The following is a 52,960-nucleotide window of genomic DNA, read 5'->3' as shown; positions in this document are numbered from 1 at the left end:
GAATCGAGCTGGGTGAGATTGAAGCGGCCTTGCTCGCATACGAAGGCGTCCGAGCAGCGACTGTACTTGCCCTTGATGACCGGGATGGCGGCAAATATTTATGCGCATATTTCGAAAGCGGAGAGAGTTTGAACACATCTATATTAAGGACTCACTTGAAGGCATTATTACCGGATTACATGGTGCCGAGTCATTTCGTTCTGCTAGATGCTATGCCGCACCTGTCCAGTGGTAAGGTTAACCGGAAAGCGCTACCCGAACCGGATAATAGGATTCGAACCACCAGATATGTTGCACCAAGAAACGAAACGGAAAGAAGACTGGCGGAGATTTGGGAGAAGATGCTGGACGTATCCTCCATCGGTATACGCGACAACTTTTTTGAACTGGGCGGACATTCACTAACGGCGACCCGACTCATGTCTCGAATCAATAAGCTGCTACAAGTTGAAATTCCGCTCCGTGATATTTTTGCACATCCGACAATCGAAGAAATGAGTGTTTTGATCTGCGGACCAGAGGTTGCGGCCGGGACGATGGTGGATATTGCCCCTGTTGAGCTCCGTGATTCTTACCCAGTGACATCCGTTCAAAAGAGACAAATGATTTTACATCAGTTCGAAGGAGCGGAAACGGCGTACAATATGCCCTTCGCTTTACTCATGGAAGGAGATCTGGACATCAAGCGACTGGAGCAAGTGTTCAGGGATCTAGTGTGTAGGCATGAGGCATTGCGGACATCATTTGAGTGGAGCACACAGGAGCCAGTGCAAAAAATCCATAGTGAGGTTCCATTTCAATTGAGTTTCCGGCAGGCTGATGTTGAAGACGGAATAGAAGCACAGGCCAAACAGATTCAGGCGATATTCAAGACGTTCGTAAGACCGTTTAACTTAGGTCAGGCTCCTTTGTTTCGGGCGGAGTTGGTGCGTATTTCGGACAATAGACATATTTTAATGGTAGATATGCACCATATTGTTGCAGATGGTGTTTCCATGAGCATTTTGGCTAACGATTTCACAAAGTTGTATCATGGGAGCTCGCTGCCACAATTGCATCTTCAATATAAAGACTACGCCGTTTGGAACAGTGAGTGGATCAAAGACGGGCACTTGATTAAGCAGGAACAGTACTGGCTAGACTTGTTCTCGGATGAGCTACCTGTACTGAATCTACCAACTGACTTCATGAGACCCCAAGTTCAAAGCTTTGAAGGTGATCGATATTCTTTTCAAGCTGACAAGACACTCAGTGAAAGTCTGCAACAATTTGTTGCAGATAATCGGACAACTTTATTTATGGTGCTGCTATCGGCTTACAACGTATTGCTGCATAAATATTCAGGACAGGAAGATATCGTGGTAGGGTCTCCAATAGCTGGTCGTAATCATACGGATTTAGAAAATATTATGGGGATGTTTGTTAACACACTAGTGTTGCGTAACCGTCCAGCTGCTGACAAAACACTCAAGCAATTTCTTCTGGAGGTGCAAAGAAGCAGCCTGGAAGCGTTCGAACATCAGGATTATCCAATAGAAGATCTTGTAGATAAGCTTGAACTATGTAGGGATTTAAGCCGAAATCCTCTGTTTGATACCATGTTCTCTTTAGAAAATACTGATTCGGTAAGCCTGCAAGCTGACGGGATATCCATATCGCCGTATTCTGTTGAAGTTGGCATAGCCAAAGTAGATTTGACATTAACAGCGGAAGCGAATCAAGAGGAGCTCTCTTTTCGAATCGATTATTGTAATAAACTGTTTCACAAAGAAAGTATTGAGAGAATGTCAAGGCATTATTTGCAGATTTTGCAGACTATTGTGGACTATGCGGATATCCGGATTAGTGACGTAAACATGGTTACTACATCCGAAGAAGAGATTCTGTTACGGAAATTTAATGCGGTACCCGCTTATAACGAAAAAAAGAACCGAAAATTGCTGCATCAGCTCTTTGAAGAGCAGGTAGCGAAGACACCAGGGCGTATTGCGGTAACGTTTGAGGATCAACAATGGACATACAGCGAGTTAAACCATAAAGCGAATCAGCTTGCCAGAGTGCTTAGAGAAAAAGGAGTACAGGCCAATACGCTTGTAGGCATTATGGTAGATCGATCTTTCGAAATGATAGCCGGAATCCTAGGGATTTTAAAGACTGGGGGTGCCTATGTTCCTCTGGCACCAGATTATCCTGCAGAGCGAATTAGTCTGATGCTATACGATTCTAAGGTAACCTTATTACTGGCTTCCAATCGTGTTCTGGCTGAATCAACTTTCATGACAGATGCAGAAGCAGCTTGGTTTTCAGGGGAAATCCTAGATTTGGACCAGCTCGATACTATCGTTAAGGAAACAGATTCTAGTAATTTACCTTATGTGAATGAAGCGGATGATTTGGCATATGTGCTATACACTTCCGGATCAACAGGTAAACCAAAAGGAAATCTGACCATGCATTATAATGTGGGAAGATTAGTTGAAAACCCAAATTATATTGATTTAACCGAAAAGGACATTGTTTTGCAGTTATCTAACTATGCTTTCGATGGATCGGTCTTCGATATATTCGGTGCTTTGGTCAATGGTTCAAAGTTGGTTCTCGTACGCAAAGAGAATATGCTGAACCTGGAAAAACTGTCATCCTTAATCCGGCGTGAGCATGTCTCGGTCTTTTTCATTACTACTGCCTTGTTCAACACGTTGATTGATACGAATATTGAATGTTTTACTACAATTCGCAAAGTACTGTTCGGAGGAGAGAGGGTTTCGCTTCCCCATGTGAGTAAGTTGTATGAACATATCGGACCCAATAAAATGCTGCACATGTATGGTCCTACCGAAAGTACTGTGTTTGCCACCTGTTATCGTATTGATCAGATTCATGAAGAAATAGGTACAATTCCAATTGGAACACCGGTTACAGGTACTGCTGTGTATATTCTGGATGAAAAATTAAAACTGCAGCCTATTGGTATACCGGGAGAGCTTTGTGTAGCAGGGGATGCACTATCCAAAGGTTATTTGAATCGTCCTGATTTTACAGAGGAAAAGTTTGTTGATAATCCATTCATTCCAGGCGAGAAAATGTACAAAACCGGTGACATTGCAAAATGGCTGCCAAATGGAAATATTGAATTTGTAGGCCGGCAAGATCATTTAGTTAAAATCAGGGGATTTCGTATAGAGTTGGGGGAAATTGAAAACAAGTTACTATCTCACGAGCGTATTAAAGAGGCAATAGTTGTAGCTAAGCCCGATCAGTCCGGTCAATACCGTATTTGCGCATATATCGTGACTGTTGGAGAGTTGAATACTTCCGGTATTCGTCGTTACTTGGCGAAGTATTTACCGGACTATATGGTGCCATCCAGCTTTATACTCCTAGATAGTCTGCCGCTGAACGCTAATGGCAAAGTGGATCAGAAAAGATTGCCAGAACCTCATATTAACTTAGACATGAATACGTTGTATGAACCACCGACGAGCTCTACGGAAGAGAAGCTGATAAAAATTTGGGAAAGTGTGTTGGGCCAAGAGGGGATAGGGATCGGTCACAGTTTCTTTGATCTTGGAGGAGACTCTATCAAGGCCATTCAGGTCATCGCACGGCTAAGCCAAGAGGGATTAAAGCTGGATATGAAGGACATATTTCAGCATCCCACTGTACAGCAGGTGGCTCCGTTTGTCCAACGTCGAAATCGAGTAATTGACCAGAAGGCGATGCAAGGACAAGTACAGCTAACTCCAATTCAAAGATGGTTCTTTGATCATAAACAGGATGAACGGAACCATTTTAATCAGGCTGTCATGCTGTTCACTCGTGAAGAGTTTAATGAAAAAGCCCTGAAAACTGCATTGGAGGCAATCATACTTCACCACGATGCGCTACGGATGACGTACGAGATTGGTCAGAACGTTGTTCGTCAGTACCATACGGAAATGCGGTTGAAGCCCCTTCATTTGAATATTTACGATTTACAGGGCATTAACGAGGTAGAGTGCAAGATTGAGCAAAAGGCTAGCCTGCTGCAGGCTACCATGGATATAAGCACAGGGGAGGTTCTGCGGGTTGGTTTGTTCCAAACAGATCAAGGCCAGCATTTGCTGATCGCTATTCACCATTTAGTTATTGATGGTGTATCCTGGCGAATTTTACTTGAGGATTTGGAGACCGCATATAGCCAAGCTTTACAAGGTGAGGCTATCGTTTTACCAGATAAAACGGACTCTTTCCAATATTGGTCCGACCGCCTTGCAGAATATTCGAACAGTCGAGCACTGTTGAAGGAGAAGGCATATTGGCAGCAGATCGATAGTCTGCAATGTGAGTCTCCACTGCAACAGAGAACGGTAGCAGATGAGGGAGTAGCGAAAACAGGAAGAACAAGTGTATCTGTCCGATTGGACAAGCAAGACACACAATTACTACTTGGCACGGCTCATCAGGCTTACAATACAGAAATTAACGACCTGTTGTTATCGGCACTCGGATTGACAATTAAACAATGGAAGGGTAGTGAAGTTTTCGCTATTAATCTTGAAGGCCACGGCAGGGAAGAGATCATGGAAGAGATTGATATTACCCGAACCATAGGTTGGTTTACTTCTATGTTTCCTGTTGTACTGGATATGAGGGATGGTGAAGATATTTCATCCGTTATTCGACGAACCAAGGAAATGATTCGAAACATTCCTAATCGGGGCATTGGATACGGAATTTTAAAATACTTGACTAGCGTTGAAAATATTCAGGGGTTGAATTTCAGCATACAACCGCAAATCAGTTTTAATTATCTGGGGCAATTTATGGATGGAACTCAAGAGGGAAGCTTTGAATCGTCACGGCTGTCTCCGGGTCGTTCTGTTGGTGAAGGTGCAGAAAGCCATTTTACACTAGACATTAACAGTATCGTTTCTCAGGATCAGCTGTTACTTGAATTCGGATATACTCGTGGCGAGTATGAAGACGATACTGTTGAACAATTGGCCCTTATGTATATTGAACATTTAAAAGCATTAATTAATCACTGCACAAGCGTTTCGGAAAAGATTCTTACACCGTCTGATTATCAAGATAATGCTCTTTCTATTCATGAGTTAGACCATATTCTCGAACAATTTGGTGGGGCTGGACAGATTAATCATATTTACCCGCTTACCTCCATGCAACAGGGGATGCTGTTCCATTATATGATGGAACCCGAAACTACAGCTTATGTAGAACAAGTCGCGGTTGAAATTGAAGGTGAGTTACAGCAGGAACTTCTAGAACGGAGCTTTCAAGAGTTATTGGCAAAGTATGAAGTGCTGCGTACCAATTTCGTGTACACCGGTATTCGTACACCTCGGCAAGTGGTGCGTAATGATCAACATGCTGAGTTTCGGTTTTATGATCTTACCGGGATGAATGATCACGAATTAACAGTTTATATTGAGGATTACAAAAAACAAGATCTTCTACGTGGATTTGATATATCCAATGAAGCACTAATCCGTATAAACGTATTTAAAACTGCTTCTGACAATTTCCTTATGATGTGGACCTTCCATCATATGATCATGGATGGATGGTGTGTAGGAATTGTCTATAACGATTTTATAAGTATGTATCTGGAATTGGAAAATGGTAAATTGCCTAAGTCAGAAATGGCCCCTGCATATTCAACCTATATTCGTTGGTTGGAAAAACAAGATGTACAGGAGGCAATCCAATACTGGAAACAGGTTTTAGATGGGTATACGCAATGCTCCGTAGTGCCGAAGACGCTCAAATTGCTGGGGAAAGCAGCTAATTATCGGACGAATCAGCTGGAATTTTCGTTCGACCATGCATTGACTCGACGATTAACAGAGATTGCATCACGAAACCGGATTACGGTTAATACTTTGTTCCAATCGATATGGGGTACATTGCTTCAAAAATATAACAATACGAGCGATGTAGTATTTGGAGCAGTGGTTTCAGGACGACCACCAGAAATCCCGAATATAGAGAGTATGGTAGGTATTTTTATCAATACCATTCCCGTACGTATTTGTTACGAGGAAGATGAGAGCTTCATTCGCATGGCAAAGCGGGCTCAGCAAAGTGCTATTGAATCTGTTAAATATGAGTACACATCGTTGGCTGATATTCAATCCGTTTCTGTATTAAAGCAAAGCCTATTAGATCATATTATTGTATTTGAAAATTATCCCGAGTTTGGGGGAAATCAGGAGCTTCAGGAACGCAATTTGAGAATTCATGTTCGAGATATGGCCTTCTATGAGCAGACTAATTATGATTTCAATCTTATTGTTTCTCTGAAAGAAGAATTGAATATTAAATTCCTGTACAACGCTGATACATTAAGCGAAGAATTCGTCGAACGTATAAAAAATCATCTCGATGGTGTGGTCAGACAGATTGCGGATAATCCTGAGATTGCTGTATCTGCCATTGAGGTAACCCCTTTGATAGAAAAAGAAGCCATTTTGGGAAAATTTAACGATACGACAGCGATATATCCAAGGGAGAAGACGATTCATCAGTTGTTCGAGGAGCAGGTGGAACGAACGCCGGAACATCCGGCAGCGCTTTACGAAGGACAGCAATTGACGTACCAGGAGCTGAATGCACAAGCGAATCGGGTGGCTCACGCCCTACGTGAGAAAGGAATTGGACCTGACCAGATGGTTGGAATCGCGGTTCACCGATCGCTGAAGATGATCATCGGCCTGCTGGGGATTTTGAAAGCAGGCGGGGCCTACCTGCCGCTGCATCCGGAGGACCCGGAAGAACGGCTGGCATTCATGCTGGAGGATAGTGGAGCATCCATCCTACTGACCCAGCGGGACCAGGTCGACCGCCTTCGTCCGCACGGAACAGATCGCGAGCTGGTCGCTATCGAGGATCTGCTGATGCCGGGGGTGGAGTCGACAGAAGAAGAATGCGAGAAGAACCCGGAACCCGTTAACCGCTCCACCGATTTGGTGTACGTGATTTATACCTCGGGTTCCACAGGCAAGCCGAAGGGGGTCATGATTGAGCACGCATCGCTGATCAACCGTCTGCACTGGATGCAAAAACGGATCCCGTTTGGAGCGGAGGATGTGATCCTGCAAAAGACACCGTATACCTTTGATGTATCGTTGTGGGAGCTGTTCTCGTGGGCCATTCAGGGGGCGACGGTATGCTTTTTGGAGCCAGGAGGAGAGAAAGATCCGGCAACGATTGCCGAAACGGTTGAGGCCAACGGGGTGACGGCGGTGCATTTTGTGCCGTCGATGCTGGGAGCGTTCCTGGAGTATATCGAGCACAGCGGAGCCGCGGGGAAAATGCACAGTGTACGGCGAGTATTTGCCAGCGGGGAAGCACTGATGACGGAGCACGTCCGACGGTTTAACCGTTTGCTGGGAGCCGGAGGAGCCACGCTGCACAACCTGTATGGACCAACGGAAGCGACGGTGGAGGTGGCGTATTACGACTGTCCTGCCGAGCATGAATCGGAGAGCATTCCGATCGGGAAGCCAATTGATAACGTGAAATTGTACATTTTGGACCATAAAGATCGATTGCAGCCGATAGGGATACCGGGCGAACTGCATATTGGAGGGGACTGCGTAGCTCGAGGGTATGTGAATCGGGAAGAACTGACGGCAGAGAAGTTCGTAGAGGACCCATATGCGCCGGGAGGACGAATGTACCGGACGGGAGATCTGGCAAGATGGCTACCGGATGGAAACATTGAATATATGGGCCGGATCGACCATCAGGTGAAAATCCGGGGTTACCGGATCGAGCTGGGTGAGATTGAAGCGGCACTATTGGCCCATGAAGGCGTTCAGGCGGCAGTGGTGCTTGCTCGAAATGACCGAACCGGGACACCTAATTTATGTGCATATCTAGTCACTGACCCTCAAGTGACTACAGCGATTCTGCGACAAAATCTATCTGTCTCTCTTCCAGAGTATATGATTCCGGCATACTTTGTATTCTTGGACCAGATGCCTCTGACTTCGAGCGGTAAGGCCAATCGGCGTATTTTACTCGAGATAGAGTTGGAGCTTGGGACAGGGCCGAAATACGTGGAGCCGAGCAGTGAGCTGGAAAAAGAATTGGTTGAGACCTGGATGAGTGTATTAGGTATAGAAAATGTGGGTATTGATGACAATTTCTTTGAACTGGGAGGGCATTCTTTAACGGCCATTCAGCTGATATCCAGATTACAGGGGATGATGGTCGGTAACGAAGTGCGATTGAGCAGTATTTATCAATATCCAACGGTTAGAGATCTGGCACAACATTTAGAGCAATTAAAGGGCAGCCACTTGGCACTTGCACAACAATTTGATCAAATCATAGCGCTGCTAAACGATCAGCTGGGTGTTAAGGGAATGTTGCGACAAGAGCAAATAAGTGGAGAAGCCTACATTGTTCTGCATTTGGAAGAGGGGGCAATTTCTCACGAAAAAGAGGTGCTGGAGTTACTAGATGCGAATTGCGCTGAATCGGTCCAGCCTCATTATATCACTTGGTATGGAGAGGAAACCTTAAATCTTGAGAAGGCCAATCTTGCAGACATTCGGAGCATGTGGACAGAAAGGATAGATCGTGATTTGGATGCCTTTTCCCAGGCGATTCTAAGTCAGGAGAAATTGGAGAGACAGCCTGTATCTCCAACTCAACGCTATCATGTCCAAAACAGTGATATTTCTGGCACGATCATCCCGCTAGATAAGCATATTAATCTGCAATATCTGGAAGAAGCGATTCTGCAGATTATACGAGAACAAGAATTAATGAGAAGTACTCTGTGTGAACAAAACGGAGAATTGCAGTGGCAAGTAAGGAAATCACCAGATCGGGTTCCCGTGCCTGTGATTGATATCTCTATTTTTGATCAAGATACACAGCAAGAGATTTTAAATGACGTCATATGGCCATATTTCTACAAGGCACATGAATTGAACGATTCACTCTTATATCGGGTACTGCTTGTGAAGAAGAATCTTAAAGATTATATGCTTCTATTACCTTTTGCGCATTCTATCTTTGACTTTATGAGCAGCGAAATTATTAAGCACCAGTTTAACACTTACTATGAATGTATACGAGCTGGAAAGGATACACCTAAAGGGACTATGAATCGTTATTCTGATTTTACGGCTCATATTATGGAAGGGCCTCAGGGTGTGGATGATTTGGAGCTAGTCAGTGCCTATGATCTGACAGCTTTTGATCATGCAATTCGTCATATAACGGAATTTATGGACCGAAAACCTGTACTTGAAGGACATACGACCATTATTTGGGATTTAAAGTCTTCCAATAGAGCGGTTCACTTGGACAACACGGGTAACTGGGAGATAGCGTTCTTTATCTTTGCTACTTTCTGTAAAATTTATTTTGAGCTTAGCCAAGTTCCGATTTGGGTAACGCAATATGGTCGAAGCTTTGGAGAGAAGCGTTACTATGATGTCATTGGTGAATTTGTGGACCATATTCCGAATTTAACTAATTCAAATCAAAATCCTATATATCTGGAACAGCAAGTTCGTGAAAGTGTTCAATGGGCTGCTGAACATCACATCAGCTTTGCTAACTTAATGTATAACCCGGATGTTCAGCTCGAGTACCCTCTGTCCGGAGGTTACCTGCATCAGGCTTTGGATAGAATGCCAATTGTATTTAATTTCCTTGGTGAGCTGAGAAGTGAGCATCAACTCCTGCAAACGGTGGATCTGGGAAATGCCAATGTGGAAGGTAGAAAACGAATTTTATGCGAAGTTTGGCATGACAGCAAGTCCAATCTGTTTATGGCACTGACTCTTCCCTTTCCCGAAGAGGAAAGTGTGATACGAAATCATTTACAAAGTGCCTTGAAGCAATTGGAAAGACGTTGGGCAGCGGTTCTTTAGCCCTTGCCCTGACCGAATAGGGGGATCTCATGAATCATCCAAAGGAATTCTCATTTTATGCTCGTCGGAATCTATTCATCTTCTCTGTGACAAGGCTTATATCTGAGCTAGGAAGTTCGATCTTTAAGTTTGCTTTAAGTCTATATATTCTAGATATCACTGGATCGGCAACCATCTTTTCAATGGTGCTCGGCTTGTCAATCCTGCCCGGAGTATTTGTCAATATTTTCGCAGGAGTAATTATAGACAGGAGCAATAAGAAGAAAGTACTTGTCCTAACCGAGATGTTAAGCGGAATAGCTTTACTGAGCTTCTTACCAATCTTTCTGTTGGATTCGACGAATGTTATGTTACTTGCCGTGTTCTCAGTCATATTAAGTTTAATTCAATCGTTTACTTTTCTTACGCTAAATGCTTCGATTCCCAATTTAGTAGAGAGAGAGAGCGTTCATAGCGTGAACTCTTCTTATCAAAGCATCGGAGCAATCATTAATGTACTTGGCCCAATACTGGGTGCAATTGCTTACCGAGCTTGGGGATTGGAAACGATTGTGATGATTAACGGAATAACATTTATTGCGGCTGGCTTGATGCAACTGTGGTTACAATTTAGAAAGTCTGATGAAGAAACAGTGTCCTCAAGTTATTTAGAGAGTGTAAAAGATGTGTTTGCGTATATAAATAAGCAAAAAGCCATAAAGTATTTACTTGCCATTTTTGTCGGTATCAATTTTATTCTTGCTCCGCTAATTCAGGTCGTACTACCGTATGTGACTTATCAGGAACTTCAACTTTCAGCTCAGCAATTGTCTGTCATTCAAGGAGCATGGTTCGTGGGAGTCATTGCGGGAGCAATTCTGGTTTCACGTCGGAAAGTACATCAATTTGTTATTACAAAGATATTTATTTTGTTTCAGCTTCAAGCCATTTTATTTCTGACGTGGTGCTTTCCAATACTGTTCCCATTCACGTCAGAAAATCTATTACAGATAACTGTCATCTACATTTTCATTTTGGCGGTAACGGGATTTTTCAATTCGATGAGCAATGTTCCGATGATATCTTATGTACAGTTGTATACTCCAGAGCATATCAGAGCCGGGGTTTTCGGTGTGATCAGTTCGATGACTATGCTGGCAACTCCACTCGGCATATGGCTGTACGGAATATTGTTGGATAGAATTCATTGGATATACCTTCCACTTGCTTCGGGAGCAGTTGCTCTTGTGATTGGTATCATGGCTCATAGGAACAAATCACTTCGTAATTTTTTCAGTCAAAGTGCCGAACCGTTCCTTGAAAAAGCAGGGGAGAAGGAACAGGTATCGGTTTCATAAACGAAGCCTTCTCAATAATATTAAACATTTACTCATTATGAGTGAGGATATTGGACTTGAACTGATAGGCCAACTAAAGTTGGCCTATTTTCTTAGTTTTATTAAATGTATGTACGCTAGTGTAAGTAGGATTCCTAGATGATTTCATCCTGTAGCTGTGAGGTAAAAAGACAAAGAAAAAAAGGCTGTCTTAGAATTTGGCTGTGATTGCTTGTATAATCAAGCTCTTTCATCACATAGATGCCATTTTCCATAAGCCAGCCTTTTTCATTTATTTTTTGCTTTGAGTCACTTTTCCTTTTACATCACCAACGCTTACTTTGCCATTTCCACTTTGAATAATTACTACATCTTTTGAAACTTGATCAATATCCAGAGAGCCATCACCTAATTCAATATAGGCAGTTCCACCAATTTTATCTGCTTTAATATGTCCATTTACATTTTCAATATTGACATCTGAGGAGGAATCTTGAATAGTAATTTCTCCATCTCTATTTTTTAAATCAATCGCTCCTCCGATTTCTTGAAGTGTAATATTACCATTAACATTGTCTATGCTTACATCCGAGGCTAAATGGTTTACTTGAATATCACCATCTCTGTGTGGGTGTTTAATTTCTAATTTGATCTGTTCCGGAATTGTTAGCTTGATATCTACGTTTTGGGCACCCGTTGACATAAACTGTCCTTCAAAGAATGCATTAAGTGTAGCTACTCCGTCCTTTCCTTCCAGACTCAGTTTTAGTTTATCCATATTGTTACCAGTAGCAATGACACTAGCTTGTATTTTGTCTATATTCTTTTTCCCAATAACCTCTATTTTTCCGTTACTATTATCTAAAACCAAACTGGAAATATTCGCTGCAGATAATTCAAGTTCCTTGTTTGAAGATGTTGCTGGTTTCGAAGAACAAGCTACAGTTAACAGTAACATTGAAAAAATCATTAAAGTAGTAATCCATTTCATTACATTCACTCCATTTCAATATAATAATTATAGATTTAGGTTACATCTCGTTTTGTAAAAATAGGATATGAAATGAGATGCATAGCGACAAGATGAAGGAGAAGGATGAAGAGGGAGAAGCCCAAGGTCATTCCCTCCACTGGTGCTGTTCCGAAAAAATAAGAATTTAGATCTGTGTTGGAAAAAACAAAGTATTTTGTCCAGGACCATCCATTCATTGTAATACTTAAGACGAATCCTGCAATAGCTGTTAGCATGGAGAAAACAATAGAAAACGTTACACTGCGGAATGCAGCGGAAATCATGAATGCAAATGTCAACACGAGTACCATAAAGGGGATATTTAGCAAAAATCCACCCAATAGCGCTTGAATCATATTTGCTTGCTGAATGGTTTGATCCTTAACGAACAAGTAGGAATCACCAATACCATTAAAACCAAACATTAACCCACCGAAAAATACGGCAGCCAGAAATGTGAGGAGAACCAAAAATAGCCCGAATAATAAAGTGGAAATGTATTTGGCAAAATAAATTTTTGTGCGTGTTGCTGAACGGGTCAATAAAAATTTAATCGTACCCGCAGAAAATTCCGAGGCTACAATGTCTGCCGCCACAATAAGGGCTAACATAGAAATACCTACAATTAAGTTTCTGGCTTGATTAACCGTAAAGCTCCAGGGACTTAATTGAGGGGGAAGATTGTGATCCAAGTAATACTGGTTCATAAGAACTTTTTCTGCTGCCATTTTTTTCTCAATAGGTAATGCATCTGACTTTGCTGCATCTCTTGTCAGCTTGGAATTTTCGTGCTGTAAAAGTGTTTTCCAACCTTCATTATAATCGGTGACTCCGGAGCTTTTTAAATTAGCCATTTGAATGATGACATACAAAATAAGCAGTATGATGATAATCCAGGTACGTTTACGCTTATAAATCTTCATGTTCTCATTGCGAATTAACTGAATCACTTTTCGATCCCCCCTGTGATTTCAATGAATTTCTCTTCTAGTGTCTGTTTCGTGATCTCAACACTGTATATGTTCACCCCCGTGTCCATGAGCTTTTTTGTTATTTCTGGGATTTGATCTTTTGTAACGGTGACCTGTAAAGTTTGTTGATCCGCAATAATTTCTTTACCTGCCAACAGAGATTGGAGTACTGGAAGAGCCAACTCAGGTCTGTCAACTTCGAATCGAACTGGAGCGAGCTTACTTCCCATCATTTCAGCGACAGAATGAATACCAATCAGTTTTCCTTTATTTAAAATAGCTACTTGATCACACATCAGCTCCATTTCAGCCATCAAATGGCTAGAAATAAGGACACCAACCCCTTCCTTTTGAGACAAATGAATTAGATGCTCTCGAAGTTCTCTGATTCCTGCTGGGTCTAGTCCATTTGTTGGCTCGTCAAGTACAAGTAAGGAAGGTTTATGGATAAGTACCACCGCCAGCCCAAGTCGTTGTTTCATTCCGAGAGAATATGTCCCTACTTTCTTATCTATGCTGTCCTCAAGTCCAACCAGTGAAATCACTTCCTGAATTCGTTCCGAAGAAATGTCTGGAGACATTCTGGCAAAATGAATCAGATTGTCATAACCGGACAAATACTTGTATAAGTCCGGATTCTCCACAATTACCCCTACATGCCTCATTGCTTTCTCAAAGGATCGACCAACATCTTTTCCTTGGATAAATACCTGTCCTCCTGATTTTGAACTTAATCCAACAATCATTCGAATAGTGGTCGTTTTCCCTGCTCCATTCGGACCAACGAGCCCCATAATTTCTCCTGCTTTCACATCAAAAGACAATCCCTCTACAATGGTCCTCTTCCCAATCTTTTTGCTTAAATTGCGAATCTGTAACAGTGACAATCGCGTTCTCCTCCCCCGCTTAAGTTTTGATTATTTATAAAGTATCAGAAGCGCAGTCATACTCCCTAGTGACAAAATGTCATGACCTTGTTATGATGATGAAAAGATTGAAAAAATTACCTTAATTATAGAAGAATGGGGTACTTTGCATGTTTGAATGTAACATACGTTGGACGTGGCAAGAATGGATTGTTGCAGTATTTCGAACCTTGTGGTTGATATGCTTTGTTATTTTATCGTATCAGGACCACCCGTCTTTCCCTTTCTCTGTTGTCTTTATCTCTGTTCTGATTTGCTACTCATTACCTTTGTTTATTGCACGAAGGTATTACCGATGGTATATGTTGACTGAAGTATTTATAGTGGGTGGGATTTCTCTGCTGCTTGTTTATCAGTACGAGCTTATCCGGCTGTTTCTGCCTGCTGTTTTTACCATTGCATTTTATAGCCGTGGCCGATCACATGCGATAACATTCCCCCTTGTGTTGCTTATGTTCTGCCTAGGAGGAAGAGGGGCATTTCACTGGACATTGGAGGACGTATTCCAAAATCTAATGGATGCTTCTTTTGTATACGGTATTGGTTTTGGACTACAAAAGGCATTTCGTTCTATAGATAAAATCAAACAAAAACTTGAATTAATTAAAAAACAGTACAAAACACTTGAGCAATATTCGACTCAAGTTGAACACATGACATTATTGGAAGAAAGATACCGGATGGCCCGCGAGCTTCATGACTCGATTGGTCATACGTTCACTTCTATTATTTTAGGTATGGAAACGTTACGACCCCATGTCTCTTCTGAAGAGGGAACTAAAAGATTGCAATCTGTGCTTCAACTTGGCCGAACAGGGCTTGAAGATATCCGGAAGCAAGTTCACCAGATGGACCCGATGGAGGAAGAGCCTTCTTTGGATATATCCTTGCTTAATATAATTAATGAATTCAAAAAAAACACTGCGATCCATGTTGTGTTTAGAACAATGGGGGAGCCGTTCCCTGTCATAAAGCAGTCGAAACTGACCTTGTACCGCTGTTTACAGGAATTATTGACTAATGCCAGCCGACATGGACAGGCCAACTCTATTCAGGTGCTTCTTCACTATGACCGTAGTCAGATCATTATACAGGTACAGGATAATGGGAAAGGAAGCGAGGATATTAAGTTCGGATTTGGGCTTTCGGGAATGAAAGAGCGGCTTTCTTCTCTTCAGGGCAAGCTATACTTTCATTCAAGGGAGGATGAGGGTACGATCGTGACCTGCTCCATACCTCAACTTCAGGATACAGATGCCTGTAATCCAGAAATCAAGGTATTATTGGTGGATGATCAATTACTGATCCGGGACAGTTTATGTCTGTTGCTCAAAAATGAACCGGATTTCCGAGTTCAAACTGCGGAAGATGGGAAAGTTGCTATAGATCGGTGTGCCAGCGATCCACCAGACGTTGTACTAATGGATGTGCATATGCCTGAGATGGACGGCATTGCCGCGACTAAGTTAATTAAAGAAAGTTGGCCGAATATCCGTGTTGTTATGATTACAACCTTTGATGACATTTCGTATGCTACGAAATCACTTGCTTTGGGTGCCGATGGTTATGTACTAAAGTCAATTGATCCGAGAGAGCTGGCAGCTACGATACGGCTAGTGCACCATGGAGGAACGATGATAACACAGGAAGTAGCAAGTACACTGTTTCAGCAAATGACTGGAACGGTTAAGCATCCCTATGGACTGACAGATCGTGAGCTCGAAATTCTTCACTGTTTAACAGAAGGGCTTCGTTATAAGGCCATTGCAGGTAAGGTTCATTTGTCTGAAGGGACCGTTCGAAACTATATTTCAACCATATATGCAAAAATGCAAGTGCAGAGTCGTGACGAAGCGATTGAAAAGGCTAAAACGGAGTTGCTCACAGATTGTTAAGACCTGCGAGCAACTCCGTTTATTAGAGCTTTAAGAAGAATGAGGGTATAGAAAAATCTTATTATGTCCTAAGACAACGTGATTGCAAGAGAGATTATAGACCACAGGTGGTCACTGAGCTTCCCCGTTCAAATAACGATAAAAGGGAGCATCCACCCAGAAGTGATAGCTTTCCACCTCTACACCGGGCTTGATTTTACGTAAGCCATCGGTAATGGAGGAAGCCTTGTCCGTCAGCGAAAAGGACTGGGCGTAATAGCGTCCTGCGTTGACCCGGTTGTTCGCAATCTTTGTGTAGGCTGAGCCGGGGGAGGACAGGGAGTAATAGAGCGGCTGCCACCAGGACTGAGCGATCAGGCCAGCTTGGTCTTTGCTGTTCTTTTTGGCGTATTGGTTGATGATAGTGTCAAAACGGTTCTTCTGCCCGATCGTCGTAAATTCGAGGGCAAGGCCATACTCCTTGGAGTAGGCGATATAGTTGCCGTTGTTGATTTGTACGACTTTATAGTCTTCGGTCTGGACAGGCTGTCCCCATTCTTTCAAATATACAAAAGCCGAAGTTTTCGGCTCCAACTGTACTTTGGCTTGAATCCCCTCGCTGCGAAGCAGCCCAATCAGTTGGATCGCGTGCTTGAGATCGCTGTGTCCGTAAGTAAGGGACAGCTTCGGATCAAAATGGGCATCATAGCGGCTGTCCTTGATATTGTAGCCTGTGAACAGATTTTGCTGAAGTCCTGCGTCGAACAGGGCTTGCAGCTCCGGGGATTGAACGAGTATCTGTGTATCGTAGGCCTGATGGATTTTAGCAAAAATATCGTCATCCTGTACTTGACCGACGGTATTTTTGTATTCGCCGTGGAATGCCAGCACACGGCTTAGCACCTCGGCGGTGAATGACGCATCGGCTTGCTCGTCCGGCTGGAAGGAGGACAGCACGCTTTGCGGCAGCAGTCCTGTATCTACAGCGACTGCCAGATCCTGCGAGGCCGCCAGACGGGTCTCAACAGTTCCAGCCAATGTACGAATCCCCGATTTAGTCAGCACAGCCTGCGCCTTATCCTCAGAGTATGTAGCAGCCAACTCAGTCAATCCAGCGGCTTTTACAGCTATACGGATCGCGTCGTTTTGTGTCAGGGGAACAGACGGTTTTACGTCAGTGTTATCCAGAATACCTTCTGCATACAGTGCTGCCGCTTGGGCATACAACGGGTCATTTGAGTTTAGGCCTGTGAAGGCGGTGTTTTTGTCCTCAGAAGCTGTACTTGAGCTGTTCAGGTTCAGCACGGTGGCAAGAGCGACGATATATTCCCCTTTTGTCGGGGTGGAGGATAATTGGATGTTAAAACGGTCTTTTAGATAGGTGAGCTGGTTGTCCGAATCAGTAATATTGCTTGAACCGGGGATGCTTACTTGTTGGACGATCGGGGCTGCCGCGGGTGCGGCATAGGAATCAATAGGGCTGGAAAAGGCAGCGATGAATAGGGCGGTGGATAGGGGAATCATTTTCCAAGAGGATGGTCTTAGGTTAGCAAAAGGTGCGGTCATGTGAAATTTCCTCCTAAATAGGCTATACTATTTTATATTATTCCTAGCGAAATACTTGTAATTTGATAGAATAATAGCTTGTTCCTCTCAAACTGTCAATCCGTCTTAAATAATTATAGTTATCCAAAGGCAAATGATTATTATTGAAGGCAGCATAGGGCTGTATTTAGCCACATATCCATATGAACGTACCTGCGAGGTATCTACGGACTTGCAATTGGGGTACCAAATGATAGATGATGGAAGAGGGCCTTTCAGCAGAAAATAGGGCTAAAGATAGAGAGGATACCGATAAAAAATAGATCGTATTTACCGTATTTTTGTATATTATTGTAGAAAAAGATCGTAATTCAGGTTATAGTAAAGGAAGAAATTAACTAGGATGCGTTTCACCCAAATACGATTTTGTGGAGGGCAACATGAGTACATTTAAAAATTGGCTGAATACAACTAAAAAGGGTCTTGGAGACCAGGTTAAGAAGTTTAAGAATAAAGATTTCATGGAAGCTGTTGTTGCGGGTTGTGCGCTGGTAGCCTTTGCTGACGGTACCATTAGTCCGGACGAGAAAGCAAAAATGGCCGGATACATAAATCTCAGTGAGGAATTGAAAGTGTTTGATATGGGAGAGGTCATTAGCCGTTTCAATCACTATGTAGCGAACTTTGAATTTTCGCCTGAAATCGGCAAACAGGAAGCACTGAAAGCGATTGGCAAATTGAAAGGCAAGCCTGAAGTGGGCCGACTCGTCGTTGGCGTATGTAGTGCCATTGGTGCTGCTGACGGTGACTTTGATGCAGATGAACAACGAATTGTCGCTGAAATTTGCGGTGCGCTGGGTTTGAATCCGTCTGAATTTAGTCTGTAAATTTTACGGAAGGGAGGTGTATTAATCAGTGGCTGTAATTAATCTGGTTAAGGGCCAGAAAATTGATTTGACCAAAGGAAACGCAGGTCTAACCAAAGTTATTGCCGGATTGGGATGGGACCCGGTGCAGTCCAAAGGATTTTTTGGCATCAAGAAGCAACCGAATATTGATTGTGACGCTTCTGCCATTTTACTGGACGCAAACGGAAAACTGACTCAATCGGATAACGTAGTATGCTTCCACAATAAAAAAAGCCCATGCGGCTCTATCGTACATTCCGGTGATAATTTGACTGGACAAGGTGACGGTGATGATGAACAAATTGTGATTGACTTGGCACGTATTCCTGCCAGTGTCCACAAAGTGCTTGTTGTTGTAAATATATATGATTGCGTAAACCGGAAACAGGATTTTGGCATGATCGAGAAAGCGTATATCCGCATTCTGGATGGTGCTAATTCCAAGGAACTGGTGACGTTTAATTTATCAGATAATTATGAAGGGCTGACTGCATTGGTTTGTGGAGAACTCTATCGTCATAACGACGAATGGAAGTTTGCTGCCATCGGTGAAGGTACGAATGCCGCACATATTAATGTGCTGGCTCAGCGCTATATGTAATTTATTTTACAAATACCAAACTTAATTATGGAAAAGGGGTTCTTATCATGGCAATTAACTTATCCAAAGGTCAAAAGATCGATTTGACGAAAACAAATCCAGGCTTGTCCAAAATCACGGTTGGTTTGGGTTGGGACACGAACAAATATGACGGCGGTAAGGATTTTGACTTGGACGTATCCGTATTTTTGGCTAATGCAGAAGGTAAAGTAGAATCGGATAAGAACTTCGTCTTTTTCAATAACCCACAAAATGAGAACGGCTCTGTTGTTCATACCGGTGATAACCGTACGGGTGATGGTGACGGAGATGACGAGCAAATTAAAATTGATTTGGGCAGCGTGCCAGCTAACGTTGAAAAGATCGCTTTTACGATTACAATCTATGAAGCACAAGAACGCAGCCAAAACTTTGGACAAGTGTCCCGTGCTTATGCTCGTATCGTAAATGAAGCAAACAATGAAGAATTGATTCGCTTTGACCTTGGAGAAGATTTCTCGATCGAAACAGGCGTCGTTGTAGGCGAATTGTATCGTAACAGCGGTGAGTGGAAATTCAGTGCCATCGGTAGTGGTTACAAGGATGGTCTTGCAGGTTTGACTCGCGATTACGGATTGGCGTAACTAAAATTCATACAAAGAAAGCAGGTATGCGGTATGACCATTAGTCTTTCCAAAGGACAACGTATTGATCTGACCAAAACCAATCCCGGCTTGACACGTGTTGTCGTAGGTCTTGGTTGGGATACGAATAAATACAGCGGTGGCGCGGACTTTGACCTGGATGCTTCGGCGTTCCTGCTTTATGAAGATGGCAAAGCCAAAGCTGCGGATGATTTTGTATTTTACAACAATCCAACAGGCGGAGCAGGATCTGTGACCCATACAGGCGATAACCGCACAGGTGAGGGCGATGGGGATGACGAGCAAATCATCGTTGATTTCTCGAAGATTCCTGCGAACATCCACCGTATCGGGATCACGGTTACCATTTATGATTACGAGGCACGTGCGCAAAACTTTGGTCAAGTGTCCAATGCTTTCGTACGTGTGGTAGACGCAGCGACGGATCGTGAAGTGCTGCGCTACGATTTGGGAGAGGATTTCTCCACCGAAACGGCCGTGGTATTCTGTGAGTTTTACCGTCAGAATGCGGACTGGAAATTCCAGGCGATCGGTAGCGGCTTTGCTGGTGGATTGGGTGCGCTTGCTAAAAACTATGGCTTGGACGCTCAATAATATCCACTTGGGGTGGTGTCCATAGGGCGCTACCCTTTCTTTTTAAGCGATTGAATGGGCGTACGCTGACACATGACAAACGGACAGAAAGGTGACACAATCATGGCTGTTATCGTAGTAAAGGGACAGAAGGCGGATTTAACGAAAACGAATCCGGGTCTGACCCATGTCAACGTAGGGATTGGCTGGGAGTCCCCAGCGTCTCTGGAACTGGATACTTCGGCATTTTTGCTGGGTCCTGGAGGAAAAGTATCAGGCGATGAGGATTTAATTTTTTATAACAATCCGACCACTCCCTTCATCACTTATTCAGGCGGACAACAGTCCGGTGACAAAAAGCAATTTGCTCTTGATCTAACGCGGATTCCTGCCAATATTGAGAAGATTGCGTTCACGCTGACGATTTATGATGCGGATCAGAAACAGCAAAATTTTGGACAGGTTCAAGGTGGATTCATTCGTTTTGCTCATCCGGTTAGCGGAGAGGTTTTACGGTTTAATTTGGACAGCGGATTTACAGTGGAAACGGCCATTGTCATTGGTGAACTGTATCGTCATAACGGGGAATGGAAATTCAACGCGATTGGCGCAGGTTTTTCCGGTGGATTGGATGCGTTGTGCGTTAATTTTGGGATTGAAGTGGAAAATAATCCGGCGCCAGTGCCTACACCACCGTCTCCAACCCCTCAGCCAGCACCAACACCGCCACCAGCACCTCCTGCTCCGAAGCCAGAGCCATCTGCAACACCGGTGAATCTGAATCTGCGCAAAATTGAGCTGAAGAAGAAGGGCGACACCATCAATCTGAAAAAAGGCTCGGGCGGATTAGGGGAACTCCTGATCAATCTGAACTGGAATCAGGTGCAGCAGAGCAAGGGCTTTTTCAGTCGTGGCTCCAAGGGTGTCGATCTGGATCTGGGCTGCTTGTATGAGATGAAGGACGGGGATAAAGGTGTTGTTCAGGCGCTGGGTGAAGCTTTCGGCTCGCTGAATCGCTTCCCGTACATTGCTTTGGACGGCGACGACCGTACTGGTTCTGTGAAAACAGGGGAAAATCTCCGCATCAACGGCGCTAAAATTTCTGAAATCAAGCGAATTTTGGTGTTTACCTTCATCTATGAAGGGGTCACGAACTGGTCACAGGCGGACGGGGTGGTCACGTTGCACCAGAAGGACGGACCGGACATTGTCGTTCACCTGAACGAACATGACAACCGCAAGGGAATGTGTGCGATTGCCATGCTCCAAAACGTGAACGATGAAACGTTCAGCATTGAAAGACTCGTGCAGTTCCATGGCGGTCATCGTGAGTTGGATCGCGCACATAACTGGGGCATGCGCTGGTCGCAGGGTAGCAAATAAACTGAATTATCGGAGGCACTCTTTTCATGTTGAATGATTTATTTAAAAATATCAGCGAGAACTACGGCCATTTCTTCTCATGGAGCGATGTTGTAGCGACGCTTACTGATCCAGTGAGTTGGGGGATTATTGGGACTCTCATTTTGCTGGAAGGTCTTTTGTCAGCGGATAACGCCTTGGTTCTCGCGGTTATGGTTAAGCATTTACCGAAGGAGCAACAGAAGAGAGCCCTATTTTACGGGATTTTGGGTGCGTATATATTCAGGTTCCTGGCCATCGGCTTGGGTACGTTCCTGATTAAGTTCACGCTGATTAAGGTCCTGGGAGCGGCTTATCTTCTCTTTATTGCTTACAAGGGCTTATTCAAGTCCGAAGCGGAAGGAGAAGTAAAAAACAAACCTACTTCTTTCTGGAAAACGGTATTAATGGTCGAGCTGATGGATATTGCCTTCAGTATTGACAGTGTCATTGCCGCTTTTGGTGTGAGCGAGAAAGTATGGGTTCTGTTCCTAGGTGGTATTCTCGGCGTTCTGATGATGCGTGGTGTTGCTCAAGTGTTCCTCAAGCTCATTGATAAATTTCCGGAACTGGAACAGACAGCCTTTATTCTGATCGCCATTATCGGGGGTAAAATGCTGGCTGCTGCTTTTGGCTTTCATATGCCGCAACTCTTGTTCTTCGGCATTTTGATTGCCGTCTTTGTAGGCACAATGGTGATTAGCTCGGCGAAAAGAAAGAAAAAGGCCGACGAAGAGGCTTAATGTACAAAGTATAGCGAAATCCCTCCTGAACTTAAGGGGGGATTTCTTTTATACCCGAGGCACAGGGCTTCAGTCAGGCAAGAAAGAGCAAGAGGAGGAGAAGGCCCTGAAATATTTTAATGATTTGACCTCTGAGGAAGTAGAGGCGATCTTTTGTACGCCGCCGTCAGAATTTAATAACCGATCCCCCAAAAGTATATTGGCTTACGCGATAGGGGCGGCTTTGTACATGCCTGCGACCCGTTCGGAAGTAGCGGAAGAGATCAAGAATGGAAAACATGAAGGATTGACGACGGTCATGCTGGATTTGGAGGATGCCATTGGAGATCAGCAGGTCGGACAGGCGGAACAGTCGCTGGCACAGCAGTTGCTTCAACTATTTTCGTTTGTACGGACAGGCGTGATGAGTGAACAGAGTTTACCGCTGCTGTTTGTACGTGTCCGGTCTGTGGAACAGTTAGAACGGCTACTGAACGGGTTGGGAGAATCTCTGTCGCTACTGACGGGCTTTGTTTTGCCCAAGTTTTCTTCAAATAATGGACGGGCGTATTTTGAACTCATTGCCGGATATAACCGGGGGAAGGCTGAACAGAACATCCCTGTGTTGTACGGATTACCGATCCTCGAAAGCTCCAACATCATTTACCGGGAAACCCGCTGGAATGAGCTGCTGTCGATCAAAGAGATTTTGGACGAGTATCAGGAATATGTGCTGAATGTGCGAATTGGGGCAACTGATTTTTCCAGCCTGTTTGGCTTGAGACGTAGCCCGGATATTACAATCTATGAAATTGCCGTCATTCGGGATTGCATCGCTGATATTATTAACCTGTTTGGACGCGTAGACTCGGATTATGTCATTTCTGGTCCAGTGTGGGAATATTTCTCCCATCGGGAACGTGTATTTAAGCCTCAATTAAGAGTGTCGCCCTTTGAGGATGCATTTGGTAAGCAAGGACGCAATTTGCGGATGGACTTCATTTCAGATGCGGTGGACGGACTGATCCGTGAGGTCATGATGGACAAGGAAAATGGCATCATCGGCAAAACGATCATCCATCCTTCCCATATCAAGCCGGTACAGGCTATGTACTCGGTCACACATGAAGAGTATATGGATGCCCTCGCGATTGTAGAGCGTAATGATGGTAGTCTGGGTGTATTCAAAAGCACCTATGCCAACAAAATGAATGAAATTAAGCCCCATTTAAATTGGGCTCATCGTATTATAAACAGATCAAAAGTATACGGGGTGTTACATGAACAACAACATTTTGTCAGTCTCTTACCCAACCACGAAAACACATCTGCTACCTATCCTGGAGCAGTTCAGCGTTAAAATTACCGAAACACATAATCCATTCCGCCTTCCTGTGGACAAGCTGTTTGCGATGGCGGCGCGAGTGAACAAGAAGCGTTCGTTTTTGTTTGTCAGCAAGGTGCTGGGCAAGCATATTCCGGTAAACCCATACACCTCTTTGTTGAGTGGAGCGGCACTTGCGATACTGCTGTACAAGGAGCTTGTACCCCAGACGGAACAACAGATGGACGAGCTGATCGGAGAGGCTGTGAAGGGGCTTCTGGACTCAGATTATGCCGAGGAAGCCTATCGTAAGCTAATGGACGAACGTTTGGTTTTTGCGGAGCCGATCAAGTTTGTTGGCTTTGCGGAGACGGCTACGGCGCTGGGACACGCCATGTACCAGGTGTTTGCGGACGGTGCTTCGTATATTCATACGACGCGCGAGGATATTCCGGGCCTTCAGCCGATCATTCGATTTGAAGAAGAGCATTCGCACGCTGTTGATCATCGTTGCTATGCACTGGATGAGCATGCATTTGCGGGAGACGGTCCCATCGTATTGGTAGATGATGAAATTACGACGGGCAAAACGACCCTTAATATCATTCGGGATATTCAGGCACATTTTCCGAGAAAGCAATATGTAATTGCTTCGTTACTGGATTGGCGGACAGACAGCGATGAGCAGGCTTTCATCGAACTGGAGGCAGAGCTGGGCATTACGATTACGCCTTTAAGCTTGCTTAAAGGAAAGATTGAGGTACAGGGAGTGCCGATGCTGGATTACGCAGAATACACTGGACGGGCCGGGCACGCAGAACATGCCGCTACTAGCATAGCAGAGGGTACGACAGACGCTTCTGGAATAATTGACCACTGTTTTGCAGAGGATGCGTCTGGTTTTGAACGGGTAGTACACAGCTCCATTTCAACGGACGGATACGCCAATAAGGCTCCTTATTTGAAATATACAGGTCGTTTCGGCCTGCAATCCGTCGATAATGCTGCGTTGGATGCGGAAATTACGCGTACTGCGGAACGATTGAAGAAGCTTCGCTCAGGGCAGCGCACGCTGGTGATGGGTACGGGGGAATTTATGTACATTCCGATGCGAATCGCAGCGGAGTTAGGCCCGAATGTGTATTATCAGTCGACGACGCGCAGTCCGGTGTATTCCTATCGTGAGGAAGGGTATGGCGTAGTTTGTGGCGTACCTTATCCTTCGCCTGATGATGGGACGGTACGCAATTTTATTTATAATGTAGCCCCTGGTCAGTATGACGAGATCTTTGTTTTGATCGAAAGGGAGTCGGATGCGCAGCGAATGAAGCCCATGCTGGATGCTTTGGCCCGTCTTGGCTGCGATCAAGTACATGTTGTTTATTTTAACCGGTTAACCGGGCAGGAGAGCAAAGGAGCGCGGATATGAAGCAGACACTCATTGAGCAAATACAGCAGAAGAACATCCATCCGCCCGAGCCGTTGGGGAGCTACCCTACATCGGATGTGACCTTTTTATTGAAGGATTTGAGCCGTGTTACGTTGGAAAAAGGGACGGAGGATCGTGAAGGGGCGATTCAGTCGGGAGTCCATTATTCAGAAATGCTTCCGGTGGAATATGAGCCTACTGCGGAGTATATTGCACTGTTTCACGAAACACTTGCCCAATCGGCCGAAAAAGTTGCATTAGCGGCAGCCTCTGTGGCTGAAATGATTGTGAGAAAAAGGGGCCTGAACACCGTGATTGTTTCGCTTGCCAGAGCAGGAACACCCATCGGTATCTTGATCAAGCGGTATATTGACTGGAAGTACGGCGTTTCCCTGCCGCATTACAGCATTTCCATTATTCGCGGCAAAGGCATTGACCGGAATGCTATTTTGTATATTTTACAGCAGCATGGGCTGGATATTGAGCTCCAGTTTGTCGATGGCTGGACGGGAAAAGGGGCGATTCGGCAGGTGCTGATCGAGGCTTGCCGTGAGATGAACGCGGATTACGGATTACGCCTGAATGATGATCTGGCGGTACTGGCCGATCCGGGTAGCTGCTCGGATACCTTCGGTACACGGGAAGATTATTTGATCCCGAGCGCTTGTCTGAATTCGACCGTATCGGGTCTGATGAGCCGGACGGTATTGCGCGACGACCTGATAGGCCCGGACGATTTCCATGGAGCCAAATTTTACGAATCCTGGCGGTCGGTCGATCAGTCCAACACATTTGTGGATACGGTTTGCGGTTACTTTCAACATGTGGCTGAAACCGCCGCTACGTATGCTGAACAGATGACATTGAATCCACCTGCGGTGACATGGCAGGGCTTACGTGATATTGAGGCGATCCAAAAGGCTTTTGGTATTCAGGATATTAATCTGGTCAAGCCCGGCGTGGGGGAGACGACCCGTGTGCTGCTGCGCAGGGTGCCGTGGAAAATCCTGATTGACCGTGAGGATAACCCGAATCTCCGGCATATCGTGCTGCTGGCAAAGGACCGGGGAGTGCCTGTGGAGGTATTTAAAGGGCTGACCTATTCCTGCTGCGGGATCATCAAGCCCCTCAAGGGAGGACAAGAATGATCTACGCAAGCGATCTGGATCAGACACTGATTTACTCCAAACGTTCACTTGGTGTGCCTTTGGAGTCGCCTGGGCTACTGCCTGCTGAACAGATTGAAGGGACAACGGCTGCGTTTATTTCAGCACAGGCCCTCCAATTGCTGAAGACACTGCCGCAAGACGTGATGTTTATGCCTGTGACGACCCGCACGATGGCACAGTATGGACGGATCTCGGTGTTTCAAACCGAACTGGTTCCGGCATATGCCGTGACCAGTAATGGCGGTAACATCATCGTCGGAGGCGAGGTGGATCGGGAGTGGAATCGCCGCATTCACGAGCAGGTACGCCGAGAAGGTGCCAATGTGGAAGAAGCACGTCATGTATTCGGACGGGTATTGCATGAGGATTGGGTTAGGAGTGAGCGTTTCTGCGACGAGTTATTTTACGCATTCGTTATTGAACGGGATCGGATGCCGCTGGAGCAGGTGCTGGAGAAAGCGCGAATTATGCGTGAAATGGGCTGGGAGGTATCCATTCAGGGGCGCAAGGTGTATCTGGTGCCTGCGGCTGTAAATAAGCAGGCAGCCGTGGAGCATATCCGTAACCTCACGGATGGAGGGCCTGTTGTAGCGTCCGGCGACTCTTTGCTGGACCGTTGTCTACTGGATTATGCCGACTATGCGATTGCTCCACGTCATGGCGAGCTGTACCGGGAACAGCTGCGGGATAAGCTGGAGGTCAATTACCGTTTTACGGATGTGTCGGGTGTATATGCTGCGGACGAGATTGTGGCTTATGTCCATGAAGTACAGCTCATTTCAAGAGAGATAGGGGACAAGGCTCTGTGAAGAAGGTCAAAGTGTATTTTAACCGCTGGTTTTCGGTTGCGTATCATTATATGAATGCTATTCGTAACAATGAGGACGGTATTCCGTTCGAGATCTATGCGACGCACTCGGACCCGCAGCATATGGCACTACAGGCCAGTGATGTGTCTGAGGTGGAGCCGCGCACAAGTGGCGTGGAGTATGCACGTTATTGTGCGGATTTTTGCCAGCGTCACGGAATTGATGTATTTATTCCACGGTGGAATATGCTCGATATTAGCAAGAATCTTCATCTGTTCGACGAAATTGGGACGAAGGTCATCGTATGCCGGGATACCGAACTGTTGGAGCAGTTGATGGAAAAGGATTTATTTTACGAATCCATTCGCCAAAAGGATATTGTCACGATTCCCGATTATGCCATTGCCAGCAATGCAGAGCAGTTTAAACAGGCTTATGAGACGTTAACGGCACGCGAGCATAAGGTATGCTTCAAGCCATGTAATGCAGAGGGCGGAATGGGTTTTCGCATCATCGACAACGAGCGTAATCCACTGGAGGAGCTGTTCGGTCATGCACTGAACCATATCTCGTTCGAAGAGGCATATCGTGTATTGTCATCCACAGAGTCGTTCCCCAACCTGATGGTGATGGAGCTGCTGGAGGGCTATGAATACAGTATTGATTGCCTGGCTGACCGAAACGGAAAGCTGCTGGCAGCAGTTCCGCGCAGGAAGGCGGGAGGGCGATTACGGTTGCTGGAGCATCATACCGAGCTGCTGGATGTGGCGCATAAGGTCGCTGATGCATATCACATTCCCTATAATTATAACATTCAGGTAAAATATAACGGCGAGCGTCCCAAACTGCTGGAAATCAATCCGCGGATGTCTGGTGGACTACATGTGTCATGCTTGTCCGGCATTAATTTTCCTTATTTGGCGGTGAAATCGGCTTTGGGTCACGAGGTGGGTCCGCTTTATCCGCAATACGACATTTTAGCCAGTCATATCGAGCAGCCAATCACCATACGTAAATCCTTACATTGACACATGTAGAGTGTATTTTCTACAATATGGTAAGGGTTTACGTCAGGAGGTACAAGCTATGACGTCAAAAATGTGGGGAACCACGATTGCCGTGGCCAGCTATCTGATTGCGCTTTTGCTGAGTTTTTGGTTGCCATTGTTTGTGTGTTTGGCGATTCCGATCATTGGTTTAGGGGGATACAACGTCGTTATGGCTATCCGCCATCCCCGACCCAATCTGACGGGTTCTGTTATACCGGTAGAGCAGGCACAAGCTGTTGAGACACAAAAGATTGAAAAGGAATCCTCGGCACCAACAGAGCCTGTAATTGAGAAACCACGCTTATCAGAACAGGTGAGCAGCGAATTTGCTCAGGTCATGGAGTATCTGGAGGTATTGGAGGATATGGTAATCTCCGAGGGGCAAAAGGATGCGCTCGATAACGAGATCGTCGAGAAGGCATTGGCTCTGTTCGCACGTTTACAGCGGGTGATTCCGCTTTTGCATGAATTAAATAACAGCGAAGTAAACCACACCGTTCGGAGATTGATTTTGAAGGATCTGAATGGACTGATTAATCCATTTCTCCGGCTCAGCGGTGATGCCAAGCGAACCAATCGGAGAACGTTATTAAACGGTTTGCGGGATGTGGATAGCAAAATATCGGTGATTGTATCCACAGTGGAGCACAAGGATCTGATGGAATTACAAACCAAAGCTGAGCTGATTCACCAGCGGTACAGCAGTTCCGAATTGTAGGCTATTTTTATGAAAATAAAAAATCAGCAGCATAGCTGCCCTCAACAATAATTATTAGCCTTTGGATAACAGTTATTGTTGAGGATAGGAGGTTAGCGTTATGGCGACCCCATGGGCTGAATTGAAAAAAGAAGACGAACAAAAGGTGACCGAGGAGGCTTCACAGCTTATTCAGAAGGTGTCACAGAGCGATGTCATGAGCCTGGATACCTTAATGGACGACATCGGGAAGCTGGGGGTTAAAACGCAGGAGCGTGCGGGACAGACTCTTAAAATGCTAGATCGTCCAGTGAATGACCTTATGTCCGGCGACCGGGCCGAGGTATCGAACATGATCTTAAAGCTGCGGGATGAATGCGAAACACTCCAGCAGAGCAAAAATGTGAGCTTTTTCGGTAAGCTTCTGCGGAAAAGCCCGCTGAAGAACTACATTTACAAATATCAGTCGGTCAAAACAAACATTGAGCAAATCATTACTGCCTTGAGAGACGGTAAGGACAATCTGGAAGAAAACATCGTCGGTATGAGACAGTTGAAAAAGGCTTCCATTGAGGAAATCTACAATTTGCAGACGAAGATCGCCTTTGGCAATCGGTTGAAGGAGCTGTTCGAGACTGAGATTGCCAAGCCGGAGAATGAAACGCGGAAGCCTCATCTGGAACGGGGACTGCGCAAGGTGGTTACTCGTACGCAGTCGATGACCGAAATGATTTTACTCTACAATCAGGCAATTGCAGCAACGGATATCATTAATGATAATAATGATAAACTGATTGATTCCGTAAATAATGCCATTGATAAAACATCGAATCTGATCACTGTATCGGCTATGATTGCGATGGCGCTAGCGGATCAGGACAAAATCATTTCAGCCGTGGATGCCACGAATCGTACGATTGAGAATCAATTCAAGGAAAATGCCAAGCTTCTCAAAACGACGACGGAGAGAACGACAGATCTACTTAGCAAGCCTTCTATGTCACTGGAAGCTGTGAATCAGGCGATTGGCGATTTGGTATCTGCTTTGGATCTGTCCGAAAAATCCAACCGTCAAATTATTGAAAGCTGCCATGATTATACGAGCAAAATGACGGCAATCAACGCCAACCTCAGCCAACGTCTGGGTATAGAGGGGAAGGAACAGCCGAAGAGTTTGAAGGATAAAGATTCCTCCGAAGGACTAAGCTCGTTTCTGAACTGATTTTACAAATGCAGAATAATGGACCTAACCTATTGAAAAGACGCCAGGGCGATCCTGAAAGGCGTCTTTTTTGGTTTGGGGGCAGCTAATAAAGGACATGATAATCATACATAGCAATCTCGTGCATAAACTCTTAAAAAGTGAAATAACAAAGGAGAGAACGAGCGTATGATGTCCTTTATTTTGGGGTGTGTGATTGTCTATCTGCTTGTAGCTGCCAGTAACGAAAAAGCAGATTCTATCGTGGAATTAAATGATGCTGTGAAATAAATTTTTTTATTGAAAATCATGCATTTTCTGATAGGATAGAGTTAAATATTGGAATCCCAAAGGAGAATGCATGCTGGAATTTTCATTTGAAATCATCGACGAATCGAAAATCAACATTGTGTATCAGTATGGGAGCAGCAGCTTTAATTTCAATTTGTTTTTTAATTACGGTGTATGGACGCTGCATCCTTTTGACGGAATTCTGTTGCAAAACAAGGAAATGTGCCGTCTGATCGTGGCAGACCTGTTTAAGAACAAAGATTTTCATGTCATGCTGGTACGGGAAAATATTTTGTTGTCAGCCTTGCGCACCTCTATTGATCTCAATCCTGAAACCCGGGGAGAGCGATATCAGGAACAGGAATTTGATGAGCTGTCTGAATTTGCAGAGAAACACAGCTTTGAAGATGTGCTGCAAATCGAGCAGGATTCCGTCCGCGAACGTATGGATTTTTTCCAAAACATTATTCAAAAAATGTATATGGAAGGATTCGGCCCGGAAGACAGCGACTTTAACAAGGTACAAGCCATGATCCGAATTTACAAAGATGCGCATGACCAACTCGGAGATTTGAGCGACTTTCCCCTGAAAGGCGACGAACGCCGCAGATGGTAGATTGAACGGACTAAGCCTTGTAATGTGAGAATCCTACAAAGCTTTTTTTAAAAGAATAGATATTAAAAAAAGAGAGTCCCACGAGTAAACTTCGCGGAACTCTCTTTTTTGTATTGTCTAGGGTAGGCCAAGTTTAACCACTTGGCCTACCCCTCTTTCCCCCCTACACCCCTCTAAAACGTATAGAAGCTCTATGGCGGTTGCCAGCGGAGCGGGCAGAATTGTTCTGAAGAAGCGAAGCGTTCGCCTTTATTCCCGGATTTCACCCTTTACAGGCTCTTATTCAAAAGAAATCCGGGAATAACAGCGATCGGAAGAACAATCTGCACGCGCAGCGCCTACCAACCCCAAGAAAGCTTGTCATACGTCTAACCTATCCCTATTAAAACGATCGAACAAAGCACAAGCCCCGTACCGCACCCCGAGGTGTACACCTTGAGGTGACGGAACACAGACGTTTTCCAGGCAGTTAGAGATTCATCCGAACGCAATCGTTCGTTTTCCTCCTGTAATGCCTTGGATTGTCGGATGAACAGATGTCTGATGTCGGCGAATCCCCGCAGGAAGAGGGTGAGAAACCCGCTTTGCAGGACGTGGAAGATTGCGCCGATCACCAAGCCCAGCAAGCCTAACAGGAATAGCAGATTCGCTGTTGCCACATTTTCACGGCCATCCAACAGATGAGGTGAGGCATACAGATAACCAAAGGCGCCGACGATCAGGGCCGTTATCCCGAAGCGTAAAAACATTATTTTTCGACCCGTTTAGCAAAACGAAGATCCGGGTTCGAACGGGCATCAAATACGATGCCTTGAACTTTAGGACTGATCAATGCCGTATCCGCAGAGAACTGGATCGGGATAATTGGCAGATCCTCCATCAATACGTCTTCAGCCTGATGAAGCTGCTCGAAGCGTTTGGCCGGATCAAGCTCGAAGGTTGAAGATTCGATCAGCTTGTCATACTCTGGATTGCTCCAGTTGGTAAAATTGTTCGAGTTTTTGGAAGTATAGTGTCCCAATACGCCGAGTGGATCAAGGAAGTTTCCTTCCCAGCCCATACGGGCGATTTGGAAATTCTTTTGTTTAAAGGTATCAATGTATGTTTTCCATTCTTGATTTTCCAGCGTCACTTCAACACCCAGGTTCGTTTTCAGCATTTCCTGGATCGCTTCGGCTACTTTTTTATGTTTGTCCGAAGTGTTGTACTTGAAGGTGATCGGTGGCAGCTTGGTCAGACCTTCTTCTTTCAGACCTTCAGCCAGCAATTGTTTCGCTTTGGCAGCGTCGAATTCATAGTATTTCTTTGGCGCTTCGTCACGGAAATCCTTACCGGATGGTGTTGTTGTTCCGTATGGTACGTATCCGTAAGCCGGAGTTTCGCCACCTTTGGTTACGTTGGTCGCCAGGGTTTCACGGTCAATCGCGTAAGCAATAGCCTGTCTGATTTTTTTATTGTCAAAAGGCTTTTGTTTTACGTTAAAAGAATACGTGTACACACTGAAAGATGGATGCGACAAAAATTCCTTGTTGCTCTTTTCCTGATCCAGTGTATCGACCGGAAGACCCAAAATCAGGTCCAGATCGCCTGTTTTGTACATTTGATAATAGGTTGTGGAGTCTTGAACCATTTTAAAGTTAATGGTTGCCATCGTAATGGCATCCTTGTTCCAATATTGATCGTTTTTTGTCAGTGTAATTTGCTCATTATGCTTCCATTCCTTGGCTACATACGCACCGTTGCCGACAATGGTGTTGGCTTCTGCCGCCCATTTGTCGCTTTTCTCAACCACGGATTGGTTTACGGGCAGATACGCATGACCCACTGCGATCGTTGGGAAGAAGCTCAGCGGTGATTTCAGCTCAACTACAAGGGTTTTATCATCCTTGGCTGTAACACCCACGTCTTCTACTTTACCTTTGCCTGTGTTGTAGGCTTCGGCTCCCTTGATGTAGTACAGAGCAGAAGGATCGTAGGCAGCCGTTTTCGGATTCAGGACCCGTTTCCAGGAGTATTCAAAATCCTTTGCAGTAAGCGGATCGCCATTCGACCATTTCGCGCCGTCGCGGATGGTGAAGGTGTATGTTTTGCCGTCAGGAGTTACGTCTATTTTGCTGGCAGCGCCCTCAACGATTTTACCGGCTTTGTCGTATGTATACAGTCCTTCGTACAGGTTATCAATAACAAAGTAGGACGTTGTATCCGATGCAAAAGCAGGGTCCAGTGTATACGGCTCGCCACCTGCCAGATTGGTGGTGATTTCTTGCGGAATATCTGCTTGCGGCGCAGCGGCTGGATCATTGCTTGCTGTTTTGTCTGTATTGCCAGAGCATCCGGCCAAAGCCGTTACTGCCAAAAGTAAAATGACAGTCATCCAATGCATTTTTTTCATCGTATAATTCCTCCATTTATGCTAAATGTTATTTCAAAAGATAAGTGCACCGTAACGGGGTTTATTCAACCTCCTTTCCGGCAGGTATGCCGCGTGTGCGGAGCTCCATAAAGGAGCTGCCGTTGGTTCTGCTGTTGGGCGAGAAATTGCGGATCATGGTAGACACCCCTCCTTTTTCCATTTGTAAATCCCTGTTATTAATGCTGTGAACGCGGATCAAGCGCATCCTGAAGCCCGTCTCCGAGCGTGTTGAACGCCAGCATGGTGAGCGAGATCATCAGTCCGGGGAAGAACAGGCGCCACCATTGTCCGCTTAAAATGACCCCGAGTGAATCGTTAGCCATCGTCCCCCAACTGGCGGAAGGAGATTGAATCCCCAGACCGAGAAAGCTCAGGAACGATTCAGCAAAAATAGCCGAGGGGATGGTGAACGTCAGATTCACGATAATGATCGCCGCTGCATTCGGCAGCAAATGCTTGAAAATAATGCGCGAATGGGAGGTCCCCAAACTACGGGCGGCTAACACATATTCCTGCTGCTTGAGCTGTAAAATTTGCCCCCGAACGACACGGGCCATACCCACCCATCCGGTGATGGATAGGGCAATAATCATCGTGAGCAGTCCCGGCTTCATAATGACCAGCAACAAAATGATGACCAGCAAATAAGGGATGCTGTACAAAATCTCAATGATACGCATCAGGATGCTGTCAATCCGGTCGCCCGTTTTGCCGCGCCCCGCACAATATCCGGCTATACAGCCGACGAGAATGCCAAGCACCAAATCAATGGCGGCAGCGGCAAACCCGATCATCAGCGAGATTCTCGCCCCGGCCCAGGTTCGTGCCCATACGTCTCTTCCCAGATCATCCGTACCAAACCAATGCTCTCCCGAAGGAGGAAGGTTCGTCTTTAATAGGGATTGGTCACTGGGGGCATAAGGAACCATGGAAGGTCCGGCAATCGCCAGCGCGATAATAATGATAAGTAAGGAAAGCCCCAGAAGAGAGAGCTTGTTGTTAAAAAGTCTGCGAAGCCGAGCCCGCCATAGTGATTCTTTGGGTCTGGACAATGTGGGGGCGGGTAGCTGGCTGCGGTCAACGGGACTGAACAGGCTGTCCCTTTCGACAGTGGGTGCTGCTTTCATGTTAATCTCCTTTGCTGACTAATTTGATTCGCGGATCGACAAGACGATAGGAAATATCAATTAAAAATAAGGTAACGACCAGAATGGCACTGTAGAAAATGGTTGTGCCCATAATGACCGGATAATCCCGGTTAAATATACTGTCTACAAAGTATTTACCGATGCCGGGAATGGCGAATATCTTTTCCACAACAAAGGTACCTGTAATGACGGAAGCGAACAGGGGTCCGATGAAGGACAGCACGGGAATCAACGCGTTGCGTAATCCATGACGGATGACTACGGCCCAAGAGGATAGCCCTTTCGCTTTGGCGGTGCGTATGTACTCCTGATGCATCACTTCCAGCATGCTTGTCCGCATGAAGCGGGCAATGACGGCGAGAGGGGAAACGGCGAGAGCCAGCGATGGAAGCACCGTATGCTGCCAGGTTCCCCATGAGGCGACCGGGAGCAGATGCCATTTGACGGCGACATATTTGATTAAAAGCGGTGCCAAAATGAAGCTGGGCACGGAAATACCGACAATGGCAATAAACATCGAAATATAATCCAATGGTCGATTATGATGTAAAGCTGCCAGCGTTCCGAGCGCAATACCCGCAATAATTGCAACAACGATGGATTGAATGCCGAGCAATGCGGAAGGTGGAACCCCCCTGGCAATGAGCATGTTCACGTCCGTCGTTTTCGATTGAATAGATGGGCCCATATCCAGTACCAGCAAATTTTTCAGATACAACACATACTGCACGGCAAGCGGCTTGTCCAGATTGTATCTGGCACGCATGTTTTGCAGCACTGCTTCCGGAATGGTTTTGGAATCGTTCGAGAACGGATCACCCGGTATGATGTGCATGATGATAAACGTTAAAGTGACGATAATCCACAATGTAACGAGCATCGTAAAAAGACGTTTTAAAATGTACATGGGGCTTTATTTCTCCTGTCTATCAAACTGATTTACATACTATTGCTGCTAAATTTATGAAATAAATAAAAGTATATAAGAATACTAGGAAATGATAAAACGGTTTTGACAACGTGTCAAGGTAAGGTTTTACATTATAGAACATTGGTCAAATTTTTGTCACAGGTTTTCCATTATTATAAGGCTAAGAATCCACTCCTTCCTCTCGACGAGTATCTTGCGGTATGTTATGATGATACTCTGATAACGTGTTAACGAACTAAAGCGTTTGCCGCCTGTCCTTTGGATAGGGAGGTTACCATTGCTGGAGGGAATAAAATGAAAAAAACAGCCATGTTCACAATGATGATTGGATTGATTATGATCGTTTTGGCCGGATGTTCCGGCGGTAAGGATAACAGCAAGCTGATTATCGGAATTGATGATAAATTTGCACCGATGGGTTTTAGAGATGAAAATAACGAGCTGACAGGATTTGATATTGATTACGCCAAGGCGGCTGCGGAGCAGATGGGCAAGCAAGTGGAATTTCAGCCCATTGACTGGTCTGCCAAAGAATCCGAGCTGAATAGCGGCCGTATTGATCTGATTTGGAACGGATATACGATTACGGATGAGCGCAAGGAAAAGGTGCTGTTTACGAAGCCATATCTGAAAAATAGTCAAGTAATCGCGATTCCGGTCAAATCCAATCTCACGAAGCTGGACGATCTGGCGGGCAAAAACGTGGGTCTTCAAACATTGTCCTCGGCAGCCGATGCACTGGATGCGAATCCGATCAAAAGCAAGGTGAAGGTGTCTGAGTATCCCGATAATGTGCTCGCTTTGACAGACCTGAAAACCGGACGTCTGGATGCAGTTGTCATTGATGAAGTGGTTGCCAAATACTATATGTCCAAAGAGTCAGGAACGTATAAGCTGCTTGGTGAATCGCTGGCCCCTGAGGAGTACGGCATCGGCGTGAAAAAAGGTAACGAAGAGCTGCTGACGCAATTGCAATCTGCTTTGGATGAGCTGCACAAGAATGGCAAAGCTGCTGAAATTTCGAAAAAGTGGTTTGGTGAAGATAAAGTTTTGAATTAATACGTAGCGTATTGAACTAAGGGTTTAGGAGTCGAAGGTTATGAGTATGGATTATATTTTACGAATTATGAAGCCTATGCTCGAAGGGGCGCAGATGACGGTTATTTTATTTTTTATCACGCTCATCTTGTCCATTCCACTGGGGTTTATCGTTACGTTGCTGGCGAAAAGCCGGATTAAGCCTATTGCCTGGCTGATGCATACGTACATTTATGTCATACGGGGCACACCGCTTTTGCTGCAACTGCTGTTCTTTTGCTTTGGTCTGCCGATGTTGCCTGTGATCGGGGAGTATCTGGTTCTGGACCGGACAACGGCTGCGTTGCTGGCGTTTGTGCTGAATTATGCGGCTTATTTTGCTGAAATTTTCAGAGGCGGGATGTTGTCGATTGATAAGGGACAATACGAAGCTTCACAAGTGCTGGGCCTGAGCAAGTCACAGACGCTGATTAGAGTCATTGTGCCGCAAATGGTACGGATTGCTTTGCCTGCGGTCACGAATGAGGCGACAACACTGGTCAAGGATACGGCTCTTCTATACGCGGTAGCTGTACCGGAATTACTACATTTTGCCAATACGGCTGTGAACCGTGATTTTACGATCGTGCCTTATTTTGTAGCGGCTATAATCTATTTGTTGTTGGCTTTGGTGCTGACGCTATTCTTTAGAGCGCTGGAAAAACGTTTTAAATTCGAGTAAAAGGAATGTCGGGATATGAACACTAACGCAATAGAAGTAATCGATTTGAAAAAATCGTTCGGTAAGCTCGACGTTCTGAAAAGGGTGAGCTTTAACGTCAAGGCGGGTGAGGTCGTTGCGGTCATCGGTCCTTCTGGCTCGGGGAAAAGCACCATGCTTCGCAGTCTGGTTCATCTGGAAGATGTGACGGGCGGGACGATCCGCATTCATGATAAAGCATTGGTGGAAAATGGTCAGTACGCCCCGGCAGGCGACATTAAAGGCATTACCACGGGGATGGGCATGGTATTCCAGCATTTTAATCTGTTCCCTCACTTGACGGTGCAGGATAATCTGGAGCTGGCTCCAAAGCTGGTGAAAAAAACGAGCAAGGCCGAGCTGCGCCGCCAAAGCGCTGAGCTGCTGGCTAAAGTCGGCTTGGCGGATAAAGCGGATGCGTATCCATCCCGCCTGTCGGGTGGACAGAAGCAGCGCGTGGCGATTGCCCGGGCAATGATGATGAACCCTGACATTTTACTGTTCGACGAGCCGACCTCGGCCCTAGATCCCGAACTGACGGGCGAGGTACTGCGAGTCATTAAAAAGCTGGCTGAGGAGCATATGACGATGGTCATCGTGACCCACGAAATGAACTTTGCGAGAGATGTGGCGGATCGTGTCATCTTTATGGATAATGGAGAGATTGCAGAGTCTGGTACGCCAGAGCAGATTTTCGGCAATCCGCAGCTAGAGCGGACGAAGGTGTTTTTGAATCGGGTGGAAGCTTAAAAACATAGTTGTTTTCAGGGGAGGCGCTACGCGTGCAGATTGTTCTTCCGATCGCTGTTATCCCCGGATTTTTTTTTATTGGAATAGGAATTAAAGGGGGAAATCCGGGGATAAAGGCGAACGCTCACGCTTCTTCAGAACAATTCTGCCCGCTCCGCTAACCGACCACCTGTGCCGCAACATGTTTTTAAGCAGGAAGTATGAGGTAAGAATAAAAGCAAGGGAGATGGCAAGCGCCATCTCCCTTTTTTGTAGTCGCAGAGCATGTAGAGCATATAGCAACTTTAAAAAAGCTTCGAATGCAAGCTGGAGTAGCCGAAAGTTGTGGACTCTAATGCTTGCATGAGCATATTAAGAGTTTGGAAATCGTTACCGCTCCGTCCGTTCTAGCCAAAGTGAAGGAATCCGGTTCAGACAAAATCGGTTGGGGACGTGTTGCAAACAGGACTTAAAGCTCCGATTCAGAAGCTGATGACTAATAAAAATGAAGCCAACAACCAGTTAGGAACGTATCAGGTCGTTAAGCTGAGCCCACCGTGTCCAAGGAACAACTGGCCCAATACCGAGCGGTACGAAGTAGAAGGATTCGTACAAAGCAAAGCACTTCAAGGCAAAAGATTATTTCCGCCGAGTTGAAGTGCTTTTATTTTAAGTCATTAGTTAAATTTCTCCAACATCTTTCTTATGGTTTATTACCAGCAATCCATTCTTTTTCCCCGCTAAATACCTCAATCATCGTCATTGCCCCCGTTCGGTACCCGTGGATGAACGCTGCTGCGGAGTGCAAGGAAGTTGACTCGCTTAATAAATCAAACATGACTTCAATTTGCTCAAAATCGACTGCTGGTAATTTATTTTTCAGCATCTCCATATATTCGCTAATTTTTTGATTCACTTTTTGAGACTCAGGGTCGGTTGACTTTATTTGTTCACTGGGACGCCAATTCCCATAATACAGATCCTCCAAAATCATTTTCATCAAGCCCCCTATGAATACTGATTATTTATATAAGTTGAGCTAAAGATGTACATACGGCGCCACTCCGCGGTCGGATGGTGCTTCCCATCGCTGTTGTGTCCAGATTTCTTAATCAAGCTAAGAAGGTTGAAATCCGGACACAAAGGCGAACGCTATCGCTTGTACAGCACCATTCCGCCCACTTCGTTCTTATTCTACTTGTTGTACTCTTTAAATAAATTTTATGCGAAAAACGCATAAAAATCAATATGCAGTTTTCGCATATCGTAAACTTTACTTGGGTGATGAGCAATGTATAAGAGAATTCGCGATTTACGTGAGGATAAAGACTTAACACAACAGAGCATGGCCGACTTCTTAAATATCTCACAAACGACCTACTCTCGATATGAAAATGGGGGTTTGGACGTTCCAAGTGTTGTCTTAATCAAATTAGCAGATTTCCACGAGGTGAGTATCGACTTTATTCTAGGTCAGACAGATAACTCTGAACGTTGTACAGGTAAAAAGAATAGTATGCAAAATAAAGCTCTTTGATGACCGCAGGAGCTTTATTTCAATATTTGTTATACACTTTGTTGGAAAATATTTAACTTTAATAAAATGAATTTAGGAGAATCTGTCTGTTCCAATTGAGAGTTTTTGCATATGAATTGATTTATTGGGTGAATCAATCTTCCTGCACTCCGCAACAACGTTCGCCAACGGGTATTTGGGATGCCATTTACCATATTACATATCTTTTTCATCACGCTTCCCTATGGAAACTGATTTGTTTATATAAGTTAAAGACAAATAAATAATTTTATGCGAAAAACGCATAAAAATCAATATGCAGTTTTCGCATGTTGTAAACTTTGTTTGGGTGATGAGCAGTGTATAAGAGAATTCGTAGTTTACGTGAGGACAAAGACTTAACACAACAAAGTATGGCCGACTTCTTACAAATCTCACAAACAACCTATTCCCGATATGAAAATGGGAACCTGGACGTTCCAAGCGTTGTTTTGATCAAATTGGCGGATTTCCACAAGGTGAGTATCGACTTTATTCTTGATCAGACAGATAATCCTAAACGTTACAGGTAAAAAGGCATAACATGCAAAGTAAAGCTCCCGTGATGATTCACAGGAGCTTTATTGCTGGAATTATTCATTATATGAACAGGCAGATTAACTTAATAAATGATATGCTTTAAAAAAGCAGATCATTTGACCAAGAGGAGAGGTACATTAATGCGGTACCATGAATTTTATATCGGACAACTATTTAGAACCAAGTCTTTAACATTAACAAAAGAGGATATTACCAGATTTGCAACGGAGTTTGACCCACAATATATGCATTTGGATGAAGATAAAGCAACGCAGGGAAGATTTAATGGAATCATAGCCTCAGGAATTCAAACGCTAGCAGTTTCATTTAAGCTTTGGGTTGAAACGGGTAGTTATGGTGATGATGTCATTGCTGGAACTGCTATGAACAATATTAGATTTATAAAACCCGTGTATCCGGGAGATGAATTACATACAATTGTGGAGGTAACTGCACTTAGAGAGAAACTAAATGAAACAGGAATAGTTACTGTTATGCTGACGACTTTCAATAACAAGGATGAGAAAGTATTTGAAGGTGAATTGTCCGTTTTAGTTAATAAATAAGGTGTATTCGGACAGTAAATATAGAATCCACAGAAGAGAGCCTCCTAATATTAAGTTGATTAGGGAACACCTGTTCTTTATAATGGTTTTAAGGTGAGGACTACCTGCTGATGGTAAACTAAATGTTTGATTCCACTTACGATGCGCTTTGAGCGCTAAAGGTTACTCTTGAAAATAGATTTATGGAGGAAGTTAGATGACTAAAGAGGAAATAATTAATTATTGTCTCACTTATCCCGACGTTTATAAAGACTACCCCTTTGATGAAAAATGGACTGTAATACGTCATAAGGATAATAAAAAAATATTTGCGATGATTTACAAGCATGATGGCCACCTTTGCATCAACCTCAAATGTGAGCCGAGCCGAGCCGATTTCCTGCGCAGCATATTTGAAGAAGTTAAGCCGGGATATCATATGAATAAAGTGCATTGGAATACAGTTATTTTAGATGGTAATATGCAAGAGGATGATCTTTTTGATATGGTGAAACATAGCTTTCAACTGACGAAACCGAAGAAGAAGAAAGAAAGGACATAATTCCCCCATTTTCTTATCGTATATGCGTGAGAAACTATGTGTTTCAATACCATAATCACCTAATGTTATCCTTAATTAGTTGATGTGAGTACGTTCTACAAATGTTCAAATATCTTTTAAACCCCCTCGAAATGGTCATAAATTTCTCGGTTTCACAGTGTCCGTTTGTATGATCTGTTCGAACCCCGATGTATCTATAAATGCCTGCCCTTGCTCTCTATCTAAATTTTCTGTCTCCATCAAAGTGTTTGTCCTCACTTGAATCGAGAATTTCCTTATGCACTGTCATCACCCAAGCACAGTTTACAGCATGCGATGGAGGCATACTGATATTTATGCGTTATTTGCATAAAGTTTTTTATAAGCTGAGTTAAAAATGTACATGAGGCGCCACTATGCGGTCGGATGGTGCTTCCCATCGCTGTTGCGCCCGGATTTCTTAATTAAGCTAAGAAGGTTGAAATCCGGGCACAAAGGCGAACGCTATCGCTTGTACAGCACCATTCCGCCCACTCCGTTCTTGTTCAACTTGGTTTATTTTTTAGTTCATTTTAAATAGATAAAGAAATAGACCGTGGCTGACTTCTTACGTATTCCCGATATGAAAATGGGAATCTGGATGTCCCAAGTGTGGTCTCGATCAAATTGGCGGATTTCCACAAGGTGAGTATCGACTTTATTCTTGATCAGACAGATAATCCTAAACGTTACAGGTAAAAAGGCATAACATGCACAGCAAAAAAGCTCCCGTGATGATTCACAGGAGGTTTTTTGCTTGAATTATTCATTAAGTCGTCCCATCATAACTGTGTTGTGGTACTTACCGTCGACAGAATTTTGTTCTTTTTTAATATGCACCTTCTTCCAACGTTACGAAACCCGATTACCCTTCAACGGGTTCTATAAAATTCAAAGAAAGCTAAACATAATAGAGTTAAAGCTTTAATTTGCTAGGTTTTTATGTAAGCGTTATCATTCTATAATTTACTCAGAAAGGAGGTAAAAGTAAAAAAACGGGATATGGCACGGATAAGTGATGTGCTGCAAAGAGAATCAACCAACAAGCAGGTGTATGGGACAAACACAAAAATTTTAGGAGGTAAAGTATGTTTAAGTTTAGTAAGAAAATGATGACAGTAGTTCTTGCAGCTTCCATGAGTTTTGGGTTGTTTGCAACAACCTCAAGTGCAGCGACAGATTATTGGCAAAATTGGACCGATGGCGGCGGGACGGTCAATGCTGTTAATGGATCAGGCGGTAATTACAGCGTGACATGGCAAAATACCGGGAATTTTGTTGTCGGCAAAGGCTGGACTACCGGATCACCAAACAGGACGATTAACTACAATGCTGGCGTCTGGGCGCCGTCTGGCAATGGGTATTTGACTCTCTACGGGTGGACGAGAAACGCACTCATCGAATATTACGTCGTTGATAGCTGGGGGACTTATCGACCTACCGGAACGTATAAAGGTACAGTGACCAGTGATGGGGGCACATATGACATCTACACAACAATGCGATACAACGCACCTTCCATTGACGGCACACAAACGTTTGCTCAGTACTGGAGTGTTCGACAGTCGAAGAGAGCGACCGGGGGCAACTCCACGATCACTTTCAGCAACCATGTGAACGCATGGGCGAGCAAAGGAATGAATCTGGGGAGCAACTGGTCTTACCAGGTGTTGGCGACAGAGGGGTATCAGAGTAGCGGGAGCTCTAACGTAACGGTGTGGTAACCAATCAACTGCAAGCTGTTCAACGAACAGGCGCGGTTGGGACTGTCTCACGGGATAAGCGGGTTTTGGGAGCTGTCTGATAGATAGGGTTTAAATGAATCGATCATGGAGGACTCACCGAGCCCTAAGCATTGTAGACAGGCCGATGACCGTTCCCCTCCAGTCTATCCGTCAGTGCGGATGCGTTGTAGGCCGTTTCCTGCCAGGCGAACGGCCTTCGACGCTGCTGGAGGCGAGTTGCAGGCCGTTATGGCCTATCATTTTTCCTATCAGCTTAAAGGAGATATATCAATGAGAAAGCTACTAATGTTCTTTTTAATAGCAACAATGGTTGTGATCAGTGCTTGTTCACCAGATAAGCCTGAAAAAAAGGATAACCTTGTATACGTGGAAGGTGGGACTTTTCAGAATAACAAGTCCAACCACTCTGGAAAAAGCGTGACTCTATCGAACTTTTATATCGGTAAATATGAGATAACCCAAAAAGAGTGGGTTGAAGTCATGGGAAGTAATCCCTCGGTATTCGTAGGCGACAGTTTGCCGGTAGAAATGGTGAGCTGGTATGACGTTGTGGAGTACTGTAATCAAAGAAGTATACGAGAGGGTTTAAAACCGTATTACAACATAGACAAGGAAAAGAAAGACCCGAATAATAAGAATGATAACGATAATATAAAATGGACAGTAACGATTAATGAGGGAGCTAACGGTTACCGATTGCCTACAGAAGTGGAGTGGGAATATGCTGCAGCCGGAGGTCAGGCGAGCAAGGGGTACACATACAGCGGAAGCAATAATGCCGACGAGGTCGCATGGTATTGGAAAAATGCCGGAGACAAATACTTATCTGGAGACTGGAACTGGCCTATCATAGAGAGCAACAATAATAAAACAAAATCGATCGGTACCCGGAAACCAAACGAGTTAGGAATTTACGATATGTCTGGCAACGTAAGGGAATGGTGCTGGGACTGGTACGGAGATTTGGATAGTCAAAGCGGTTCCTTCCGGGTAGTGAAGGGCGGCGGTTGGATTGGCAACGTCAGCAACAACGAGATATCCTTCCGAGGCAAGTTCGATGCGAATGGCTTTGGTCCCGATCAAGGGTTTCGTGTAACTCGTAAAGAATAATTGGAACAAGGCACAACAAACGAAGGTTAAACTAACGGGCAGTTTAGTACGAATATGAGCCCAAGGGACTTTTCTGGGAGCAGGCAATTGCGCATCACTTCCTCGATACGCTCATTGCTGGTGTTTTGATCCTACTGGATCTCCAAGGTTGGACAAGCTTCTGAGGCTGACAGACGCGTTGTCGACGCTACGGTGCCGCAATTGAGACACCTCGCCTGACATGGTACAATACAATCACTGGTTGCAATACCATCTTAATTTAGGAGGTGTACACTATGGATAATACCGAGTCGTATGGGAAGTATATATCGGCTATTTATCGCTATCTGCAAATTCTTATATCATCCGAGCTTGCTCCTTATCGGATAGGAAGCGGGCAGTATCTCATCCTCATGGCGATCGCGCACAAAGAATCAATTACACAGAAAGCATTAAGCGAAGAACTACTCTTAGATAAAACAACGATCACGAAAGCAATCGCCAAACTCGAGGCCGAGGGTTACGTACGAAGGGAACCCGATCCCGCGGATAATCGTTACCATTTGCTTTATTTGACAGAAGCGGGCGGAGATGTAATACCAAAGGTTAAAGAAGCATTGAATCGCGTAAGTAGCCAGAGTCTTGTCGGTATCAACGAAGACGAATATGCCCTCATGCTGAGCTTGCTGAAAAAGGTGATAGGCAACATGAGTGAATTGGTTCGCAATGGGTGAAACGGCGATGTCCGGTCAATACTTGACATTACCAAATGACAAGAACATGTTCTGATTATGAGAAAGCCCGCGATTTACGCGGAATTGAATCGGCCAATGTTCTTGTCACCCGACAAGCTAAGTTCGAAAATCAACGACAAATAAAATAGTTGCAATGTCATCTAATTTGATGTATAAATAGTTGCGATGACATCCCAACTAATATGCACATTAACTAGCTGCAGTGCCATCTAAAATTGAAAAGGAGAGGGTACGAAATGAATTCAACCACTTTAGTTATTGGTGCAACAGGAAATGTCGGTAAAGAGTTAGTCAAGATTTTGGCCAACCATGGTCATCCGGTTCGTGCCACCGTACGCTCTACGACTCGTACAGATGAATTGAAATCAATGGCGGTAGAAACGGTTGTAGCTGACATTGGCGATCCTTCCGCACTGAAGGCGGCCATGAACGGAATCGAAAAAGTATTCTTCGTGACACCAGTGGTTCCGCAAATGGTGGAGTTATCGAGCAACATCATTCAGGCTGCAAAAGATACAGGTGTGAAGCATCTGGTTAAACTCTCTGGGGCAGATGCTGACTTGGAAGCCGTCACACTGACAAAGTGGCACCGAGCAGTTGAAAAAGAAATTGAGCGTTCTGGCATTGCCCACACCTTCTTGCGTCCAAACTCGTTCATGCAAAACATTGTCAACTTTAATTCCCAGACGATTAAAGATCATGGCACATTTTACGCGCCGATGGGGGACCAAGGAATTGCCCTGGTTGATGCGCGGGATATCGCGAAAGTAGCATTCCACGTCTTAACAACGGTAGGACATGAAAACAAGGCGTATTACCTGTCCGGTCCATCCGCTATTTCTTATAGCGAAATTGCAGATATCCTTTCTTCGGTAATCGGCAAGCCTGTTAGATATGTCGATGTACCGGACGACATGGCCCGGCAAGCCATGCTGGACGCAGGAACGCCCGGAGTTATTGTGGATGCAATAATGGAATTGAATCATCTCAACAAGCTCGGGAAAGCGGCATCGGTGTCCAGCACGGTCGAAGAAATAACAGGACAAAAGGCGACTTCGTTCGAAAGCTTTGTCAGGGATTATAAAAGTGCGTTTATAGGATAAACATCTAGACCGTCACTTGGTGATGCAAGTAGCAGTACATGAAAATCAGGAGGTATGATGTATGAAAGTTGCGAGTCCCTTTGTAGTGGTGGACAATTGCACGGAAGAAATCGAGTATTACCGGTCTGTGCTCGGCGGGGAAGTTAAAATTTTTAGAAAACAGGATGATAAGGTGCTGAATGCGGAATTAAATTTAGGCAGCAGCACGATTTACTTCGCCGATAGCACCGCAGCTCAGCCTTCTTTTAAAGGAGACTATGTAAAGGTCACCCTGACGCTCGAGACTGAAGAGGAATTTCGCCAAGTGTATGAAGACCTGACGGCTGACGGGACTATAGATAGCGAGGTGTTCGAGGCTCCTTTTAACGGACTTCTTGCTGGCATCACGGATCGAAACGGCATTGGCTGGGTACTTTCCTACTTCAGACGTTAACACAATGGAGAAACAATACCCTCTCTGGGAACTCTGGTTCGTTATGCCGATGACTTTGTCGTATCATAAGCACCGTTGCGCTAACGGAGAACAACAGTACAATTATTAGGAGGGTGATGGTAAATAGATAAGGATTTAAAAAAGAAATTATCCGAAGAGTATGTGAGGGATTTCCTGAAGCTAAGAGTAATTATTAATAAACTAGACCCTCTTGGCTTAATCCGAGGGGGAGCTCCAGAAAATGAACATGATAATGTAACACAGAAGCTTATTCGGTGCTTGTTCGACCATAAATTAGAGAATGTAAGAGATTTATTGATTGATTGTTATGATGAATACGGATTCAACGGAAGGAACATTCAGGAAGAATTTAAAGATAGTTTTAACAAGAAAATTGAGGGCATATACAATTTAATTGAAGATTGGTATCTCAATAAATATAAAAAAGAACGCTGAGCTAACGCAGTACTTAAGTTCAAAAAAAGGAGCAGGAGCCGCGGCTCCTGCTCCTTTTATAAAATAAGACAATAAATTATTCTATAAACTCATTGCATCGAGCTCTAGAATGCGATATATTGCATATACATGCAATATTAAAGAGGAGATTGCTTATGCCAGTACCCCACAATTTTTCTTCACCAACTCGAATATCAGCTAAAGAACGAGCATTAACTCAAATCCAAAGATGGATCATTGAGGGTACACTCGTACCGGGCGAGAAATTAATTGATGCTGAACTAGCGGAATCTTTGGCTGTTAGTAGAACTCCAATCAGGGAGGCTTTTCAGCTTTTGGAAATGCAAGGACTTGTCTCGATGTTTCCTGGTAAAGAAACGAGAGTAACGAGCATAGAAAAAGAAGATATTCTTAAGATGTACCCAACGCTCGCTGCGCTCTATTCTTTGGCTGCTGAATATGCAGCAAAACTCATTTCACTGGAACAGATCGAGGTCTTGAAAGAAATAAATAAGCAATTCGCCCAAGCCATCCAGAGTGGACAGGCTTACCAAGCTATGGAACATGATGAGCAGTTTCATAATTTAATTGTAGATATATCGGATAACGCGTACATCGCATCATTTAGTACATCACTGCAAATTCATATAAGAAGGTTTAAATATGTCTTTCTTAAGCAACCAGTCACAGGAACACTTACCTCTGTGGAAGAGCACGGATCTATCATATTAGCTTTGGAGCAGAAAGACACTGAAAAAGCCTCAGCACATATGAAACAAAACTTAATAAGACCTATGCATGAACTGTATGCCCTAATCTAATAGTGAAAGGATGAATGAGTATGTCTGGTCATAAAGATTTAAGAATTCGGAGCAAAGTTATAAGTGAGGGAGTTAATCGCGTCCCTAATCGCGCTATGCTGAGGGCTGTCGGTTTTAAAGACGAGGATTTCAAGAAGCCGATGATTGGCGTGGCGAGTACGTGGAGTGAAGTAACCCCATGCAACATGCATATTGATTCCTTAGCGCTTGCAGCGAAAAAGGGAATTCAGCTTCATGGCGGCGCTCCTCTGATTTTTAACACCATTACGGTTTCAGATGGAATTTCGATGGGGCATGACGGGATGTTGTACTCACTACCAAGCCGTGAAGCTATAGCAGACTCCATTGAGATTGTTACGAACGCAGAGCGTTTCGATGCGCTTGTTGCTGTAGGCGGATGCGATAAAAATACACCAGCGTGTTTAATGGCTATCGGCCGACTGAATTTGCCTGCGGTATATGTATATGGCGGAACAATTCAGCCAGGGAAGTTAGACGGTAAAGACGTAGATATTGTCAGTGCTTTTGAAGCAGTAGGGCTGTATCATGATGGTAAAATAAGTGATGAGGAGCTTCACAAGGTTGAGTGCAACGCTTGCCCTGGGGCCGGAGCTTGCGGAGGAATGTATACAGCTAACACAATGGCATCTGCTGCAGAAGCATTAGGCATGAGTCTTCCTGGTTCATCCTCTACCTCAGCGATATCACCTCAAAAAGCATTGGAATGCGAAGAAGCAGGTGAGCGAGTACTTGAACTACTTGAGAAGGGAATTTATCCGCGCGATATTATGACAAAGAAAGCATTTGAGAATGCGATTACACTTGTAATGGCATTGGGGGGCTCTACCAATGCCTTCCTGCACCTAATTGCGATTGCACACTCTGTCCAAGTAGAGTTAACCTATGATGATTTCGAACGCATTCGTGTAAAAGTGCCACACATTGCAGATCTTAAGCCAAGCGGAAAGTATGTCATGCAGGATCTAAGTGATATTGGTGGGGTTCCCGGCGTGATGAAGCTTCTTCTTGAGCAAGGTCTTCTCCATGGTGATTGTATGACGATTACCGGTAAAACTTTAGCAGAAAATTTGGCAGCATCAGAACCGTTGCTTGAAAATCAAGACATTATTCGCCCGTTTAATAATCCCTTAAAGACGAGTGGGCCGTTAGTCGTTCTAAAGGGCAATCTGGCTCCAGAAGGCGCAATTGCCAAAATGTCAGGGATGAAAAAGTCTCGTTTCACTGGTCCTGCACGTGTATATGATAGCGAGGTAGCGGCTACTGAGGCAATATTACAAAACCAGATCCGCAAAGGAGATGTGTTAGTTATTCGGTATTGCGGACCGAAGGGCGGACCAGGCATGCCAGAAATGCTTTCAGTTACCGCTTTAATCGTCGGGAAAGGGTTTGGTGGAGAAGTTGCTCTCATAACTGATGGTAGATTTTCAGGTGGCTCACATGGTTTTGTAGTTGGTCATGTTGCACCAGAAGCACAAGTAGGTGGACCAATAGCTCTTCTGCAAGAGGGTGACATCATTACCATTGATAGTGAAACGCAAGAAATTTGCTTTGAAATTTCGGAAGTAGAGTTAGCGAAACGAAAGAATGAATGGGTTCAACCACAATTGAAATTTACTACAGGTGTTCTTAGTAAATACGCGAGATTAGTTTCATCTGCTTCCAAAGGGGCCGTTACAGATTTATTTTAATAGGTTGTAAACTCAGTTATGACGAATCAATGATTGAGAAGGGGCATTACGCTAACGGGTAACGTTAGCTTAATAAAACCAAGAAAGCGGCCGATAAATGTGATCGGCTGCTTTTGTTTTCAACAAACCGGTAGGCTAGTATAAGATTATTGATAAATATCATATTCGTTGAACAGATTTGCAAGTAACAATGGATACTGGCAGGAATTGGTTATGGGAAACAGAATGTAGGATTGGGTTTTAGTTTGTTTTTACATTTTTTAAGAATTGTTGAATAAGCTCACTGATCTCTTTAGCATGTGTTTCGAGAGCAAAATGCCCAGTATCAAGTAAATGGACTTCCGCAGATGGAATATCACGCTTATACGCTTCAGCTCCAGCAGGGAGGAAGGCAGGGTCATTTTTACCCCATACGGCTAAAAGTTCAGGTTGATACTTACGGAAATAAGCCTGAAAGTCAGGATAACGATCCACATTTGTTCTATAATCAAGAATCAAGTCCAGTTGGATTTCTTCAGCTTCCGGGCGCGACATGTAAGCAATATCAAGGGAATACCCGTCTGGTGAAACAAGGCTGGCATCAGCTCCATGTAGATACTGAAAGTTACGAATGGTCTCAGGGGTCAAGGAATCGCGGCATGCTTCACGATTTTCAGGTGTTGGAGAGTGCCAATAAGTCTCCCAGGATCCCCATGCGTCACTAAATCCCTCAGTATAAGCGTTACCATTCTGACTAATAATTGCTTGAACTCTTTCCGGATGAGCCACTGCCAAACGATAACCAACAGGTGCACCGTAATCAAACACATAAAGTACATACTGTTTGAGAGCTAATGCTTCAGTAAAGCCTTCAATAACTTGGAACAGGCTGTCAAATGTGAAGTTAAATTGACTGCGCGGCGGAGTTGTTGTATGACCGAATCCAGCGAGATCAGGGGCAATGACATGGTATTGTTTTGCCAGTTTGGGAATTAGGTCGCGAAACATATGACTTGAAGATGGAAACCCGTGTAATAATAAAATAACTTGACCGTCCTTAGGACCAGCTTCACGATAAAAAACTTCGACATCTCCAACCTTTTGTTGATGATAACTAATCTTCATTTTTGCATCTCCTTTTCAGTTTAACCAATACATTATGTTTCCGTAATTTGATGGTGTTGCGGTAATTGGCTTTGAACTAAGGTTATCGTATAATAAAAGTACATATTTGACTAACAAATAAATTGAATGTCTAGTATTTCAAATTGAAATATATAAGGATGATCGATTTGATAGATTCATTAGAAGGTCGTTTTTTTCTGGCTTTTATTACCTTGCTTGAAGAAAAAAGTTTCAGTCGAGCTGCGGAACGCTTAGGTTATGTTCAGTCTACAGTAACAACCCATATCCAACAGTTGGAAAAAATTAGCGGTCAAAAATTGTTTCATCGATATCCACGAGGGATAGAACTTACGGAAGCGGGAAAGGTATTCTCCAAATATGCTTATCAGTATGTTCACTTAAGTCAATCTCTTAAAGAAAGTATGGATGAGCTGAATCAGCCATGCGGAACAATACGTATTAGAACACAGGAATCTTTTTTTCTTACACGGATGCTTCCCTTTGTCCAGGAATACACGAGAAACTCTCCAAGAGTAAATTTGCGTATTGAACAAGGAGCGCATCAAGACATCCTAAAAGGTATACTGGATTATGAGCTGGATTTTGGAATTGTTCCTCAAAATCCTAATCGTCATGATATTCTTTTTTATCCAATTATGGATGAGACCATTGTTTTTGCTGCATCTGAGGATATAGCTCGGAAAGTGGAAAATGCGGGAGTCCAGATTCTAAATAACGAGCTTTTTATCAGTAGCGGCACATCTTGTTTGTATCATACGAAGGCTGTAGATGTTTTAAAAAACGCCGGGATTACAGTTAAAGATGCGTTAGAGCTACCAAGTCTTGAGATGATAAAACAATATGTAAGCTGTGGAAAAAGTTTTGCCTTGGTCCCTGAAATAGCTATCAACAACGAACTAAAGAATGGTACACTAAAGCTACTTCCTTTTAGTTCCAAAATGAGTTTTACGCATGGTCTAATTGTTCATAAAAATCGTGAGCTTAGTTTTACTGCAAAAAGTTTTCAATCTGAGCTCCTGAGTTTTTTAATAGGTATATGAATTAGTACACTTTTTGTCTAAAACTTCGGTAGCTTCTTAAGCTATACTGGATATAAAGTGAGTAATTATTATGTTATTATGTCAATTGTTAAGCTAGTGGGAAACGATAACTCAATAAAACCAAGAAGGCAGGCGATCATTGTGATCGCCTGCCTTTGTTTAACTAACGGGTAGGATAGTTCCAATATATGGTACAATTGTACTGAGAATAAGTTCGTCTAGGTAAACAAAGGTATCATCTTTTATGTGAAGGAGAGGAGTACGATTATGGTTAGTAAAGAAATAAAGGACATCATATTCAGGAATATTTCCAATGGGGAAACCACCACTGAGACAGAGGAATACAAGCATTTAGGAAGTTGGCAGAACAGTCGTCAACACTGTTCTCCAGCCGTCGCCAGACAATTACCGATTACAGTGTTTTAAATGACAAAGTAGAGGTTGGAATCGATTATGAAGGTATTCTTGCCGTGGACTTTCCTAACGGATTAATAATTGGAGATACGCTGCAATTAAAAGGAAAGTCGAAATTTAAAATTAAGGAAGGAAAAATCTCATTGATTGAAGATTACAGTTGAGTAATTCACGCGTTATTGAATTAACTGGTAACTATAGCACAATTACAAATAGGCTGCCAGCATCAGCGAAGATCGCGAAAAAGATCCATTTCTCAAAAATTAATGAAGAACCTAGATAAAATGAAGAAACCATAGCTCGTCGCTATGGTCTCTTTCGGCGGTCAGTAAAATTACTAATTACGAAATTCGCCTCACTCACTTCAACTGTCCGTCAACGCCTACCACTGAATCGTTTGATTGCTTCCTCGGTCACCGGCGCGAAGAGGTTAACAAGATTGCCGTCGGGATCGCGAAACAGCACGGCACGGTTCCCCCACGGCATTGTGGTAGGTTCCTTTACCCACTCATCGACAAACGGCTTCAAGCGCTTGTATTCGGCATCGACATCGTGGACGTGGAACTCGATGATGACAGTGTGATTGTCGGCCGCCACTGCCGAACCAGCGCCGAACAGTTGCACCGTCTGGGAGTGACCGATCGCCAGGGTGCACGAAGGCATAACGAGTTCGGCAAAGACAGGCGCGGGGCGTTCCGCCGAAACACCCGTGATTTTCTCATAGAACTCGACGAGACGATCCACGTCGTCGGTAATGATGCGTATAGAAGTAAAATTCACGAGATACCATCCTTCCTATAATAAGTGATACAATACCGTATCATATCATTTTGGGCCAAAATACTTCGCATTTACTCCTACTCCTTTACGATTACTTACTCCGATTATAGAAAAACGCTACTGACAACAGTATGTCAGTAGCGTTTTATGAAGAAAACATAGGGAAAGAGTGATAGGAACTGAACTCCCTCGAAATGATTCAGTTTCCTCACTCAGGCTCATGAATTCGCAGGATTTCACCCTTAATTAAGTGTGAGAGGGGAAGGTTCACAGAGGGGCCGGTGGTTTGGAGTAA

The 52,960-nt window shown here is 44.3% G+C and carries 46 protein-coding genes and 2 pseudogenes; 36 read left to right on the top strand and 12 right to left on the bottom strand.

Features of this window, described 5'->3' with window-relative positions; genetic code table 11:
• The first annotated feature begins 2 nt into the window (after positions 1-2).
• Both ACWXW9_RS26980 and ACWXW9_RS26975 read left to right on the top strand, forming a co-directional pair.
• Positions 3-9,899, top strand: coding sequence for an amino acid adenylation domain-containing protein (locus ACWXW9_RS26980; RefSeq protein ID WP_494931890.1), 9,897 nt, complete (start codon positions 3-5; stop codon positions 9,897-9,899).
• Between the two features lie 29 nt (positions 9,900-9,928).
• Positions 9,929-11,236: an MFS transporter gene (locus tag ACWXW9_RS26975; protein WP_494931889.1), complete on the top strand. Its 1,308-nt coding sequence runs from the start codon at positions 9,929-9,931 to the stop codon at positions 11,234-11,236.
• Between the two features lie 271 nt (positions 11,237-11,507).
• Here the strand turns inward: ACWXW9_RS26975 and ACWXW9_RS26970 are convergent, their stop codons facing one another.
• The 3 genes from ACWXW9_RS26970 to ACWXW9_RS26960 are packed head-to-tail and all read right to left on the bottom strand — an operon-like array spanning position 11,508 to position 14,085.
• Positions 11,508-12,206 (bottom strand): DUF4097 family beta strand repeat-containing protein, encoded by a 699-nt coding sequence (locus ACWXW9_RS26970; RefSeq protein ID WP_494931888.1) that lies wholly within the window; start codon positions 12,204-12,206, stop codon positions 11,508-11,510.
• 35 nt (positions 12,207-12,241) lie between these two features.
• Positions 12,242-13,177, bottom strand: coding sequence for an ABC transporter permease (locus ACWXW9_RS26965; protein ID WP_494931887.1), 936 nt, complete (start codon positions 13,175-13,177; stop codon positions 12,242-12,244).
• Positions 13,174-14,085: an ABC transporter ATP-binding protein gene (locus ACWXW9_RS26960; RefSeq protein ID WP_494931886.1), complete on the bottom strand. Its 912-nt coding sequence runs from the start codon at positions 14,083-14,085 to the stop codon at positions 13,174-13,176. Before ACWXW9_RS26960 ends, ACWXW9_RS26965 begins: the two co-directional genes overlap by 4 nt.
• A 341-nt stretch (positions 14,086-14,426) precedes the next feature.
• Between ACWXW9_RS26960 and ACWXW9_RS26955 the strand changes: the two genes are divergently transcribed.
• Entirely contained in the window at positions 14,427-16,019 is a 1,593-nt protein-coding gene (locus tag ACWXW9_RS26955; protein WP_494931885.1) for a response regulator, read from the top strand.
• A gap of 111 nt (positions 16,020-16,130) precedes the next feature.
• Here the strand turns inward: ACWXW9_RS26955 and ACWXW9_RS26950 are convergent, their stop codons facing one another.
• On the bottom strand, positions 16,131-17,564 hold the full coding sequence (locus ACWXW9_RS26950) for a hypothetical protein (RefSeq protein WP_494931884.1): 1,434 nt from the start codon (positions 17,562-17,564) through the stop codon (positions 16,131-16,133).
• A gap of 419 nt (positions 17,565-17,983) precedes the next feature.
• Here ACWXW9_RS26950 and ACWXW9_RS26945 point away from each other — a divergent pair, with 419 nt between their 5' ends.
• The 14 genes from ACWXW9_RS26945 to ACWXW9_RS26880 all read left to right on the top strand — a co-directional run bounded on the left by ACWXW9_RS26945 (position 17,984) and on the right by ACWXW9_RS26880 (position 30,977).
• Positions 17,984-18,430: a tellurite resistance TerB family protein gene (locus ACWXW9_RS26945; RefSeq protein WP_494931883.1), complete on the top strand. Its 447-nt coding sequence runs from the start codon at positions 17,984-17,986 to the stop codon at positions 18,428-18,430.
• A gap of 28 nt (positions 18,431-18,458) precedes the next feature.
• Entirely contained in the window at positions 18,459-19,052 is a 594-nt protein-coding gene (locus tag ACWXW9_RS26940) for a TerD family protein (RefSeq protein WP_431090231.1), read from the top strand.
• A gap of 47 nt (positions 19,053-19,099) precedes the next feature.
• Complete coding sequence (locus tag ACWXW9_RS26935) at positions 19,100-19,675, top strand: TerD family protein (protein ID WP_494931882.1); 576 nt, start codon at positions 19,100-19,102, stop codon at positions 19,673-19,675.
• 33 nt (positions 19,676-19,708) lie between these two features.
• Positions 19,709-20,290, top strand: coding sequence for a TerD family protein (locus tag ACWXW9_RS26930; RefSeq protein WP_023987194.1), 582 nt, complete (start codon positions 19,709-19,711; stop codon positions 20,288-20,290).
• Between the two features lie 102 nt (positions 20,291-20,392).
• Complete coding sequence (locus tag ACWXW9_RS26925) at positions 20,393-21,652, top strand: TerD family protein (RefSeq protein ID WP_494931881.1); 1,260 nt, start codon at positions 20,393-20,395, stop codon at positions 21,650-21,652.
• Positions 21,653-21,678: 26 nt separating this feature from the next.
• Positions 21,679-22,413 carry a TerC family protein gene (locus tag ACWXW9_RS26920; RefSeq protein WP_494931880.1) on the top strand — a complete coding sequence of 245 codons (735 nt, stop codon included), beginning with the start codon at positions 21,679-21,681 and terminating at the stop codon, positions 22,411-22,413.
• A 124-nt stretch (positions 22,414-22,537) separates the two neighbouring features.
• Entirely contained in the window at positions 22,538-23,752 is a 1,215-nt protein-coding gene (locus ACWXW9_RS26915; protein WP_494931879.1) for an HpcH/HpaI aldolase/citrate lyase family protein, read from the top strand.
• A 52-nt stretch (positions 23,753-23,804) separates the two neighbouring features.
• Positions 23,805-25,145, top strand: coding sequence for a phosphoribosyltransferase family protein (locus ACWXW9_RS26910; protein ID WP_494931891.1), 1,341 nt, complete (start codon positions 23,805-23,807; stop codon positions 25,143-25,145).
• On the top strand, positions 25,142-26,293 hold the full coding sequence (locus tag ACWXW9_RS26905; protein ID WP_494931878.1) for a cysteine protease StiP family protein: 1,152 nt from the start codon (positions 25,142-25,144) through the stop codon (positions 26,291-26,293). Before ACWXW9_RS26910 ends, ACWXW9_RS26905 begins: the two co-directional genes overlap by 4 nt.
• Entirely contained in the window at positions 26,290-27,123 is an 834-nt protein-coding gene (locus ACWXW9_RS26900) for an HAD family hydrolase (protein ID WP_494931877.1), read from the top strand. The genes ACWXW9_RS26905 and ACWXW9_RS26900 overlap by 4 nt, the downstream gene beginning before the upstream one ends.
• Positions 27,120-28,151: an ATP-grasp domain-containing protein gene (locus ACWXW9_RS26895; protein WP_404521101.1), complete on the top strand. Its 1,032-nt coding sequence runs from the start codon at positions 27,120-27,122 to the stop codon at positions 28,149-28,151. The genes ACWXW9_RS26900 and ACWXW9_RS26895 overlap by 4 nt, the downstream gene beginning before the upstream one ends.
• A 58-nt stretch (positions 28,152-28,209) precedes the next feature.
• Positions 28,210-28,890 (top strand): hypothetical protein, encoded by a 681-nt coding sequence (locus tag ACWXW9_RS26890; RefSeq protein ID WP_494931876.1) that lies wholly within the window; start codon positions 28,210-28,212, stop codon positions 28,888-28,890.
• A gap of 100 nt (positions 28,891-28,990) precedes the next feature.
• Positions 28,991-30,091, top strand: a complete 1,101-nt coding sequence (locus ACWXW9_RS26885) for a toxic anion resistance protein (protein WP_192512340.1) — start codon at positions 28,991-28,993, stop codon at positions 30,089-30,091.
• A 340-nt stretch (positions 30,092-30,431) separates the two neighbouring features.
• Complete coding sequence (locus ACWXW9_RS26880; RefSeq protein ID WP_483870898.1) at positions 30,432-30,977, top strand: hypothetical protein; 546 nt, start codon at positions 30,432-30,434, stop codon at positions 30,975-30,977.
• 368 nt (positions 30,978-31,345) lie between these two features.
• Here the strand turns inward: ACWXW9_RS26880 and ACWXW9_RS26875 are convergent, their stop codons facing one another.
• From ACWXW9_RS26875 to ACWXW9_RS26860, 4 genes are all read right to left on the bottom strand, one after another.
• A complete protein-coding gene (locus ACWXW9_RS26875) occupies positions 31,346-31,726 on the bottom strand; it encodes a DUF3899 domain-containing protein (protein ID WP_494931875.1) in 381 nt (126 codons plus the stop codon).
• Complete coding sequence (locus ACWXW9_RS26870; RefSeq protein ID WP_494931874.1) at positions 31,726-33,369, bottom strand: peptide ABC transporter substrate-binding protein; 1,644 nt, start codon at positions 33,367-33,369, stop codon at positions 31,726-31,728. Before ACWXW9_RS26870 ends, ACWXW9_RS26875 begins: the two co-directional genes overlap by 1 nt.
• Before the next feature lie 197 nt (positions 33,370-33,566).
• Positions 33,567-34,517 carry an ABC transporter permease gene (locus ACWXW9_RS26865; protein ID WP_494931873.1) on the bottom strand — a complete coding sequence of 317 codons (951 nt, stop codon included), beginning with the start codon at positions 34,515-34,517 and terminating at the stop codon, positions 33,567-33,569.
• A 1-nt stretch (position 34,518) separates the two neighbouring features.
• Entirely contained in the window at positions 34,519-35,445 is a 927-nt protein-coding gene (locus ACWXW9_RS26860) for an ABC transporter permease (protein WP_494931872.1), read from the bottom strand.
• Between the two features lie 318 nt (positions 35,446-35,763).
• Here ACWXW9_RS26860 and ACWXW9_RS26855 point away from each other — a divergent pair, with 318 nt between their 5' ends.
• From ACWXW9_RS26855 to ACWXW9_RS26840, 4 genes are all read left to right on the top strand, one after another.
• Complete coding sequence (locus tag ACWXW9_RS26855) at positions 35,764-36,528, top strand: amino acid ABC transporter substrate-binding protein (protein ID WP_494931871.1); 765 nt, start codon at positions 35,764-35,766, stop codon at positions 36,526-36,528.
• 40 nt (positions 36,529-36,568) lie between these two features.
• Positions 36,569-37,228, top strand: coding sequence for an amino acid ABC transporter permease (locus ACWXW9_RS26850; RefSeq protein WP_494931870.1), 660 nt, complete (start codon positions 36,569-36,571; stop codon positions 37,226-37,228).
• A 15-nt stretch (positions 37,229-37,243) separates the two neighbouring features.
• A complete protein-coding gene (locus ACWXW9_RS26845; protein WP_494931869.1) occupies positions 37,244-37,996 on the top strand; it encodes an amino acid ABC transporter ATP-binding protein in 753 nt (250 codons plus the stop codon).
• Between the two features lie 432 nt (positions 37,997-38,428).
• On the top strand, positions 38,429-38,632 hold the full coding sequence (locus ACWXW9_RS26840) for a hypothetical protein (RefSeq protein ID WP_494931868.1): 204 nt from the start codon (positions 38,429-38,431) through the stop codon (positions 38,630-38,632).
• A 46-nt stretch (positions 38,633-38,678) separates the two neighbouring features.
• Here ACWXW9_RS26840 and ACWXW9_RS26835 read toward each other — a convergent pair whose 3' ends face one another.
• Positions 38,679-38,969, bottom strand: coding sequence for a DUF6809 family protein (locus tag ACWXW9_RS26835; protein WP_494931867.1), 291 nt, complete (start codon positions 38,967-38,969; stop codon positions 38,679-38,681).
• Positions 38,970-39,266: 297 nt separating this feature from the next.
• On the opposite strand from ACWXW9_RS26835, the gene ACWXW9_RS26830 reads away from it, so the two are divergent.
• From ACWXW9_RS26830 to ACWXW9_RS26815, 4 genes are all read left to right on the top strand, one after another.
• On the top strand, positions 39,267-39,512 hold the full coding sequence (locus tag ACWXW9_RS26830; protein WP_494931866.1) for a helix-turn-helix domain-containing protein: 246 nt from the start codon (positions 39,267-39,269) through the stop codon (positions 39,510-39,512).
• Between the two features lie 338 nt (positions 39,513-39,850).
• Positions 39,851-40,063: a helix-turn-helix domain-containing protein gene (locus ACWXW9_RS26825; RefSeq protein ID WP_179031654.1), complete on the top strand. Its 213-nt coding sequence runs from the start codon at positions 39,851-39,853 to the stop codon at positions 40,061-40,063.
• A gap of 147 nt (positions 40,064-40,210) precedes the next feature.
• Positions 40,211-40,636 carry a MaoC family dehydratase gene (locus ACWXW9_RS26820; RefSeq protein WP_342416791.1) on the top strand — a complete coding sequence of 142 codons (426 nt, stop codon included), beginning with the start codon at positions 40,211-40,213 and terminating at the stop codon, positions 40,634-40,636.
• A 196-nt stretch (positions 40,637-40,832) separates the two neighbouring features.
• Positions 40,833-41,177, top strand: a complete 345-nt coding sequence (locus ACWXW9_RS26815) for an MmcQ/YjbR family DNA-binding protein (RefSeq protein WP_258296108.1) — start codon at positions 40,833-40,835, stop codon at positions 41,175-41,177.
• Between the two features lie 138 nt (positions 41,178-41,315).
• Here the strand turns inward: ACWXW9_RS26815 and ACWXW9_RS26810 are convergent.
• Positions 41,316-41,414: pseudogene (locus tag ACWXW9_RS26810) on the bottom strand (GNAT family N-acetyltransferase); the annotation flags it as partial.
• A gap of 351 nt (positions 41,415-41,765) precedes the next feature.
• On the opposite strand from ACWXW9_RS26810, the pseudogene ACWXW9_RS26805 reads away from it, so the two are divergent.
• From ACWXW9_RS26805 to ilvD, 9 genes and pseudogenes are all read left to right on the top strand, one after another.
• Positions 41,766-41,894 (top strand): annotated as a pseudogene (locus ACWXW9_RS26805) (helix-turn-helix domain-containing protein); the annotation flags it as partial.
• A gap of 389 nt (positions 41,895-42,283) precedes the next feature.
• Positions 42,284-42,919: a glycoside hydrolase family 11 protein gene (locus tag ACWXW9_RS26800; protein ID WP_494931865.1), complete on the top strand. Its 636-nt coding sequence runs from the start codon at positions 42,284-42,286 to the stop codon at positions 42,917-42,919.
• Positions 42,920-43,210: 291 nt separating this feature from the next.
• Positions 43,211-44,050: a formylglycine-generating enzyme family protein gene (locus tag ACWXW9_RS26795; RefSeq protein ID WP_494931864.1), complete on the top strand. Its 840-nt coding sequence runs from the start codon at positions 43,211-43,213 to the stop codon at positions 44,048-44,050.
• A gap of 275 nt (positions 44,051-44,325) precedes the next feature.
• The gene (locus ACWXW9_RS26790) at positions 44,326-44,763 is read left to right on the top strand and encodes a MarR family winged helix-turn-helix transcriptional regulator (RefSeq protein WP_494931863.1); all 438 of its coding nucleotides are present in this window, start codon (positions 44,326-44,328) and stop codon (positions 44,761-44,763) included.
• Positions 44,764-45,020: 257 nt separating this feature from the next.
• Entirely contained in the window at positions 45,021-45,887 is an 867-nt protein-coding gene (locus tag ACWXW9_RS26785) for an SDR family oxidoreductase (RefSeq protein ID WP_494931862.1), read from the top strand.
• Between the two features lie 61 nt (positions 45,888-45,948).
• Entirely contained in the window at positions 45,949-46,320 is a 372-nt protein-coding gene (locus ACWXW9_RS26780) for a VOC family protein (RefSeq protein WP_494931861.1), read from the top strand.
• Positions 46,321-46,482: 162 nt separating this feature from the next.
• Positions 46,483-46,776 carry a hypothetical protein gene (locus ACWXW9_RS26775; RefSeq protein WP_494931860.1) on the top strand — a complete coding sequence of 98 codons (294 nt, stop codon included), beginning with the start codon at positions 46,483-46,485 and terminating at the stop codon, positions 46,774-46,776.
• 155 nt (positions 46,777-46,931) lie between these two features.
• On the top strand, positions 46,932-47,597 hold the full coding sequence (locus ACWXW9_RS26770) for a GntR family transcriptional regulator (protein WP_494931859.1): 666 nt from the start codon (positions 46,932-46,934) through the stop codon (positions 47,595-47,597).
• Between the two features lie 20 nt (positions 47,598-47,617).
• The gene (gene ilvD, locus ACWXW9_RS26765; RefSeq protein WP_364147400.1) at positions 47,618-49,306 is read left to right on the top strand and encodes a dihydroxy-acid dehydratase; all 1,689 of its coding nucleotides are present in this window, start codon (positions 47,618-47,620) and stop codon (positions 49,304-49,306) included.
• A 240-nt stretch (positions 49,307-49,546) separates the two neighbouring features.
• Here the strand turns inward: ilvD and ACWXW9_RS26760 are convergent, their stop codons facing one another.
• Positions 49,547-50,410, bottom strand: a complete 864-nt coding sequence (locus tag ACWXW9_RS26760; protein ID WP_494931858.1) for an alpha/beta fold hydrolase — start codon at positions 50,408-50,410, stop codon at positions 49,547-49,549.
• A 167-nt stretch (positions 50,411-50,577) separates the two neighbouring features.
• Here ACWXW9_RS26760 and ACWXW9_RS26755 point away from each other — a divergent pair, with 167 nt between their 5' ends.
• Both ACWXW9_RS26755 and ACWXW9_RS26750 read left to right on the top strand, forming a co-directional pair.
• Positions 50,578-51,471: a LysR family transcriptional regulator gene (locus ACWXW9_RS26755; protein ID WP_494931857.1), complete on the top strand. Its 894-nt coding sequence runs from the start codon at positions 50,578-50,580 to the stop codon at positions 51,469-51,471.
• A 359-nt stretch (positions 51,472-51,830) separates the two neighbouring features.
• On the top strand, positions 51,831-52,049 hold the full coding sequence (locus ACWXW9_RS26750) for a hypothetical protein (protein WP_494931856.1): 219 nt from the start codon (positions 51,831-51,833) through the stop codon (positions 52,047-52,049).
• 211 nt (positions 52,050-52,260) lie between these two features.
• Here the strand turns inward: ACWXW9_RS26750 and ACWXW9_RS26745 are convergent, their stop codons facing one another.
• The gene (locus tag ACWXW9_RS26745; protein ID WP_494931855.1) at positions 52,261-52,665 is read right to left on the bottom strand and encodes a VOC family protein; all 405 of its coding nucleotides are present in this window, start codon (positions 52,663-52,665) and stop codon (positions 52,261-52,263) included.
• Positions 52,666-52,960 lie beyond the last annotated feature (295 nt).

This window comes from Paenibacillus sp. LT-B23, from assembly GCF_059417685.1.
The sequence above is the reverse complement of the archived record's forward strand: the minus strand, read 5'-3'. Positions and strand labels throughout refer to the sequence as shown.

Bases quoted from the DNA above. Each gene is read 5' to 3' on its own strand.
- ACWXW9_RS26975 (WP_494931889.1), top strand. From the start codon at position 9,929: ATGAATCATCCAAAGGAATTCTCATTTTATGCTCGTCGGAATCTATTC.
- ACWXW9_RS26970 (WP_494931888.1), bottom strand. From the start codon at position 12,206: ATGAAATGGATTACTACTTTAATGATTTTTTCAATGTTACTGTTAACT.
- ACWXW9_RS26955 (WP_494931885.1), top strand. From the start codon at position 14,427: ATGTTGACTGAAGTATTTATAGTGGGTGGGATTTCTCTGCTGCTTGTT.
- ACWXW9_RS26950 (WP_494931884.1), bottom strand. From the start codon at position 17,564: ATGACCGCACCTTTTGCTAACCTAAGACCATCCTCTTGGAAAATGATT.
- ACWXW9_RS26945 (WP_494931883.1), top strand. From the start codon at position 17,984: ATGAGTACATTTAAAAATTGGCTGAATACAACTAAAAAGGGTCTTGGA.
- ACWXW9_RS26935 (WP_494931882.1), top strand. From the start codon at position 19,100: ATGGCAATTAACTTATCCAAAGGTCAAAAGATCGATTTGACGAAAACA.
- ACWXW9_RS26930 (WP_023987194.1), top strand. From the start codon at position 19,709: ATGACCATTAGTCTTTCCAAAGGACAACGTATTGATCTGACCAAAACC.
- ACWXW9_RS26925 (WP_494931881.1), top strand. From the start codon at position 20,393: ATGGCTGTTATCGTAGTAAAGGGACAGAAGGCGGATTTAACGAAAACG.
- ACWXW9_RS26920 (WP_494931880.1), top strand. From the start codon at position 21,679: ATGTTGAATGATTTATTTAAAAATATCAGCGAGAACTACGGCCATTTC.
- ACWXW9_RS26910 (WP_494931891.1), top strand. From the start codon at position 23,805: ATGGCGGCGCGAGTGAACAAGAAGCGTTCGTTTTTGTTTGTCAGCAAG.
- ACWXW9_RS26905 (WP_494931878.1), top strand. From the start codon at position 25,142: ATGAAGCAGACACTCATTGAGCAAATACAGCAGAAGAACATCCATCCG.
- ACWXW9_RS26900 (WP_494931877.1), top strand. From the start codon at position 26,290: ATGATCTACGCAAGCGATCTGGATCAGACACTGATTTACTCCAAACGT.
- ACWXW9_RS26890 (WP_494931876.1), top strand. From the start codon at position 28,210: ATGACGTCAAAAATGTGGGGAACCACGATTGCCGTGGCCAGCTATCTG.
- ACWXW9_RS26885 (WP_192512340.1), top strand. From the start codon at position 28,991: ATGGCGACCCCATGGGCTGAATTGAAAAAAGAAGACGAACAAAAGGTG.
- ACWXW9_RS26880 (WP_483870898.1), top strand. From the start codon at position 30,432: ATGCTGGAATTTTCATTTGAAATCATCGACGAATCGAAAATCAACATT.
- ACWXW9_RS26875 (WP_494931875.1), bottom strand. From the start codon at position 31,726: ATGTTTTTACGCTTCGGGATAACGGCCCTGATCGTCGGCGCCTTTGGT.
- ACWXW9_RS26870 (WP_494931874.1), bottom strand. From the start codon at position 33,369: ATGAAAAAAATGCATTGGATGACTGTCATTTTACTTTTGGCAGTAACG.
- ACWXW9_RS26865 (WP_494931873.1), bottom strand. From the start codon at position 34,517: ATGAAAGCAGCACCCACTGTCGAAAGGGACAGCCTGTTCAGTCCCGTT.
- ACWXW9_RS26860 (WP_494931872.1), bottom strand. From the start codon at position 35,445: ATGTACATTTTAAAACGTCTTTTTACGATGCTCGTTACATTGTGGATT.
- ACWXW9_RS26855 (WP_494931871.1), top strand. From the start codon at position 35,764: ATGAAAAAAACAGCCATGTTCACAATGATGATTGGATTGATTATGATC.
- ACWXW9_RS26850 (WP_494931870.1), top strand. From the start codon at position 36,569: ATGAGTATGGATTATATTTTACGAATTATGAAGCCTATGCTCGAAGGG.
- ACWXW9_RS26845 (WP_494931869.1), top strand. From the start codon at position 37,244: ATGAACACTAACGCAATAGAAGTAATCGATTTGAAAAAATCGTTCGGT.
- ACWXW9_RS26835 (WP_494931867.1), bottom strand. From the start codon at position 38,969: ATGATTTTGGAGGATCTGTATTATGGGAATTGGCGTCCCAGTGAACAA.
- ACWXW9_RS26830 (WP_494931866.1), top strand. From the start codon at position 39,267: ATGTATAAGAGAATTCGCGATTTACGTGAGGATAAAGACTTAACACAA.
- ACWXW9_RS26820 (WP_342416791.1), top strand. From the start codon at position 40,211: ATGCGGTACCATGAATTTTATATCGGACAACTATTTAGAACCAAGTCT.
- ACWXW9_RS26815 (WP_258296108.1), top strand. From the start codon at position 40,833: ATGACTAAAGAGGAAATAATTAATTATTGTCTCACTTATCCCGACGTT.
- ACWXW9_RS26800 (WP_494931865.1), top strand. From the start codon at position 42,284: ATGTTTAAGTTTAGTAAGAAAATGATGACAGTAGTTCTTGCAGCTTCC.
- ACWXW9_RS26795 (WP_494931864.1), top strand. From the start codon at position 43,211: ATGAGAAAGCTACTAATGTTCTTTTTAATAGCAACAATGGTTGTGATC.
- ACWXW9_RS26790 (WP_494931863.1), top strand. From the start codon at position 44,326: ATGGATAATACCGAGTCGTATGGGAAGTATATATCGGCTATTTATCGC.
- ACWXW9_RS26785 (WP_494931862.1), top strand. From the start codon at position 45,021: ATGAATTCAACCACTTTAGTTATTGGTGCAACAGGAAATGTCGGTAAA.
- ACWXW9_RS26780 (WP_494931861.1), top strand. From the start codon at position 45,949: ATGAAAGTTGCGAGTCCCTTTGTAGTGGTGGACAATTGCACGGAAGAA.
- ACWXW9_RS26770 (WP_494931859.1), top strand. From the start codon at position 46,932: ATGCCAGTACCCCACAATTTTTCTTCACCAACTCGAATATCAGCTAAA.
- ilvD (WP_364147400.1), top strand. From the start codon at position 47,618: ATGTCTGGTCATAAAGATTTAAGAATTCGGAGCAAAGTTATAAGTGAG.
- ACWXW9_RS26760 (WP_494931858.1), bottom strand. From the start codon at position 50,410: ATGAAGATTAGTTATCATCAACAAAAGGTTGGAGATGTCGAAGTTTTT.